Genomic DNA, 56,737 nt, shown 5'->3' with positions numbered 1-56,737 from the left:
AATACGTCATCGCATGTCGCTTCGATGAGGGATCAGTGGTGGACATTGACACGTTGGTTCCAATACCTGCCGCGCCCGTCATATGGAATGCGGGTCGGCATGAACAGTCCCCCGACTGCGAAGCAGTACGTCGCGGCTACAGGCATCCTTCGACATATCCGACGGACGGCTGGAGGCCGCCGCGAATCGCGGTGACCTTGCCATTGACTTCTTCCATGACCAGGGCTGCGTTCTCGTTCGCATCCGGAAAAATCAGGTAGTGGCCGTTGTCTTCATACTTGTGCGGCGTGATGCGCACATCCGGATGTCGTGTCTTGACGCCGGTCAGGGAAGCCCCGACGGCGACTCCGGCGGAGTTTGGCACGCCCGCCCTGGCATCGGCACGTGTGACGATGCCGTTCTCCACCATGAAGCGCACTTTCGGCATCTTCCTGAAGCTGACATAGGCGCATGCCGCATCGCGCTTTGCGGGCGTTGCTTTCTGTCCCAGTCCGGCTTCCACATCGACGAGCCTGGAGCCGAACGTGATGTCGCCGTATGCGGTGGCGGACAGCACGCGTGCGGGCGCGGCGACAGCGAGCGGAGACGTCAGCGCGCACAGGAGCAGGAGGCGGGCGGAAGAGAACATGGCGTATGAATCCTCGCGATCATGTATGTCTTGCGATCGATTCTGGCGCAAGGCGACAGCAGCGGGAATGACGGAAAGCAAAGAAGCACGATGAATGCGGGAGGCATGCGAGAAAGCGGAGGCGCGTTGATGGTTGCCACAATCATATCGGCTGCTGCGGACAAAGCCGGTCAGCGCATGGCCTGCCAAAACAACATTGTTGAAAGTGCTGTTGTTAATTGCTAGAGTTTCGTTCAGTTGCCATCGGGCAAATGGGATGAAAGGAAACGCAGGATGACAGAACAAAAAAAAATCCCGATCAATGTGTTTCACATTTCAGGCGGCCGACAAGACGAGAATCCGCGTTCCGCAGCGGATGGTGCGAATGCGTTCAGCGGCGAGTTGTTCCGGAGTGCATTCGAGCAATCGGCGATGGGCATGGCCATCGGCACGCCGAACGGGAAATGGCTGAAAGTCAACAAGCGCTTCTGCGAGATCGTGGGCTATGACAGCGCCGAGTTATTGATCAGGAATTTCGAGGACATTACGCATCCGGATGATGTGGAAGCCGATCACCGCTTCCTGCGTGATCTTTATCTGCTCAAGATTCCCAGCTACTCAAGGGAAAAGCGCTATGCCCACAAGAACGGCACGTACCTCTGGGTCAACGTCACCGTCTCGTTGGCGCCGAATGAAAAGGGCGAGCCTTACCACCTCAGCATCATTGAAGACGTCACGCGTCGCCGGCTTGCAGAAAATGCATTGCGCCAAAGCGAGCGCAGCTTGCGGAGCGCGCATCGCGTCGCATTGCTCGGCACCTGGGACTGGAACATTCGGCAGGACATCTTCACCTGGTCGGCCGAGACCTATCTCATTTTTGGCAGAACGCCGCCCAACCTCGATGCCTGTCTGCGGCAAGTGCATCCCGACGACCGGGAGTTCGTGAAAGATTCGGTCGATGCCGCCTTGCGAGGAAGTCCGTTCAGCATCGAATTCCGCATCGTCACGCAGGGGGCGATCGAACGGGTCGTGCATATGCAGGGGGAGCTCGCGTTCGACGTATACCGCCGGCCGCTCAAGATGGCGGGTACGCTGCAGGACATTACCGACAACAAGCTCGAGGACCGCTTGCGTGAAAGCAGGGAGCGCCTGGAGAGCATCTCTTCCAACATCCCGGGGATGGTATTTCAGCTCCAGCAAACCGGCGAGGCCGTCGAATTCACCTATGTCAGCGACGGCTCCAATGAAGTCTGCGGATTGACTTCGAACGACATTGCCGCCAATCCCTCCGCGTTTCTCGGCCTGCTGCATCGGGCGGAGCGAGAGGCATTTCACGAATCCAGAATCCGTTCCGCAAACACCCTGTCCCTGTGGAACTGGGAAGGCCGGCTGGAGGTTGCGGGCCAATGGGTGAAGTGGGTGAACCTGCGGGCCACGCCGCGAAACGTCGGCGTCAGGGGAACGATCTGGGACGGCGTCATTTTCAACATCAGCCAGAGCAAGGAGCACGAAGCGGAGATAGAGCAGTCGCGGGAAATGCTGCGGGCCTTGTCGGCGCATCAGATGGTCGTCAAGGAAGAGGAGGGAAGGCGCATCGCGCGCGAAATCCATGACGAGCTGGGACAGCGCCTGACGGTGCTGAGAATGGATGTGATGATGCTGCCCAAGGCGCTCGGGGCGCCAAGCGCGCCGCTGACGGAAGCCGCCGGCCGCATGCGGGAAACCATTGACGGCATCCTGCGCATCGTCAGGGACATTTCTTCGCATCTCAGACCGGCGGCACTCGATATCGGCTTCGTGCTCGCGGTGGAGTGGCTGGTGGAGAATTTCCAGTCCAGTGCAGGGATACCCTGTAACTTCAATAACCGGCTTGACGAAGGCATGGTGCTTGATGACGAACGGGCCACGGGGGTGTTCCGGATTCTCCAGGAATCGCTCACCAATGTTGCGCGACATGCCAACGCAGGACATATCGAGGTGACGCTTGAAATCGTGGAAGGGCATCTGCACCTGCATGTGAAGGACGATGGCGCGGGTTTTGAGTCGGGCCGGGGCAACAGCAAGAAAACCTTCGGTGTGCGCGGCATGCGGGAAAGAGCGGTGACGCTGGGCGGAGAGATCATGATTCTCAGTTCCCTGGGGGCGGGAACGGCAGTGTTCGCGTCCATTCCTTTATTGAATGAGTGATTGAGTGAGCAAGTTGACAACGAAAGTATTCATCGCCGATGACCACGCCATGATGCGCGCGGGCTTGAAGCGGATCATTGCCAGCACCACGGACATGGTGGTGGTCGGAGAGGCCGTGGACAGCGCCGACGTGCAGAGGCAGATCGGCAAGACGGATTGCGACGTCCTGACGCTGGACATGACCATGCCGGGCCTGAGCGGCATCGAGCTGATCAAGGAGATCAAGAAGCAGAAGCCGGGCTTGCCGATTCTGATTCTCAGCATGCATAACGTCGGCAAGATTGCGGGCGCGGCCTTGAGGGCGGGGGCGGGCGGCTATCTGACCAAGGATGCCGACCCCGAGCGCCTGATCGAAGCCATCCAGAAACTGGCCGGCGGCGGAAAGTACATTGATCCTGCAATGGTCGACAAGCTGGTATTCGATGGTGCGGATGACAAGAAACCGCATGAGAATCTGTCGGAACGGGAACGGCAGATTTTCTTCATGATCGTCGCCGGGCAGTCCACCAGCCAGATCGCTGCGGACCTGGGCTTGAGCGCCAAGACCGTCAGCACGCACAAGAAGCGGATCATGGAAAAAATGGATGTCGACAATGGCGCCGATCTGGTTCGCTACGCCATCGAGAAACACCTCGTGGCTTGAAGCGCGTGCCTATTGCGGTGACGGTGCGGCAGGGCACGCGTGCGCATATGCGCATGCTCCATCATTTGCCAAAAAAGCAAGAGGAAAAATAATTTCGCCTGCGCATTTAATGCGGGCCTCCCGATGGTCGCCTTGAACAGGAGAGGGCATCCGATCCGGTGCTCCGAACTGATCCAAATTCATCGGGAGTCAAACAATGCTCAGTCTTCACACCAACGCCTCGGCCCTGTCCGCGCAGAATTCGGTCGGCTCGACCCAGAACAAGCTGTCGACCTCGATGACGCGCCTGTCCACGGGTTTCCGCATCAATTCGGCCATGGACGACGCCGCCGGCCTGCAGATCGCGACGCGCCTGAAGGCACAGACCAGCGGCATGGCGATGGCCATGCGCAACACGCAGAACAGCATCTCGATGATGCAGACCGCCGAAGGCGCGTTCGAGGAAGTCACCAGCATCCTGGTGCGCATGAAGGATCTGGCGACGCAGGCAGCGGATGCCTCGTCCAACGCCGATGACAAGACCGCGATGCAGTCCGAATACGACGCGCTCGGCTCGGAACTGACCAACATCATGGCCAACACCTCGTTCGGCGGCGCTGCGCTTTTCAAGGGCACGACCGGCACGCTCTCCCTGGCAGCCGGCCTCACATTCCAGATCGGCGCCAGCACTGCCGAAAAGATGACTCTGAATCTGAGCACCGACATGGCCACGCTGCACACCAACGTCGGCTTGACCAGCGCGCGTTACTCGTCCACCGGCGCTGCCGGTGCTCCCGGCACGGAACTGACCGCCGCAGGCACTGCCAACACGACCATCGACGTGATCAGCACCGCCATCAAGTCCGTCGGCTCGGTCCGTTCGGCACTGGGCGCGACGTCCAACCGTCTGGACCATGTGTACAACAACCTGTCGAACATCAGCACCAACACCAAGGCCGCCACCGGCCGCATCATGGATGTTGACTACGCTGCCGAAAGCTCGAACATGACGACCCAGCAAATGCTGACGCAAGCCGGCACCGCGATGCTCAAGCAGAGCAACGGCATGTCCGGACTGGTCATGTCGCTGCTGCAGTAATCGTCGCCTTTCATGGCGCACGCGGAGCAGGTCTTCGTACCTGCGCCACGAGACGAAGCACCGGGCCAACCGCACTTGCGGTTGGCTTTTTTTTAGCCCGCCGGATGACAGGAGAGCGGTATGCCACTGGAAAGGATCGCGGCAGCGGTCTCGTTGCCGCCGGTGCAGAACAGCACCGGCAACGCGCACCGTTTCGTGCCGGGCGAGATGGTCCGGCTCACGCTCGATGCGATCGGCGCGGACGAGATGCTTGCCACGACGGCGGACGGCCTTCAGTTGCGATTGACCGGGCTGGGCAGCCTGGCGCACAGCCTGACGCCCGGCGAGATGCTGAACCTGCGCGTGCTTGCCACCACGCCCCGTCTTGAGCTTGCCTTTTCCGGCACGTCGGCGCGCTCAACGCACATTTCCGTCAGCATTTCGGCAGATGCCGTTGCGCCCGGTCAGACCGCCGCGATGCGGCTCGACCAGGTGGCGCTGCTGCGGCAGGTGGTGCCGCAACGCCCGGATGCGGCGGCATTGGCGGCGTCGTGGCGTGCGATGGCGCAGGGCTATCTGGAGCGGCATGCATCGTTTCCCGAGCAGCTGCTTGAGCTGCGCCTGCCTGCCGCGATGCCCGCGGGACGCGCCGTGGCAGGCGCCGAGCAATGGCTGTTTGCGCCTTCGGCGTACGGCTCGCATCGGGTGATGCTGAATGTGCTACAGGCGTATGAGGACGAGGTGACGCGGAGTGAAAAGCAGAAGCAGCGGCAGGAACGGCAACGGAAAGGCCGCCGCACGACGATTGCGCTGCTGCTGGAATCGATCCTGCCGGGCATGGGGCGTGTTGTCGTCCAGATGCAACTGGCTTCCGGCGACGTTTTGCTGGAGCTGTACTGCGAGGAAAAGGCCTTGCCGCCCTTGCGCAAGCTGCTGCCGGAAATCATCTCGTCGATTGGACGCGCCGATCTGCGCGTCGCGCGCTGCCGCCTGCTGCGCAGTGCGCCGCGTGTCAGCGCCCATGGCTTGAACCCGCAGACCGGTTTGTCTCCGGCGCTGTTCAGGGCTGCGGCAGAAGTCGTGCTCCTGTTTTCTTCGCCATCGCTGCCTGCCGCTATCCGACGACCGGGCAGATGATGCTGACATCGCGCTGCCCGGAAATTTTGTTGCAGGACGGATTTAATGCGCATCTCCCGATGGTCGCCTTGAACAGGAGAGGGCATCGAATCCGGTGCTCCGAACTGATCCAAATCCATCAGGAGTCAAACAATGCTCAGTCTTCACACCAACGCCTCGGCCCTGTCCGCGCAGAATTCGGTCGGCTCGACCCAGAACAAGCTGTCGACCTCGATGACGCGCCTGTCCACGGGCTTTCGCATCAATTCGGCCATGGACGACGCTGCCGGCCTGCAGATCGCGACACGCCTGAAGGCGCAGACCAGCGGCATGGCGATGGCCATGCGCAACACGCAGAACAGCATCTCGATGATGCAGACCGCCGAAGGCGCGTTCGAGGAAGTCACCAGCATCCTGGTGCGCATGAAGGATCTGGCGACGCAGGCAGCGGATGCCTCGTCCAACGCCGATGACAAGACCGCGATGCAGTCCGAATACGATGCGCTCGGTTCGGAACTGACCAACATCATGGCCAACACCTCGTTCGGCGGCGCCGCGCTTTTCGCAGGCACGACCGGCACGCTGTCCGCAGCAGCCGGCCTCAATTTCCAGATCGGCGCCAGCACTGCCGAAAAGATGACTCTGAATCTGAGCGCCAACATGGTCACGCTGCATGCCGACGTCCTTGCAACCAGCGCGCGTTACTCGTCCACCGGCGGTGCAGGTGCTGCCGGCACGGAATTGACCGCCGCAGGCACTGCCAACACGACCATCGACAAGATCAGCACCGCCATCAAGACCGTCGGCTCGGTCCGTTCGGCACTGGGTGCGACGTCCAACCGTCTGGACCATGTGTACAACAACCTGTCGAACATCAGCACCAACACCAAGGCCGCCACCGGCCGCATCATGGACGTTGACTACGCTGCCGAAAGCTCGAACATGACGACCCAGCAAATGCTGACGCAAGCCGGCACCGCGATGCTCAAGCAGAGCAACGGCATGTCCGGACTGGTCATGTCGCTGCTGCAGTAATCGCCATCTTTCATGGCGCATGCGGCGGAATAAGCCGTCGTACCTGCGCCATGAGACGAAGCACCGGGCCAACCGCACTTGCGGTTGGCTTTTTTTTTTAGCCCGCCGGATGACAGGAGAGCGGTATGCCGCTGGAAAGGATCGCAACAGCAGCGGCCTGATATTTAATGCGAGCGTCCCGATGGTCGCCTTGAACAGGAGAGGGCATCGAATCCGGTGCTCCGAACTGATCCAAATCCATCAGGAGTCAAACAATGCTCAGTCTTCACACCAACGCCTCGGCCCTGTCCGCACAGAATTCGGTCGGTTCGACCCAGAACAAGCTGTCGACCTCGATGACGCGCCTGTCCACGGGTTTCCGCATCAATTCGGCCATGGACGACGCTGCCGGCCTGCAGATCGCGACGCGCCTGAAGGCGCAGACCAGCGGCATGGCGATGGCCATGCGCAACACGCAGAACAGCATCTCGATGATGCAGACCGCCGAAGGCGCGTTCGAGGAAGTCACCAGCATCCTGGTGCGCATGAAGGATCTGGCGACGCAGGCAGCCGACGCCTCGTCCAACGCCGATGACAAGACCGCGATGCAGTCCGAATACGACGCGCTCGGTTTGGAACTGACCAACATCATGGCCAACACCTCGTTCGGCGGCGCTGCACTTTTCAAGGAGGGCGGAGGTACGCTCGAGGCAGGTCCCATCAATTTCCAGATCGGTGCCAGCACTGCCGAAACGATGGAGCTGGACCTGAGCACGGCCATGGGCGATCTGCACACCGCGCTCGGGGGCACCAGCGCGCTGTATGACGGCACCGGCACCGTTGCTGCCGGCCCCGGCACGGAACTGACCGCCGCAGGTTCTGCCAACACGATCATCGACACGATCAGCGCCGCCATCACGGAAGTCGGCGAGGTCCGTTCGACATTGGGTGCGACGTCCAACCGTCTGGACCACGTGTACAACAACCTGTCGAACATCAGCACCAACACCAAGGCCGCCACCGGCCGCATCATGGACGTTGACTACGCTGCCGAAAGCTCGAACATGACGACCCAGCAAATGCTGACGCAAGCCGGCACCGCGATGCTCAAGCAGAGCAACAGCATGTCCGGACTGGTCATGTCGCTGCTGCAGTAATCGCCGCCTTTCATGGTGCATGCGGAGCAGGTCTTCGCACCTGCGCCATGAGACGAAGCACCGGGCCAACCGCACATGCGGTTGGCTTTTTTATTTCCGCCGGATGATTCTCCGCCCGCTGCCTGCGGCGGTCAGCCGACCGTCCCGATGATGCTGACGTCCCGCTGCTCGGGAATCTCGTTGTAGGACAGCACGTGCAGCCCCGGCGCGAACAGCCGCGCATAGCGCGCCAGCAACGGCCGGATCTGCGGCAGCACCAGCAGCATGGGCGGCGTTGACTGCTGCTTCATCTGATCGCGGGCGATGGGCATGTTGATCTGCAGCTGGGCAAGCAGATTGGGATCGATCGGGTAGTTGTCCAGCGCGACCTTGCCGCCTTGCCGCGCCTGGTTCAGCGAGCCGAGCAGCATGTTTTCCAGTTCGCTGCCGATGTTGAAGGCTTTCATCTCGGTCTTCTGCCCGTACAGCCCCGCGACGATCTGGCGGCGCAGCGTGCAGCGCACTTCGGCTGCCAGCAGGATCGGGTCCTTGGTGGTTTCCGAGCTGTCGAGCAGGGTGGTGGCGATCGGCACGATATCCTTGAGCGACACGTTCTCGGTCAGCAGCACGCGGAACACGCGCAGCAGTTGCGTGTGCGTCAGTGCCTTCTCCAGCGCGGCGGACAGCTTTGGTGCAAGCGCCGCCAGCCGTTCCAGCAGTGCAGGCACATCCTCATGGCGCAGCAATTCGTGCAGGTGGTCGCGGATCAACTTGGCGACGTGGGTCGCGATTGCGCTTGGTGCTTCCACCACCTGATAGCCCAGTCCCAGCGCATGGGCCTTGTCTTCTGCAGCAATCCAGGTGACCGGCATGCCGTAAGCCGGTTCGACGCCCGGAATGCCGTCGATCTGGCCGTAGATGTTGGGCGAGGGAATCGCCATCAGGCGGTCGGCGAAGACTTCGGCCTGGGCGATGGCGGTGCCGCCAAGCAGGATCGTGTATTGAGTCGGTTTCAGCCCCAGATCGTCGCGCACGCCGATGGGCGGCAGCAGCAGGCCCATCGCTTCGCTCAGGCTTTGGCGCACGCCCTTGATGCGCCTGGTCAGCGGCGCGCCTTCCGCCTTGTCGATCAGACCGACCAGTTTGTAGCCTACGGCAACAGCCAGCGGTTCGACGATGGGCAGGCTCTGCCATTCCAGTTCCTGCGTGCGTTCTTCGCGCAATGCCGCTTCGACAGCGGCCATGTCGGCGGCGGCCGGTTTGCCGGTCCGGCGGCTCAGACGCCATGCGACATAGCCCAGCACCGCGGCAAAGGCCAGGAACATCAGCGACGGCATGCCCGGGATCAGCGCCAGCGCCACCATCATGCCGGCGGCGCTGTAGATCACGGTCGGCGAGGTCAGTACCTGATCGCTGACCTGCTGCTCGAAATCGCCGGAGTCGCTGACGCGGGTGACGAGGATCGCCGCCGCCGCCGACAGCAGCAGCGCCGGGATCTGCGCCACCAGACCGTCGCCGATGGTGAGCAGCGCGTATTGGCGGAAGGCGTCGGAGAACGTCAGGTCGTACATCAGCGCGCCGATGGCGACGCCGCCGACCATGTTGATGATCAGGATCAGGATGCTGGCAATCGCATCGCCGCGCACGAACTTGGACGCGCCATCCATCGCGCCGTAGAAGTCGGCCTCGGCGGCGACATCGCGGCGGCGCGCCTGCGCCTTTTCCTGATTGATGAGGCCGGCGTTCAGGTCGGCGTCGATCGCCATCTGCTTGCCGGGCAGGGCGTCCAGCGTGAAGCGCGCCGACACTTCGGAAATGCGCTCCGCGCCCTTGGTGACCACGACGAAATTGATGATCATCAGGATCACGAACACCACCAGGCCGACCACGAAATTGCCGCCGATGACCACGTTGCCGAAGGCCTCGATCACCTGACCGGCGGCATGCGTGCCTTCGTGTCCGTGCAGCAGCACCACCCGGGTGGAGGCGACGTTGAGCGTCAGCCGCAGCATGGTGGTGGCGAGAATCACCGTCGGGAACACCGAGAAGTCCAGCGGGCGCCTGGCCGATACGCTGACCAGGATGACGATCAGTGCCAGCACGATGTTGAAGGTGAACAGCACGTCCAGCAGCAGCGGCGGCAGCGGCAGGATGATCATCGCCAGAATCACCAGCAGGAACAGCGGCGTGACGAACTTGTGGCGGCGCATTTCAGCGACCATGCGGTTCAGGAAATTCATGACGGTGAAACCTCACTCAAATGAGATGCAACGGTGATCTCGTTGGGGAATTGCGGCTCGGCCGGGCGTCGTCCGCTGCGGAAGGCCTTGAGCTGTAATACGTAATTCAGCACCTGCGATACCGCGCGATAGAGCTGCGCGGGAATCTGCTGGTTGACCTGGCTGGTGTTGTAGATGGCGCGCGCCAATGGCGGCAGCAGCAGTGTCTCGATGCCATGTTCGACGGCGATCTGGCGGATGTACAGCGCCATCTCATCGACACCCTTGGCGACCACGAAGGGCGCTTCCGCGCGATCTTCGTCGTACTTGAGCGCGACCGCGTAATGCTCCGGGTTGGCGATCACGACATCGGCGGTGGGCACAGTCTTGCGCACGGTGCGCCGCGCCGCCTGCTGCTGCAGCTGGCGGATGCGCTGCCTGACTTCCGGCCGGCCTTCGTTGGACTTGTGCTCTTCCTTGATGTCCTGCTTGCTCATGCGTTGTCCGCGCATGAAGAAGAAGGCCTGCGCCGGCACGTCGATCACGGCGAAGAGGATGAAGATCGCGCACAGGCTCATCACGCCGTCGAGCATCAGATTGGCCCCTTGCAGCAGTGCCTTGTCCAGCGACATGCCTTGCAGCCGCAGATAGTCGGCAACGCCCGCGCGGCTCAGGTGCCACAGCACGCAGCTCAACGCGACTGCCTTCAATATCGACGCGGCCAGCTCGAAGCCATGTCTGGGCGTCACCAATTTCCCCAGATTCCTGGCCGGACTGAGCCGCTCCAGCTTCGGCATCCAGTGGCTGGTGCTGATCACCCATCCGCCCGGCACCATCGAGCCCAGCACCACGCACAGCGGCACCACGAACAGCGGCAGGAGCATCTTGATCAGCAGGCTCATGGTCGTGGTGAAGATGATGGACATGGCGTTGTCCATCGCGCCCTCGCTGTCGAGCGGAAGAAAGCTGTAGCGGAACAGTCGCCGGAAATCTTCCAGGTACGAGGGCACCAGCAGCACGAACAGCTTGATGCTGACCAGGATACCGATGGCGGTGGACAGGTCGCGCGAGCGCACCACCTGTCCCTGCTCGCGCGCCTTCTTGAGCTTCTGGTGCGAAGGCTTTTCGGTCTTGTCGCCTGGAGTCTGGTCAGTCACGCTGGTTCACCCTATCTCAGCTGCATTTGCTGCCGCAGCATTTCCAGCACCTGGCCTGTCATGCGTACATAGTGTTCCGGCACGAAGCGCACGACCTGACTGAGCATGAACAGCCCGAACAGCGTGATGACCGAGAAGCCGAGCGAGAACAGATTGAGCGCCGGCGCAACGCGGTTGAGAAAGCCGAAACCCAGCTGCACCACCATGGTGGAAAACACCATCGGTATCGCCAGCAACAGTGCCGCGGAAAACGCCCATGCCACGTTGAAGGCCAGCGTTTGCAGGGCCAGCGGTTCGAAGCCCGAGCCGACCGGCCAGGCGCGCAGGCTGGAGCCGATCACGCCGGTCAGCACCAGATGCCCGTCCACCGAAAAAAAGACGACGATGTACAGCATCGACAGCAGGCTGGAAATGACGTCGGACGACGTGCCGTTCATCGGGTCGTTCATCACCGCCATCGACAGGCCCATCTGCGAGGACACCAGGTAGCCGAGCATCATGATGACCGACATGGTGAGGTGAAAGGCGAATCCCAGCATGCCGCCGATGACCGCCTGTTCCACCGTGGCGGCGATGCCTTGCATGGAGAACGGATCGATCGCCGTGGTGCCGGGCGATACCGGCAGCATGACCACCGCCAATACCAGCGAGACAAGTATGCGTATCGGCACCGGCACCAGGCTGTCGCCCAGCACAGGGGCGGCGCTCAACATCGCAAGAATGCGGCAGAACGGCCACCACAGGGCGTTCAGCAAGGGGAGCAGCTGGCCGAAGACGAGTTCCACGATGACTCGGCTACCCGCTGCAAGCTGGTAGGGGGGGCACCTGTGCCCACGCGGTTGTGAACTTTGGTTCGGCGTGGGCACAGGTGTCCACCCTACCTTCTTTATCTGTCAGCTTCATCTCGATGTACCACTATCCGACCAGAGTCGCCGCGCGCTGGAAGATGGACACGCAAAAGTCCATCAGATAGCCGACCATCCAGCGGCCCATCAGCATGACGGCCAGCAGCGTCACCATCAGGCGCGGCAGGAAACTGAGAGTCTGCTCGTTGATCTGCGTGGCAGCCTGGAACAGCGCGACCAGCAGGCCGATGATGAGCCCCGGCACCACCAGCAGGGCGACCAGCAGCATGACGATGTGCAAACTCTCGCTGACCAGATCGACGGCGATTTCAGGCGTCAGCATCAGTAGGCCTGCACGCTGGTGACGAGGGTGTTGACCGTCAGCGTCCAGCCGTCCACCAGCACGAACAGTAGCAGCTTGAGCGGCAGCGAGATCACGAGCGGCGACAGCATCATCATGCCCATCGCCATCAGCACTGATGACACCACGAGGTCGATGATGAGAAAGGGAATGAAGAGCATGCAGCCGATCTGGAACGCGGTCTTCAACTCGCTCAGGACGAACGCCGCCAGCTTGACGACGAAGGCGTGGTCCTGCGGCTTTTCAATGTTCTTTTCGCCGGCGAGATAGGACATCTGCTTGAGCGAGGCCTTGCTGGTTTGCGCCAGCATGAAGCGTGAAATCGGCGCTTCCGCAATCCTCAAGGCCTGCTCCAGGCCGATCTTGTCCTGATCGTAGGGGAGGAAGGCCTGCGTCCAGATCTGGTCGCCGATGGGCCGCATCACCAGCAGCGTGAGAATCAGCGCGATGCCGGTGACGATGCGATTGGGCAGCCCCTGCTGCAAACCGAGCGCCTGCCGCAGCAGCGACAGCACGATCACGAAGCGCGTGAAGCTGGTCATCATCATCATCATCACGGGCAACAGCCCGAGCAGTGACATGATGATCAGGATTTGCGTCTTGACCGTGAATTCCGTCTTCGCGCCGTTGACGGAAGAACCGATCAGATCGATGGAGCCTGCCCAGGCGGGCTCGCACAGCAGCAACAGCGACAGCGACAGCGCGGTCAGCGATGCGATCGCGAACAACCTGCATTTCATGACGTGACGATATCCATGTTCAAGCCATCGAGATCGATCACTTTCAATCCGTAGTTTTCGCCCGACACCACCACCTCGGCGCGACCGATCGGCGTGCCGTTGACCTTGATCACCAGCGGTTCTCCCGCGAGCCGGTCCAGTTCGAGCACGCTGTCCTGCTCGATCGCCATCAGGTCCTGCAGCGAGATACGGGCCGAGCCGACTTCCAGCGTCACGGTGACCGGGATCTTGCGCATCATGTCGGGGAGATTGCGCTGCGGACGCGGTGCGGCGGCCGTCACGTCGACGGCGTCGGGCTCGGCAAAAGCGTCATCGATGTAGCCTTCCAGCAAGGTATTGGCAGCGGTATTTTCGGTCGCGTTCATCATCGTCATGGTGTCTATTCCACATCTTCAAAAGAGGTTAGGCAGAGCTTGCCCTGGTGTTCGGCGACGGCAGCGGTGAACAGGCGCGAGTCGTCGAGCAGCACATCGGTGCGTCCCAGGCTGATCGGGATGACGTCGCCGACGCGGACGTCAAGCAGCTCGCCAAGCAGCATTTCCTTGCTCATCAGGTGGCCCGTCAGCGTGACCTGCAGGCGGGCGGCCAGCGGCTGCGTGTTCGCCAGCGGTTTGTTCAGCTTGTCGCGCGCCGGCGCGAGGCCGCGCAGCAGCCGCGCCATCCACGCCTCGTCGAGCGTGAACCACAGCTTGCCCTGCATGCCGATGCTCGTGTCTTCAAGCACGACGCAGACGGTCCATGCGCCCTTGCGCGGAGGAGATGTCGTCGCGCTGGTGAAGTCATGCGGCTGCGCTGCCGCGCCTTCCCATGCATCGACTCGCGCCGCCAGCGTTTCCGCCAATTGCATGCCGAGCGACACGGCCAGCCGTTCTTCGGTGGCGGTGATGCGCACCGCGTCCCCGGATTGCGCTGCCGGTGTTGCGTCGATGCGACGGCCATAACGGTAATCGAGGACGCTCAACAACACTTTGCGCTCCAGCGAGAACGCAATCTGCCCCTGGCTTGCGCGATATGCGACCCAGCGCTCGCTGCCTTCGGGCTTGTCCATGCGCGTCAGCGTCACGTCGCCGACCTTGAATGCCGCCTTGTAACGGCGATTGATGTTCGCAAAAAGCGCGGACAGATCGTCGCGCAAATGCAGCGTGAATGTATGGAGCAAATGAACGGGACGGCCAAGGAGACACGGGTCCAGCACCTGGTGAAGCGGCGACGATTTTGTCTGTTTGATCGTGTTCATGAAATGGATTGGATGCGTCCGACGGGAGCCGCAGCTCACCGGAAAGTGAATAGGGATTCTACTTAATTGCCGCACGGAAATTCATAGGATTAATCCTAGTGCGCACTCGGACCCATCTGATACCGGCTTCGCGGCAAATCGTTTAACCTGCGATCGTTTCCCGTCAGAAACATTTTGAAACATCTGGGAATGTTGCACAAAAAACAGGCATTGCCTGCAGCGAAGAATGGGGTTGGGTGATATGGGATATGAACTAGGCAACAAGATCAGCACGGACATGGCATCGATCAAGGCAGATGCGCTCAGTCTGATCGCCATCGCACCGGCGTCATCGGCCGCTACAGCGAATGACGGCGCGCACCAACCAGTATCGTTCGCGCAAAGCATGAAGGACGCCGTTCACAGCGTCGATGACAAGCAGCGCGTGGCGAGCGAGAAGATGTCCGAGGTCGATAGCGGGCGCACCGATGATCTCGTTGGCGCGATGCTCGCCAGCCAGGAGGCCAGCCTCTCGTTCTCGATGCTGATGCAAGTCCGCAACAAGGTGATGGGTGCGGTTGACGACCTCATCAAACTGCCGCTGTAAGCCCACTCGAAAGCCCCTGACGTGATTGCCGCCTTCAAATCGGGTGTGGAGCGTTTTCGTTCGCGTCCCGGCGCGCTGCCGACGCTGCCTCCCGCCTTCCTCAAGAGCCTGCTGCCGCTGACGGTGCTCGCCATCGGTATCACCGCGCTGGTGCTGATGTATTTCTGGCGCGACCAGTCGGCCTACAAGCCGGTGTTCGGCGCGCATGAAAAGGTCGCCGTGGCCGACATGATGGCCACGCTCGATGCTGAACAGATTCCCTATCGCATTCATCCCGACAGCGGTCAGGTGCTGGTGAGCGATGCGATGCTGGGCAAGGCGCGCATGCTGCTCGCGGCCAAGGGCGTGACGGCGCAACTGCCCGCCGGTCTGGAACTGATGGATCGCAGCGATCCGCTCGGCGTCAGCCAGTTCGTGCAGGACGTGCGTTTCCGGCGCGGGCTGGAAGGCGAGCTGGCGCAGAGCATCATGACGCTCGACGCGATTGCCTCGGCGCGCGTGCATCTGTCCATCGCCAAGTCCAGTTCCTTCGTCGCCAGCGATGGCGAGAAGAGTTCCGCGTCGGTGGTCGTCGCGCTCAAGCCGGGCCGCACGCTGGGACCGGAGCAGATTTCCGCCATCGTCAACATGGTGGCCGGCAGCGTCGCCAGTCTCGCGCCACAGCGCGTGAGTCTGGTCGATCAGGCAGGCAATCTGCTGTCTTCGCACATCGATTTGACAGACGGCTTCGAGGCCGTCAATGGCAATGACAATGGGCGGCGCTTCCAGGACGAGGCGCGCCGCAACGTGCGCGATCTGCTGGCACCCGTCATCGGCGAGGACAACTTCAAGGTCAGCGCCACCGCCGTCGTCGATAACGACCGCGTGGAAGAAACGCACGAGAAATACGGCGACACACCCAAGGTCACCGGCGAGGCCATGCGCGATGAACAGGACCGCAACCGCCAGGCGATCGGCATCCCGGGTTCCCTGAGCAATCGGCCGATCGATATGCAGGCAAATGCAAACAATGGACCGGACGGAGCCAAGGCGCCGGATGAAGGCAACACTGCGCGCAAGAATGCGACCACGCGCCAGTTCGCCTACGACCGCTCGATCACGCAGATCAAGCGCAGCCGTGGCCGCCTGAACAAGCTGAGCGTGGCGGTGGTGCTCAACAGCGCCGCCGCGCCGGTGCCCAAGACCGGCTGGACCGCCGCCGAACTCGCCAACATCGATCGCATCCTGCGCAACGGACTCGGCATCGACGCGGAGCGCGGCGACAACCTCGTCGTGTCCACACTCGCCTTCCCCGCCAAACCCGCGCCTGTGACGTGGTGGCAGGAGCGCGACAACGTGATCGACATCGGCTCATGGCTGGGCTATGCAGTGGCCCTGCTGCTGGCCTTCCTGCTGGTGATCCGCCCGCTGGTCAAGGCGCTGGTTGGCCGCATCGCGCCGCCGCTGCGGACTGTGCCCGACATTCGCCTCGATGGTCCGGGCGCCGCCGAAGTGCCATCGCCGGCGCTGGCCGCGAGCGAGACATCGCCGGCCATCGCGCTCGGCGCGCCCGCAGCGGAGAAAAGCATGCCGGTGGTGCCGCTGCTGGAGAACTACGATTTGCCGCCGCCCGGCTCCCCGGTCGATGTACTGGTCGATCACTTGAAGGTGCTGGCAAGCAAGGAGCCGGAACGCGTGGCTGAAGTCGTCAAACAATGGGTGCAAAAAAATGGCCGATCCCAATAACGCCGCGAATCTGCCAGTCCTTGCGGGCGATGACTTGTCCCCGCTGGAGCAGGCCGCCATCGTCCTGCTGAGCATGGGCGAGGAACCGGCGGCTGCCGTGCTGCGCTGCCTGTCGCGCGAAGAGCTGCTGGAAGTGACGCAGGTGATGTCGCGCATGAGCGGCATCAAGGTCGAAGCCGTCAAGACGGCCATGCAGAAATTCTTCGAGGATTATCGCGAGCAAAGCGGCGTGCACGGCGCATCGCGCTCGTATCTGAAGCGCTCGCTCGATCTGGCGCTGGGCGGCGACATCGCCAACAACGTGCTCAACAACATCTACGGCGACGCGATCCGGCCGAAGATGGCGCGCCTGCAGTGGGCCTCGGCGAAATGGCTGGCCGACTACATCGCGAACGAACACGTCCGCATGCAGGCGGTTTTTCTCGCCTTTCTGCCGCCGGTGCTGGCGGGCAGCATCATGGAGGCGCTGCCGGCCGAAGGCCGCGATCTGTTGCTGGTCACCGTGGCGCGCCTCAATGAAATCGACCGTGAATTGCTGGTGGAACTGGACGAGCTGGTTGACCGCTGCCTCTCCAGTCTCGACATGCAGAGCGCCAGCGTCGAAGGTGTGCGCCAGGCTGCCGAGATTCTCAACCGCCTGCCGGGCGACCGCCAGCAGCTGGTCGAGCTGTTGCGCGCGCACGATCCGGATGTGGTGTCGCAGATCGAGATGAGCATGTACCACTTCGCCCTTCTGGCAACCCAGACCGAAGCCACGCTCCAGCGCATCATCGAGGACGTCGCGATCGAGCAATGGGCGGTCGCGCTCAAGGGTGCCGAGCCTGCCGTGCGCGACGCCATTCTGCAGACGATGCCGCGCCGTCAGGCGCAGAGTTTCGAGGATGTCATGCGACGTCTGGGCCCGATGCCGCTCAGTCGCATCGAGCAGACGCGGCAGGAAATCATGGAGCAGGTCAAGGCGCTGGCCGATGCCGGTGAAATCGACGTGCAGTTGTTTGCCGAAACGGTTGTTGAATGAAGAACTTCCGCCCGCACCGTTTCCCGCCGCTGGCACAGCTCACGGCGGCCGATCCGCTGGTGGCCGACGCAGCCGGCGAATGGCAGTCCTCGCTCTCCGAAGGTTTTGAACAAGGCCGGCGCGAAGGTTACGAGGCGGGTCTGGAAAAAGGGCGGCAGGACGGTTTCGACACCGGCCGCAGCGAAGGCTTGCAGCAGGGCCACGCGGACGGACGCCGCGAAACGCTGGTGTCCTTCGACAGCCTCGCCAGCCCGCTGGATGCGGCGCTGAATGGATTGAAAACGGTGCAGGCGGATTATCAATCGGCGCTGCGCAAGGAAGTGGTCGATCTGGTCGCCAAGGTGGCGCGTCAGGTTATCCGTTGCGAACTGGCGTTGCAACCGACGCAACTGCTTGCGCTGGTGGACGAAACGCTGGCGGCGATGCCGCCTGTGCGCGAGGGGATCGAGGTCTATCTCAACCCGGCGGAGTTGCAGCGCATTCTCGAGGTGGACCCGGAGCGCGCCAGGAGCTGGTCGCTGATCCCTGACACGCGTCTGGAAGCGGGCGAGTGCCGCGTCAAGGCCGGCGACCATGAAGCCGATGCCGGTTGCAAGCAGCGTCTTGCGGCCTGCATCGAGCAGGTCAGCACGCAGTTGCTGGACGAGGCTGAAGCGGGCGACGGCGCGCAACTCAAGGTGGTGAGGCAGGCAGCATGATCAGCGAGGCACTGCGCAAGCTCGAATTCGGTTCGGTGCCGGTCGCCACGCCGACCGGCAGGCTGGTCGGCGCATCGGGGCTGCTGCTGGAAAGCGCCGGCTGTCCCTTGTACACAGGACAACGCTGCCAGATCGAAACCATCAGCGGCGACTGGCTGGATGCGCAGGTCGTCGGCTTCCGCGACAAGCTGTCTTTCCTGATGCCGTTCAAGAAGGCCGTCGGGCTGACCACAGGTGCGCGCGTTCTGCCCTGCGCGGACAAGGTGAATCTGTCGATCGGTCCGTCCTGGCTGGGACGCATGGTCAACGGTCTGGGCGAGCCCATCGACGATCTCGGACGGCTGGGCGGCGAGCATGTGCTGGAGCCGCAGCCGCCGAAGGTGCATCCGCTGAAGAAAAAACGCGTGACCGAACCGCTCGATGTCGGCGTGCGCGCCATCAACAGCATGCTGACGCTGGGCAAGGGCCAGCGCGTCGGCCTGATGGCCGGCAGCGGCGTGGGCAAGAGCGTGCTGCTCGGCTTGATCACGCGCCAGACGGTGGTCGATGTGGTGGTGGTCGGTCTGATCGGCGAGCGTGGCCGCGAGGTGCGCGAATTTGTCGAACTGTCGCTGGGCAAGGAAGGTTTGAAAAAGAGCGTGGTCGTGATCGCGCCGGCCGACGAATCGCCGCTGATGCGACTGATGGCGACCGAGCTGTGCCATTCGATCGCCGCGCATTTCCGCGATCAGGGCAAGGATGTGCTGCTGCTGGTCGATTCGCTGACGCGCTACGCGATGGCGCGCCGTGAAGTGGCGCTGGCGCTGGGCGAGCCACCCGCCACGAAAGGCTATCCGCCTTCGGTATTTTCACTGCTGCCACAACTGGTGGAAAGCGCGGGCAACGGCGAAAACGAGCAGGGCAGCATGAGCGCCATCTATACCGTGCTGGCCGAAGGCGACGATCAGCAGGACCCGGTGGTCGATACCGCGCGCGCCATTCTTGATGGCCACATCGTGCTGACGCGCGAGCTGGCCGAGCGCGGCCATTATCCGGCGATCGACATTGCTGCTTCCATCAGCCGCTGCATGGCGCAGGTAGTCAGCAAGCCGCACCTGCATGCGGCGCATGCGCTCAAGGCCACGGCAGCACGCTATGCCGGCGTGAGCGACCTGATTCCGCTGGGTGCGTATGTGCCGGGCGCGGACGCCGAGACGGATCGCGCCGTCAAACTGAATCCGCGCATCGAGGACTTTCTCTGTCAGGGCACGACCGAAGCCGCGCCGCTGTCGCCCTGCATCTCCCAGCTTGAGGAGTTGATGGCATGACGCAGCCTTCGATGAAAAGCCTGTCCACCCTGGTGACGCTGCGCGCGCGCGAGGTGGACCGCCTGCAAGCCGATATCGCCGCCAAGACCGCCGTGCGTCAGCGTTATCTGAACAATCTGCAGCGCATGGAAGGCCTGTGCGCAGCGGGTGGCGCGAGTGGCGCGCTGCCCTTGGCGCTTTCGCTCAATTGCGGAAATTACAAGCAGTCGGTGATGGAGATGGCCGACGCGCACCGGGTCGAACTGGGCCTGCATGAAGCCGACATGGCCGTGACGCAACGCGCGCTTGCCGCGGCATGGTGCAAACAGGAGGTGCTCGGCAAGGTGCTGGAGCAACAGGAACGACGCGTCTTGTCCGCGCAAGAGAAAACGGAACGCAAGCGGCAGGACGAACTTGCCACGCAGATGTGGCACAGGGAGCAGCAGTGATGGCATTGACGATCTTGCAAGGCCAGGGGGCATTTCAGTTTCGCGCGGATCCGGTCGCCTTATACAAGGGAACTCCCATTTCCTTCTCATAAGAGGCCGACATGAACATCACCAATTACGATCCCGTTACAACCGCCACCGCGTTGGCCGAGGCTTACACATCCGGCAGGCAAACGCTGCTGGACACCCAATCCAAGGCGGCGCAGAGCACCTCGACCGCATTGACCAGGCTGCAGTCGGCCCTGACCGCTTTTGACAGCGCAATCAACGCGCTGTCGAGCAAGAAAACCCCGCTCGCCACCTCCGCCGTCTTCAGCAACACGGCTGTCGGCAGCGCGACGGCATCCGCATCGGCAACGGCCGGCAGCTATTCCTTTTTCGTGGAGCAGCTCGCCAGCGCCAACCAGGTCACCTATGGCGGCCTGACCAGCCTGCCGGTTTCCGCCACTGATTCCATGAGCGTGAAGCTGGGCAGCCTCAGCTTCAATGTCGATCTGAAAGCGGCCGACACGGACAGCGATGGCAACCTGTCGGCAAAAGAGATCGCGGCTGCCATCAACGGCGCGCCGAACAACAACTCGCTCGTGACCGCATCCTTCGTGACCGTCGGCGGCGCATCGCAGCTCGTGCTCACCTCCAACACGGCTGGCGCTGCCAACACCATTTCGCTGGACACCACCGGCGTGGCGGCCGGCGCGCTGAAGACTGCACTGTCGAACGGTAGCGAGCTGGTCGCGGCGAAGGATGCCATCGTCTGGCTGGGCGCGCAGACCACCGGCGTGAAACTGCAGCAGTCTTCCAATACCTTTACCGCCATCGACGGCGTCAGCATGACATTCACCAAGGCGATGGCGACCGGCGAAGCGCCGGTCACGCTGACCGTCGCCAGCGACGACAACGCCACCGCAGCCAACGTGCAGTCCTTTGTCGATGCCTACAACAAGCTCGAGGAAGTGCTGGACAGCCTGACGAACGGCGGCGATGCGCAGAACGGCGTGGCCGCTGCCGCCTTCGCCAACGACTCGGGCGTGCGCGCGCTGCGCAGCCGCCTGGTCAGCACCATCCGCGAGAGCGTCGGCGGCCTGACTCTGGCGAACTACGGCGTCATTGCAAACCGCGACGGCAGCCTGTCGCTGGACCAGACCAAGCTGAAGGCAAAGCTGGCGACCAATCCGGACGGCCTGACCCAGGTGTTCGGCAGCAGCGGCACCACCAAGAGCGGCGTGCTGGGCGACCTCGATACCTATCTCAACCTGTGGACCAACAGCGCCACCGGACAGATCGCGCAGCGCAAGACGGCGGTGACAAAGCTCCAGGACTCGTTCACCGAGCGGCAGGCGACGCTGGACAATCAGTACAACAGCGCCTACGAGCGTTACCTGATCCAGTACACGCAGCTGCAAACCCTGCAGTCGCAACTGAGCCAGACCTCCAGCATGTTCGATGCGCTCTTCAGCAATGACAACAGTTAACCCATGAGAAAACGATCTTGAACCACGACGCCTACAGCTCTTACCACGCGGTCAATCTCGACTCGCAGACCGCCCGTGCGTCACCGGTGCAACTGGTGCTGATCCTGATGGACGGCCTGCTGGAAGAGCTGGCGCGCGCCCGCGCGCACATCGCCGCCAAACGCTACGAGCAGAAGGCGATCAGCCTGGATAAATGCGTCGAGATACTGAACGGCCTGTCCAGTTCGCTCGATGTCGAGTCGGGCGGCGAGGTCGTCACCAATCTCGGACGGCTGTACGACTACTGCTCGTGGCGGCTCTACACCGCCGGCGTCCAACTCGACACGACGATCGTGGACGAAGTCACCGGACTGCTCAACACGATCAGGCAGGGCTGGCTGGGCGTGCAGGCGAAGTATGAGTAAGCAAAAGCAGCTGGCGCACATGAGCAAGCTGACGCACCGCCTGCACGCCGCAGCCGACGCCGGCGACTGGCAGGCCACGGCCGCCGCCGATCGTGAATTGGCTGCGGCCTTGCCTGTGCTGGCAGCGCAAGGCGAATGGACGCCAGACGAGCGCGCCGCTCTGGAAAAGCTGCGCGTCGCGCATCAACAGGCGCAGGAACACTGCGCGCGCGAACTGGTGAGGGTGGGCAAGCATCTGGGTGACATGCAGGAACACAAGGAAGGCTGGATCGCATACGCGTTGAGCAGCAATTTGGAAGAGGGCAGAACATGAGCAACTCGTTATCGACAATGCTTGCGCCGCGCGCGCGCCAGGCATCGGCCAAGGAGTCAGCGACGGAGCCGGCGCCAGCGCCGCAGACGGTCGCTGAGAATGCTGGCACGGCTGCAAGGGATGTCGGGCGGTTTCCGCAGCTGTTCAGGATGTTGCGCAAGGATGCCGACTTGCACAGTCTCGAGCGCGACGATGCCATGCATGCGGAAGGAGGTGATACACCTGCGACTGCACATGGCGAGACACAGGATGAAGCGGCACTGACAGATGCGGCGATGCCGCTCGTGCTCGACATGCCCGCACTGGCAATGGCTGCCAGCGATCCCGCAATACAGAACGGAACGACTGCAGCCGCCATGGTGCAGTTCTCCACGGAAGGCGTGGCGATGCTGCCGGACGCCGATCCTGCGCTGAAAGCGCAAATGCCGCAAGCCGCGATCCTCGCAACGAACCCCGGTGCGCAGGCGACGCCAGCGGAACAGGGCGCAGCGCAGATGACGCCGATAACGGCCATGCTGTCAGACAGCACCGCCAGCGTGAACATGCAACTGCACCGCGTCGCCACTCTCGCCGCGAGCGCCAACGCCAATCCGGCAACGCCGCTGCATGACGCGTCGCGTCTGGCGAACGTGCGCGAAGCCGATGCCGCATCTGCTGCCGTCCCGCGCGGCAATGTCGGCGGCTCGGCGGACTTCGCACCGACTTTCAACACCGTCGCCGCCACGGCGAGCGCTGCAAACGGCGCATCCGCAGACACGCTCAAACTGGCAGGCGCGCCGGCCCAATGGCAGCAGCCGCTCAGGGAAGCGCTGGGCGAACGACTGCAGGTGCAACTCGGCCGCAACAGCGAACACGCCGTGATCCGTCTCGATCCGCCCATGCTGGGCCGCATCGAGATTTCGATCCGTCATGAGGCTGGCGCATTGCAGGTCCACATGAGCGCGTCCAATGGCGAGGTGCTGCGCCAGCTGCACGGCATCGGCGACGGTCTGCGTCAGGATCTGGTGCAGCGCCAGTACAACGATGTCGCGGTGGTGGTCTCGGCCTCGCCGCGCCAGGGCGATGCGGAAAGTGCAGGCCGTCAGCGGCAGGGCAATCCCGGGCAGGAAGACAAGACGCCGGGCCGCGCCCTGGCCGACGCCGATCAGGAGGCCTCTGCCTACGCTTTTCTGAAAGACCTTGAGTGATCCGAACATGAAGAACAATCTCAAACTCGTACTGGCATTTGTCCTGATCATCGGTATCGCCGCTGCCGCCGGGGCCGCCGCGACATGGTGGGGCATGAGCCCCAGCCCGGCCGGCAAGGCCGCGGACAAGCCGGCCATCGATACGCGCGTCCACAAATACGTCAGCCTCGACAAGGTGATCGTCATGCTGCGGCGTAGCGCCGGCGAAACCACGCCGCATTACCTTGCCGCCGAACTCGTGTTCAAGACGACGGAGGACAAGGAAAAGCTCACCAAGTCGCACCTTCCCATGCTGCGCAGCGAGGCGGTGAAAGCCTTGTCCAACTACTCGCTGGAGAAGGCAGAAGCGATGACGGTCACCCAGCTTGCGGTCGAAATCGACCGCGCCCTGGTCGATCGTTATGCACGCGACCGCCAGAGCAAGCCATTTTCCGAAGTCATGATCGGCAAGCTGATCATTGAGTGAATGCATGGAGATGCTCGTGCAAAACGCGATGGAGTACGCAGAGGTGCGGTCGGCAGCGACGGCAGGCTGCGTCGCGGACGAGCAGGCGCATCTGCTGGCGTATGCGCCGCTGGTCAAGCGCATCGTGTATCAGCTCAATTCGCAGGTGGGCGGCGCGATCGATCGCGAGGACATGGAACAGATCGGATTGATGGGATTGCTGGAAGCGCTGCGGCGATACGGCACGCCGGACGAGAGCTTCGGCGGCTTCGCTTCGATGCGCATCCGCGGCGCGATTCTCGATGAGCTGCGGCGGCAGGACTGGCGTCCGCGCGAGGTGCGCCAGCAGAGCCACAAGCTGCGCGACAGCGTGCGCGCACTGACCCGCCGTCTTGGCCGCGAGCCGGGCGAGGCCGAGATCACGCAGGCGCTGGGCATTACTGCCGAGACCTATCAGGCATATCAGCTGGACGAGAACGCGGAGCAGCTTGCCAGCTTCGACGAGCTGGTGCAGGAAATGGAAGGCAGGTTCGCCGATACGCCGAACCCCGAGGACCAGCTGATGCTGCGGCGCACGCTGGAGCAGGCGCTGATGCAACTGGACGAACGGGAGCAGCGCGTGGTGCAGATGTATTACGAGTTCGAACTCAGCTACAAGGAAATTGCCGCGGTGCTGGACCTGACGGACGCACGCGTTTGCCAACTGAACAAGGGCGCTTTGCGGAAGATGAAAAGCTTCCTGAAGAGCGCATGAATCATTACAAGTCACAACGAGTCGCAAGGGTAGAAAAATGCAGCAACTAGTCGGTATCGCCATCGTCCTCGGATGCGTCTTCGGCGGCTTCATGATCGGCGGCGGCGCCATGCACGCCATCTGGGAGCCGGTGGAGCTGCTCATCATCGCTGGTGCCGCGCTCGGCGCCCTCGTGCTGGGCAATCCGCGCCACGTACTCGGCGAGATGCTGGTGCAGTTCCGGCAGATCATCATGATGCGCAAGCGGGACTCGGAGTTCCAGCGCCAGCTGCTGCTGCTCATGTACGAGCTGTTGCAGACCGCCGCCGGCGGACTCAAGGCGCTGGATGCGCACGTCGAAGCGCCACGGCAAAGCCCCATGTTCCAGCGTTATCCGCTGATTCTCGAACAACCCAAGTTGCTTGCCTTCATCGTCGACAATTTCCGCCTGATGGCGATGGGCAAGATCAACGGACATGAACTGGAAGGCGTGCTGGAGCAGGAACTGGAAGCCATTCACGACGAGCTGTGCCAGCCGTCCAAGTCGCTGCACAAGATCGCCGAGGCGATGCCGGGCTTCGGCATTCTGGCGGCGGTGCTCGGCATCGTGATGGCGATGAACACCGTCGGCGATGGCGCCAGCGCTGCGGAGATTTCCGAGAAGGTTGCAGCCGCGATGGTCGGCACCTTCATCGGCATCTTCTTCTGCTACGGCGTGCTGGACCCGATCAGCAACATGATGAAGCAGCTGGTGAGCGAGGAAGTCTCCACGCTGGAATGCGTCAAGGTCGTGCTGGTCACGCATGTATCGGGCAAGCCGGCGCTGCTCGCGATCGATGCCGGACGGCGACTGGTGCAGCTCAACATCAAACCGAGCTTTGCGAAACTGGAAGGCTGGATCAACGCCCTGGAAAACCGCGAAGAAGTCGACGCAACGCCGCAACGCAGGGCAGGAGACAGGCCACGTGCTAAACAAGCTTGACAAGCATGACAAACACCAGGAAGCCGTCATCAAGCGCGCCGCGCGCAAGCACGATGACGACGGCCACGGCGGTGCATGGAAAGTCGCGTTCGCCGATTTTTGCCTGGCGCTCATGTGCCTGTTCCTGGTGCTGTGGGTGATGGCTGCGCGCGAAAAGGAATCCATTCAGGAAGAGATGAATAACGGCGGCGGCAACAGCAAAGTGGCTGAAGGAAGCAGCATCATGCCCGAGACGATCGGCGGGCCGCGCGGCAGCATGATCGAACGCGCACTCATGCCCGGTCGGGGCGAAACCGGACCTGCCGGCCCGTCATCGGGCGCGCCTGCGGCGAAGACCCGCTATGAATCGAAAGACGATCTGGAAACCCTGTCGCGCGTGCTGGAAAACCTGTCGTCCGAAGGCGGGCTGGCAAGCAATCTGCAGACCATCGTCACACCGTATGGCTTGCGCGTGATGCTGCACGACACGGAGAAACAAGGGATGTATGTGCGCGGCAGTTCCGTTCCCACCGATCGCTTCAAGGCGCTGCTGCGCAAGATGGGGCCGCTGTTCGCGCAGATGGAAAACCAGATGCTGATCGTCGGGCACACCGATTCGCTGCAGTATGCGGATGGGGGGCATGCGGCCTTCTCGAACTGGACGCTGTCGAGCAATCGTGCGATGTCCGCGCGCGCCCAGCTGCTCGCGGGCGGCATGGCGGGCGACGGCATCCTGCAGGTGGTCGGCATGGCGGATCGCGCGCCGCTCGATGACAAGCAACCGGCGGCGGCTGTCAATCGCCGCATCGAACTGCTGATCCTGACCAGCGGCCAGGCGCAGGCGATCACCTCCATGTTCGGCATGCCGGGCGAGGTTCAGCCCTTGACCAAAGATGTGGATTCCGCGCTGCCCGACATCGATGCGCTCAAGGCCCTGCGCGCCCGGCTGATTCCGGTAAAAGGCGGGGCCACCCATGCGAACCAATAATCTTTCCAGCGGCAGCCATGACGTCGCGTGCTGACATCACATGCAAACCAGACCAAGAGGCAATCGAATGAAGATTTCAACGGGCACAGGCCCGTCGCCAATTGCGGGTACCAGCCAGATCACCGAGACGGCAGCCGGCGAGCCGGTCGCGCCGGCGGCATCGGCGGCATCGGCGGCATCGACGAGCGCGTCCGGCGGCGCATTGCAGTCTGCGGTGTTGCAACCGGCGCTGACGGCCTTGCGCGAGATGCCCGATATCGATCAGGCGAAAGTGGCGGCCTTGCGCGAGGCGCTGGCCAAAGGCGAAATGCCTTTCAACGCGGCCAAGCTGGCCGGTCTGATCGAGCGCTTCCATCGGAGCAAGCCATGACGCGCAAGGATGCGCTGGCGCGCCTTCTGCGCGGCGTGGGTGAGGACGTGCGGGATTATCGTGAACTGCAAGCAATGCTTGAAGAGCAATTCATGGCTGCGCTGCGTTACGAAACCGCCCGACTGAACGATGTCGCCGAACGCATCACGACGCTGGTCGAGACGCTGGAATTGCGCCGCGCGGAGCGGGTCGCGCTGGTGACCGAGATGCTCGGTGAAGGTGCAAGCATGTCCGACACGTTTCCGCTTCTGACCAGACCGGCGCGCGAGGCGCTGGAAGCAGGCTGGCAAACGCTCGAAGAGCTGGTGCGCGAGTGCAAGGAACACAATGCGCGCAACTGCAACCTGCTGATGGACCAGCACGGCATCATGCAGCGCGTGTTGCATGGCGAGGAACAGATCTATGCTCCGGTCTGACATGTCACCGCTGCCCACGACAGCGACTGTCGCCACCGCCGCGACCGCACCGGTTCGCATTACGCCGGCGTTTTCCGCCGCGTCCGGCAGCAACAGTTTCGCAGCCACGTTCGGTTCAGTGCATGCCGATGTCATGGAGTTCATCGAGAACGGATCGCAAAACGCCGATCTGCCGTCGCTCAGTGTCGAAGGGCAGGCCTACAGGGCGAGCGTGCAGCCGGATGGCGCGGCAGTCGTCGGTCCGGAGCAGCAGGAATTTCTCTCTTCCATCGCGCCGTGGGCGCAGGAAGCCGGCAAGCGTCTCGGCGTCTCGCCCGATATCGTCGCCGCGCACGCGGCGCTGGAGTCGGGCTGGGGACGGCGGCCGCTGCGCCAGGCCGACGGCGGCGACACCAACAATCTGTTCGGCCTCAAGGCGGGCGGCAGCTGGCGCGGCGATGTCGCGCAGGCGATGACGACGGAATACGAAGACGGCAGCGCGGTGGCGAAGGCAGAACGATTTCGCAGCTACCCGGATCGCGCCAGCGCGTTCCGTGATTACGCGCAATTACTGCTGAACAATCCGCGTTACCACGCCGCGCTCAACGCCGGCGGCGATGCGCAGGCGTTCGCGCAGGGACTGGCACAGGGCGGCTACGCCACCGATCCGGCGTATGCCGAAAAACTGGCGCGCACGGCCACGCGCATTCAGTCGATTCAGTCGGGGGAGTGAGCGGGCATGGATACCGGCATGTCAGCAGGTTCAACCGTGGCATTGGCGATGACCCGTGCGCGGATGACGTTGCCGTTCGCCGCGTTGCGCACGCGTACGATCGCGCCGCGCGTGCCGCCATCCAGTGCCTCGCCTGCGACGCTGACCGCGATCTGTTCCCTGCTGGCCAGGATGCGCACCGCGTCGCCGCGTTTGACGAGCGTCGGCGCAATCAGCGCATTCTTGCGCACGATGTCGCCGGCACGCATCGCCCGCCGGGCGGCCATGCCGACGACCTCCTGCGGTTCGGAAATGGCGTCCGGCGTGGTGGATACCGTGCGCCGTTCCAATGTCAGATCGGTCGCCTCCAGGACTTGTCTGGCAGGGATGACGGTGGCGGCCACCAGCACCTGCGCCGATACGCTGGCACGCACGATGAACTCATGCCGCCATCCGTCCGCGCCGGGGCACATGGCGGCGATGCGCATGCGGCTTGGCTGCCGCGTGTCCATGTTCTCGAGCTTGACAGGCGTCGCGCAGGCAGGCGCCGGCTGGCCGTTTCTGACCACGCTCACCTCAACCAGCGGATCGCGCAGTCCCGCGCGTTCGGCTTGCTGCACAAGCAGGGCTCTGGCCGCTGCTTCGACCCGCTCGGTCACGCGCTCTGCTGCGGCAGATACATGGGTCATGTGGAAAACCAGCAGGCCGGCAGTGGCGGCACGCAGGATGATTGAAGCACGGGGATGGACAGCAGGGAAGCGTGAAAACATGAGGCGGACAGAATCGAGTGAAGTAGCGGAGCGAATGGCGATGGCCGCAGGGTGCGCTACGCACCCTGCACGCCTGCATGGCGAAATGAATGATAGCCATTTTGCAGGCCGCTTCCAACAGTCTTTAAGAGCGTCTAACAAAATGATTCTGAGGGTGTTGCGCCGCCTTGCCGTACAGGTCGTACTGTCTGCGGCGGCGCGCCTACTCAGAACCGCTTCGCTTCATTTTGTTAGACGCTCCAAGGGATGCCGTTCGCGGACGGCTTGTCGAAGTTTCAATAAGCGAGGTGAAGCATGAGCATTGATTTTGGGAAGGCGCTAGGCATCCATCCGGACGCGCTCAAGTTGCGTGCTGAACGGACCAAGGTACTGGCATCGAATATTGCCAATGAAAACACGCCGGGTTATCAGGCGCGCGACATGGATTTCCGCACCGCCTTGCAGCAGACCAGCGGCGAGGATCCGAGCGGCCTGAGTCTCTCCACCGATGACACCGACATGATGTATCGCATCCCGTATCACCCTGCAGGGGACGGCAATACGGTGGAGATCGGCGTCGAGCAGGCGGCGTTTTCGCAGAACGCGTCGGACTTCCAGACCAGTCTGACTTTCATCAACATGCAACTCAGGGGGCTGGCGAAAGCCATTGCCGGACAATAAACATGTCATTCCAAAACATCGCAAAAATTGCCGGTTCCGCGATGGCGGCCCAGACTGTCCGCCTCAACACCATTGCCAGCAACCTCGCCAACGCCGACGCGGTGTCCGGCAACGAAGCCGACACCTACCATGCACGCAAGCCGGTATTCGCGGCAGTGATGGGCGACGGCAGCGGCGACTTCCCGAACGCGGGCGGCCGCGTGCAGGTGCTGGACGTGGTCGAAAGCACGGAGCCGCTGCGCAAGGTGTACGAACCGGGCAACCCGCTGGCCAACGAGGACGGCGTGGTGTTCTACCCCAACGTGAATCCGGTGGCGGAAATGACCGACATGATGTCGGCGTCGCGCGCTTTTGAAACCAACGTCGAGGTGCTGGGCCGCGTCAAGGTGATGCAGCAGTCGCTCCTCAAACTGGGCGAGGGATAAGAGCATGCAGACCACTTCATCGACCACCACGAATACGCGCACGCAGACAGGCGACAGCAGGCCTGCCGCCAACACGAGCGCGATGTCGGACATGTTCACCACGCTGCTGGTGGCGCAGATCAAGAACCAGGATCCGCTCGCGCCTTCCGACCCCAGCCAGTTCGTCAATCAGCTGGCGCAGCTCAGTCAGACCGAAGCGCTGCAGAATCTGGCGAGTCTCACCTCCAACAATGCCACGGTGCTGCAGAGCATGCAGATGCTCGCGCTGGGCGCGCAGGTCGGCTCGAACGTGATGGTGGAAAGCGACAGCGTCACGCTGGGCAAGACCGCGGTGCAAGGCACGGTCACGCTGCAGAATGCCACGACCAGCGCGACCCTGGTGCTGACCGGCGCGAACGGCGTCAAGCACAGCATCGCACTCGGTTCGAATGCGGCGGGCGAGGTGCCGTTTTCCATCGACCCGAAGGCGCTGGGTCTGCCGGAGGGCAGGTATTCGATGCACGTCGATACGGCCAGCGGCGAGACACCGATGATTGCACTGGCGGGCAAGCTCAACAGCGTCAAGCTGACTGCCGAAGGCGCATTGCTCAACGTCGACAACGCCGGCATGGTGACACCGTCCGCCATCCTCAGCTTCAACGGCCAGTCGGCCGCGGCATCCAACTAACAACGCATCCCATACCGCATTCAACTGAAAGGAATTCAGCATGAGTTTCGATATCGCACTTTCCGGCATCCAGGGCATCAACAAGCAGCTTGACGCCATCAGCAGCAACATTGCCAACTCCAGCACCTACGGCTACAAGTCCAGCCGCGCCAATTTCTCATCGATGTATGCGGGCACGCAACCGACCGGTACCGAAGTCAGTTCGCTGACGCAAAGCATCGGCATGAGCGGTAATGTGTCGACCACCGGCGGTTTGATGGATGCCGCGATTCAGGGACGCGGCTTTTTTGTCAGCCGCGACAGTTCGGGCGCCATGTTGTACAGCCGTGTCGGTATCTTCTCGGTCAACAAGGATGGCTATGTGGTAGACGGTTTCGGGCGTCGCACGCAAGGCTATGGCGTGACTCCCGGCAGCACCGCCTTGGGTCCGATGGGCGACCTGACGGTGCCAACCGGTCAGATTGCGGCGCAGGCGAGCACCAAGTTGCAATATGTCGGAAACATGTCCGCCGGCTGGACAGCACCGGCGGTTGCCGTCTTCGACAAGACCGATGCGCTCTCCTACAACAGCTCCAAGACCTCGTCGGTTTACGACTCGCTCGGCAACCAGCACAGCGTCACGCAGTATTTCGTCAAGACCGCCACCAATCAGGTGACGGTGCACTACACCATGGATGGCACCGATCTCGCCGCGACCACCACGATGGATTTCGACACCGCCGGCCAGTTGGTCAATCCCGCTGCCCCGGTCGCACTTGCGCTTGGTACACCGACCGGCGCAGCGGCGCTGACGGTCAATCTCGATTACACCGGCACCACGCAGTTTGCAGGTGATGCCACCACGACCGCCAATGCATCCGATGGTTATGCGTCGGGCACGCTGACCGGCGTACAGATCGCGGAAGACGGCGCAGTGATGGCGCAATACAGCAACGGCCAAAAGCAAAGCGTCGGCATGCTGGTGCTGGCGACCTTCCCGGACGAGCAGTCGCTGGTGCCGGTCAGCGACACGAGCTGGGCCGCTTCCAATGCATCCGGTACGCCGCTGTACTCCATGGCGGGCATCGGCATGGCAGGCAAGCTGACTACCGGCGCACTGGAACAATCCAATGTCGATATCACCTCGGAACTGGTGGAGCTGATGACCTCACAGCGCAACTACCAGGCAAACTCCAAGGTCATCTCTGCCGAGAGCGCAATGATGCAAGCGCTGATGCAGGCAATGTAACGGAGCGATCATGGATGCACTGATCTACACCGCCATGAGCGGCGCCGAACGTGCCTTGCATGCGCAGCAGGTACATGCCAACAACCTCGCCAATCTGGAGACCAGCGGCTTTCGCGCCACGCTGGAACTGACTGCCAGCCAGTCGGTCCCCGGCTACGGCTACGATGCGCGCCACAAGGGGCAGTTGCAGGCCAATGCCGTGACGACCCGCGAGGGCACCATCAAGGCAACCGGCCGCGAACTCGATGTGGCGATCGCAGGGCAGGGCTTTTTCGCGGTGCAATGGCAGGACGGCGAGGCATACACGCGCGCCGGCGCGCTGACGCTGGATGCCGAGGGCATGCTGACGGTCAACGGCCGCCCGGTGCTGGGCGACGGCGGCCCGATCGTGCTGCCGCCCTTTACCAATGTCACCATCGGACAGGATGGAACGATCTCGATCCAGCCGGCAGGCGAGCAGGAAATGCAGGCGGTGGACAAGCTCAAGCTGGTCAAGCCGCAAGCCGCCGAGCTGACCAAGAACGAGGCGGGACTGATCGTCACTCGCACCGGCGAACCGTTGCCGGCGGACGAGACGGTGACGGTGCGCGGCGGCCATCTCGAAGGCAGCAACGTGTCGGCGGTGGAGGAAATGGTCGCCACCATGAGCATCAACCGCGCGTTTGAAATCCAGATGAAGCTCTACAAGGCCGCCGACTCAATGGCGGATGCCGGCAATCGCTTGATCGGCGGCTGATCGACCGAACCTCTCAACCACGAATACTCAGGAAGAAATCATGAACCCAGCCATGTGGATCAGCAAGACCGGCGTGCAGGCGCAAGATGCAAAACTGCAGGCCATCGCCAACAACCTTGCCAACGTCAACACCGTGGGCTTCAAGCGCGACCGCGTGATGTTCGAGGACTTGTTCTATCAGGTCGATCAGCAACCGGGCGCGCAGCGCGACGACAACACCCTGTCGCCGACCGGCGCGCAACTGGGCAACGGCACGCGCATGGTCGGCACGCAGAAGGTGTTCACCAACGGCAGCCTGCAGACCACCAGCCAGTCGCTGGACGTGGCCATCGTCGGCAACGGCTTTCTGCAGGTGACGCGGCCCAATGGCGATCCCGCCTACACGCGCGCCGGCCAGCTGCAGGTCGATGCAAACGGACGCCTGGTCAATGCGCAAGGCCTGCCCCTGGTCCCGGAAATCACCGTTCCGAATAACGCCACCGCGATCACCATCGGCGAAAACGGCGTGGTGTCGGCCACCATCTCGGGAAGCACGGCACCGTCGGAACTGGGCCAGCTCACGCTGACCAGCTTCATCAATCCGGCCGGGCTGCTGGCGCTGGGCGAAAACCTGTTCCAGGAAACCGCCGCCAGCGGCGCACCGACCGACGGCAATCCCGGCGAAGGCGCGCTCGGCAAGCTCAAGCAGGGCGCGCTGGAAGGCTCCAACGTGCAGGTGGTCGAGGAGATGGTGGACATGATCGCCGCGCAGCGCACCTACGAGATGAACACCAAGGTACTGAGCGCGGCGGACAACATGCTGCAATACCTTTCGCAAGCGGCACGTTGATGCGCAGCCTTGTCATGATCGCGGCGGCGCTGCTGTTGCCGGGCTGCGCCGCCATTGCCCCGCCGCAGGCCCAGCCGGGGCCGAGCGACGATCCGCCGCCGGCGGTGCAGTCGGCGCAGCGCAAGGGCCAGTCCGGCGGCGTGTTCGTGTCGGAAGCGGCGTGGTCGCTGACCTCCGACAGCCGCGCGTTTCGCACCGGTGACGTGGTGACGGTGGTGTTGCAGGAAGTCACGCAGGCGAGCAAGCGGGCCGGCACCAGTTTTGAAAAGGAAAGCAGCGTCGCCGTCACGCCGACGGTCATCGCCGGCAAGACGATCAAGACGGACATCGGTGCGGGCGCACAGCGCGATTTTGCCGGCAACGCATCCAGCACCCAGCAAAACATGCTGCAAGGCGCGATCACCGTGATCGTGCAGGAAGTGTTGCCGAACGGTTTGCTGCGGGTGAGCGGCGAGAAGAGCCTGTACCTGAACCAGGGGGAAGAATTCATCCGGCTGCGCGGCTATGTGCGTGCCGCCGATATCGATACCGACAACCGGGTGTCGTCGCAGCGCATTGCCAATGCGCGCATCGCCTATTCCGGCCAGGGCGTGCTCGCCGATGCAAACGCCCCCGGCTGGCTGACGCGATTCTTCGCCAGCCCATGGATGCCTTTCTGAGAAGAACCACATGAAGATTCTTTCGATCGCCTTTATTCTGATTTCCCTGATGTCGGGCGCGGTGCAACCCGCGAGCGCCGCACAGACGCTGCGCAATCTGGTCAACGTGGAAGGCGTGCGGGAAAATCCCCTGATCGGTTACGGCCTGGTGGTCGGGCTCAACGGCAGCGGCGACAGCACGCAAGCCAAATTCTCCGGCCAGTCCGTGTCCAACATGCTCAAGCAGTTCGGCGTCAAGGTGCCCGAAGGCGTCGATACCAAGAGCAAGAATGTGGCGACAGTGATGGTGAGCGCCGTATTCCCGCCCGGCTACCGCAAGGGACAGAGCGTCGATGTCACGGTGTCGTCGCTCGGCGACGCCAAGAATCTGCGCGGCGGCACGCTGCTGCTGACGCAACTGCGCGCGGCCGACGGCGAAATTTATGCGCTGGCGCAGGGCAGTCTCGTGGTGGGCGGGTTGAACGCGCAGGGCAAGAGCGGGTCCAGCATCACCGTCAACACGCCGACCTCGGGCCGCATACCCAACGGCGCGATCATCGAGCGCGAAATCGAAACCGACTTCGACACCCGCCCGACGGTGCGCCTGAGCCTGCGGCGGCCGCACTTCCAGACAGCGACCAATATTGTCGATGTCATCAATCGCCGCTTCGGCGGCGATATCGCCAGCACGCGCGACGCCACCAGCGTCGACGTGATCGCGCCCGCCAATCCGACCCAACGCGTGGCCTTCGTCGCCAAGCTCGAAGCGCTGTCCATCACTGTCGGCACGGAGGTGCCGAAAGTGATCTTCAATTCGCGCACCGGCACCGTGGTGATCGCCGAGGGCGTGAAAGTGCGACCTGCGGCGGTGTCGCATGGCTCGCTCAAGGTCGTCATTTCCGAAAGTTCGGCGGTCAGCCAGCCTGCGCCTTTCAGCCAGGGAGGGACAACGGTGACGCCGCAATCCAGCGTGGCGGTGGATCAGGGCTCCGGCCACATGTTCAAGTGGCCTGCCGGCGCCAGCCTGCAAGCCATCATCGACGTCATCAACAGCATCGGCGCCACGCCCGACGACATCATGGCCATCCTGCAAGCGCTGGATCAGGCCGGTGCCATCGACGGCGAGCTGGTCGTTATCTGAGGACTTGCCATGAATGCAATCGAATTACAGACCAGACTCCAGACAGATGCCGCCAGCGCCGAAGCGCATGGTGTACCCGTAGCACCGGCCGCCGATATCGCATACCGGAACAAGGCCGCTGCCGCAGCCGAAAAGTTCGAAGGCTTCTTCATCGGCCAGATGCTGCGCCAGATGCGCGCAAGTACCCGCGAGATAGCGGGGGAAGACAGCGTGTTCAAGAATTCGGTCAACACCGACATGCTCGACATGGCCGACACCATGCTGGCGGACAAAATGGCGGGGCAGCGCGCCTTCGGCATCGCTGACGCCATCCTGCGCCAGTTATTGCCTGCAGCACCTGCAGCACCGGCAGCACCGTCAACGCCGGCAGCGGCGGTTGCGGGTCAGGTCCTTCATGCGAAGAAATAGCCAATATTGCATCGGCATTTAATTTTTTGCCCCAACCGGTCGCCTATTACCAATAACGGCCATGTGATCACGTTCTCGCCCAACGGGCGGCGTCCACAGCCTCGAGCGGGAAAGAACCTTGCACAATGAGCATCATTAACAACGCACTTTCAGGAAGCCTGGCTGCCCAGCTGGCATTGGACGCGACCAGCCAGAATATCGCCAACGTCAAAACCGTGGGTTACACCCGGCAGGGCGCACTGCTCGCCGCGCTGGGGCCGAGAGGCAACCTGCATTCGGCAGGCAGTGGCGTCGAAGTGAGCTCCTTGATGCGCTTTTCCGACAGCTACAAGATCCATCAGATGTGGCGCGCGGCATCCGACCTCGGTCAGCGTTCCGTCACGCAGCCCTATCTGACGCAGCTGGAGCAGGTGATGGGCGACGATGAATCGAGCATCAGCAGCGGACTCGACACGTTCTTCAGCGCGCTCAACGCCGCCAGCCTGGAACCGAGTTCCACGCCGTTGCGGCAGCAGATCATCACCGCCGCGAATACGATGGCGCAGCGTTTCAACACGCTCAATGACGTGATGCGCAATCAGCGCACCGCGATTCGGCAGCAGATGGATGCCGTCGTCCCGCAGATTAATCTGCTGACGAAAGACATTGCTGCGTTGAACGAGAAGATCGCGTCCATGCAAGCCACCGGCGGCAACGCGTCCGCCCTGATCGACGCGCGCGACCAGCGGATCGATACGCTGTCCGGCCTGGTGGGTGTGGAGGTGGTCGATCAGGCCGACGGCTCGCGCAATGTGTCGCTGCGCAGCGGCCAGCCTTTGGTGATCGGCAGGACTGTTTCGACGCTGTCATTGCAGAGCAATCCCGATGGTTCGAAGACGCTGAACGTGGCCTTCGCCAACGAAACATTCACGGTGGCGGGCGGCAATCTGGGCGGACAACTGGGCGGGCTCGACGACTTCCAGCGCAACACGCTGGTGCCGCTGCAACAATCCATCGCCGATATCGCCAAGGAAGTATCGGCCACGGTCAATGCGCAGCTGGCGGCGGGCTTTGCCGCCGATGGCAGCGCCGGCGTGCCCTTGTTCGTCTTCGACGCCTCCAGCGCAACCGGCATGCTCAAGGTGAGCGGCAGCGTGCAGGCGAAGGATCTTGCCTTCTCCGCCGACGGCACCGCCGGCGACAGCGGTAACCTGCAGAAGCTGATCGGCCTCAAGGACCAGTCGATTGCCGTGTCATCCATCGGCACCGTCCTGCTGGGCGACGCGAACACGCAACTGCTCGGCAAACTGGGCATGGACAGCAAGCAGAACCAGTCGCTGCTGGCAACCGCCGAAACCGTCCGCAGTCAGGCCAAAGAAAACTGGGCCGCGACCAGCGGCGTCAATGCCGACGAGGAAGCGATCAACCTGATGGAGTTCCAGAAGATGTATCAGGCCAACATGAAAGTCATCGCCGTTGCGAACGAGCTGTTCGACAGCACGCTCGCGATGATGGCCTAAGGAGAACGACATGCGTATCGCCAGCTCCCAATACGAATCGACGATGACCAGATCGCTGCAGATGAACGACGCCAAACTGGCGCATCTGACGCAGCAGATGGCTTCCGGCGCGCGCGTGCAATTGCCGTCGGACGACCCGATTTCCGCCGTGCGGATATCGCGCCTGCGGCGGGAAGAGGCTGCCGTCACCCAGTACCGGGACAACATCGGCGCTCTCAAGATCCGTCTGCAGAAAAACGAAACCTACATGAGCGGCATGATCAATGACATGCATCAGGCGCGCGACCTGCTCGTCTGGGCGCTCGACGGCGGCAACAGCTCGGACGACCTGAATGCGATGGCCGGCTCGCTGCAGTCATTGCGCGACAGCCTGTTCTACTCGGCCAACAGCAAGGACCAGGAAGGGCGCTACGTCTTTTCGGGAACGCTGATCAGCCAGCCGGCCCTGACCTACGACGGTACCGCTGCGCTTGGCGCGCGCTACAGCTTCACCGGCAACACCGCGCAGCAGCAGGTCGCGGTCGGCAACGGCATCACGCAACCCGCCAACGTCGATTTGAGCGGCATGGAAGCCTTGCTGAACCTGATGGACAGCACGATCGCGACACTGCGGACTGCCGGTGTCAGCCCGAACGACCCGGTGGCGCATCAGATCATGGCCGACGGCCTGGACGGTATCGACGTCGCCATGGGGGCGATCAGCACAAAGATTGCCGATCTCGGCGGCACGCAGAACATCCTGTCCACGCTCGACACCAACCATGCCAATGTCAGCCTGTCGAACAAGATGGCGCTCACCGATATTGCCCAGCTCGACTATGCTTCTGCCGCGGTGGAACTCAACGGCTACACCATGGCGCTGCAAGCCACGCAGAAGGCGTATGCCAAGGTGAGCGGCCTGTCGCTCTTCAACGTACTGTAAATCGACCTCATGCAAATCGGTTCGCTCCATGCCGCCACCGACCTCGCACCAGGAAAGGTGCGCAATGGCGCTGCCGTCAATCCGCTTGCGCCCGTCGCTGCGGAGAGCAAGAAGGGGACGGAGGCGGTGTCGCGTGCGTCATCGTCCTTGCGCAGTGGCTTGACCAGCTGGGATCAGCAACTGAATCGCGAACTGGCGGACGCCCAGCAAGCCATGGATTTCCTTGAGCGCAGCGCGAGTCATCTGGAGAGCCTCAAGTCCGACATCAGCGCGAAGATTGCGGGACGGCAGGTGAGCGATGCGCAGGTGAGCGGGAAGCTGCGGCAATTTGCCAACGCATGGCGTCAGCGCCATGCCTCGTCCGGCGGAAGCCTCGATGCGCAACTCGACTACAGCAGTCCCGCGCCGGCGTCCCAGCGCTTCAGCATCCGCGGCTTGAACATGCGGACGCTGCAATCCGGCGACAAGGAAACACTCACGCTTTCCATCGGCGGCGCGGGGCAGCCTCTGCGCTCGGTGAGCGTCGATCCGGAGTTGTCCGAAGAAGCGATCATCCAGCGTTTCGAGCACGCGCTGTCGCCCGCGAATATCGGCGTCAGCAAAGGCGATGCCGGCGCACTGGTCTTCAGCGTGCCGGAAACCTCGTGGCCTGCCACACGCGACACCTTCGCCATCAAGGGCGACGGCATTCGATTCCCGACCGGGCAGCTGAACCGGGTCAGGACCGAGGCCGTTCCCGCTGCGGTGGAGCCTGACGCCTGGCAGGCGCAGGATGTGCAGGCCCTGCGTCAGACTCTGCAACAAGTGATACAGGCGCTCGACCGCATCAAGCAGTCGCGGGAAGTGGTCAGCCGCGCGCTGGCCGAAGCGGCCAGCCGTGTCGATCGGGCGCGCCCGATGGACGATGCCGCCGGAGCCGCCACCCTGGCGCAAGGTTTTGCATCGGCGGCTGATCAGCCGGGCTACCAGATTTTCTCTTCCACCGTTGCCGCCCTCCTGGGCATCAGCCGTGATCGCGTCCTGTCCTTGCTCGCGCTTGGTCCGCGATAGCGCGATTCCACCTGGCAGGCGATGGGTTTTGTTGAGCGCGATGGCGTTGCCGCGTCAACTATTCAAACGTCCGTACCTGTAGCAGGACACACGATGCCAACAGCCGCAACAGCTGGCTGTTGGCTATAGGGAAATTTTGCAACAGCGCACGTATTCGCGGCATCGGGAAAACCCATGGTCGTCATGGGCGTGAAGTGCCACCGGTGCCGATCTCCCGGACCCTCCCGGCCCGGGAGAATGAATGCGATTCGAATGACACACGTTTACAAGGGAATTCATGATCGAAGAAAGCCAGTCTCGCCAAAGCGCAGTTGCCATGGCCCATACACTTGAATTTCTCGCATTCCGGCTCGGCGAAGAGGAATACGGGATCGACATTCACAAAGTGCAGGAACTGCGCGGCTACGACGCGGTTACGCGCATTGCCAATGCGCCGGATTTCATCAAGGGCGTGGTCAACCTGCGCGGAATCATCGTGCCGATTGTCGACATGCGGATCAAGTTCCAGCTCGGCACGCCGACCTACGACCAGTTCACCGTCGTCATCGTTCTCAACGTCGCCGGCCGTGTCATCGGCATGGTGGTCGACAGCGTCTCGGACGTCATGACCCTGGCCGCCGAACAGATCAAGCCGGCCCCGGAGATGGGCAGCGTGGTGCAAACCGAGTACCTGACCGGCATCGGCACGGTGGACGAGCGCATGCTGATCCTGGTCGACATCGACAAGCTCATGACCGGCAGCGAGATCGGATTGATCGACACACTGAGCGCCTGAATCCGCGCCCGCCAACAGGCAGCGCTTCATCATCATTCAAAACAATTGATCGCAGAAAGAAAATGAAAATCACGGACATGAAAATCGGCTTGCGTTTGGGACTTGGGTTCTCCTCAGTACTGACCATCATGCTTGCATTGAGCCTGATCGGGGCCAACGGCATACGCGAGATGCACGAGAATCTGGAAAAGGTGCTCGAGGACAATGTGCGCAAGATAACGATTGCGCACGAGTTGTCCGACGCGGCGCATGTCGTGTCGCGCGTCACGCGCAACATCATCATTTTGACCGACGAAAACACGGTCAAGGCCCAGCTCGGCGCTATCGAAACCGCGCGTCGCCGCTACGACGCTGCCTTTGACACGCTCGAAAAAATGCCTGCGACCGAAGCCGGCAGGGCGTTCCAGCAAAAGATCAAGGCGGCGCGGCATAAGGCATTGGCGGCGAATCAAAAGGTCATCGATTTCGCAAGGGACAACAACAATGTCGAAGCCATGCAGATCCTCGGGAGCGAAGCCGCTCCTGCCACCCAGCAGTGGCAGGACCTGCTGAGTGACTACATGGATCGCCAGGAGGAACGCAACAAGAAGGACGCGGCCGCTGCCGACGACACTTATTCGCAAGTACTGACACTGATGCTTTCCCTGACCGCGGCTGCGCTGGCATTGGGTGGCGTGATTGCCTGGCTGATCACGCGCTCCATCACCCGGCCCATGAACGATGCGATGCAGGTCGCCCAGGTTGTCGCACAAGGCGATCTGCGGCAACAGATCACGGTCAAGAGCAAGGATGAAAGCGGTCAATTGATGCAGGCCTTGAAGGACATGAACGACAGCCTGGTGCGCATCGTCAGCGAGGTGCGCAACGGCACCGACACCATCGCCACCGCGTCGAACGAGATTGCCAGCGGCAACCTCGACCTGTCATCGCGCACCGAGCAGCAGGCCAGCTCGCTGGAGGAAACCGCCTCGTCGATGGAAGAACTGACCGGCACGGTCAAGCAGAATGCCGACAATGCGCGGCAGGCGAACCAGCTGGCGGTGTCGGCTTCCGAGATCGCCATCAGGGGCGGCACGGTGGTATCCGAAGTCGTCCAGACAATGGGCTCGATCAACGACTCGTCGAAGAAGATCGTCGATATCATCGGCGTCATCGACGGCATCGCCTTCCAGACCAACATCCTCGCGCTGAACGCGGCGGTCGAAGCGGCGCGCGCCGGCGAGCAGGGCCGCGGCTTTGCAGTGGTGGCATCCGAAGTGCGCAGCCTCGCGCAGCGCTCGGCCGCCGCGGCCAAGGAGATCAAGTCGCTGATCGACGATTCGGTTGACAAGGTCGATGCCGGCAGCAAGCTGGTTGACGAGGCCGGCGCGACGATGGACGAGATCGTTGCAAGCGTCAGGCGCGTGACCAACATCATCGGCGAGATCACGGCGGCCAGCCAGGAGCAGACCGCCGGCATCGAGCAGATCAATCAGGCGATCAGCCAGATGGACGAAGTCACCCAACAGAATGCGGCGCTGGTGGAACAGGCGTCTGCCGCATCGGCAGCAATGCAGGATCAGGCCGCCAGCCTGGCGCAGGCGGTCAGTGTTTTCAAGTTGAACAGCATGCAAGTGATGCCGGTCAAGTCCGCAGCCATGCCCGTAGCCAGGCCTGCAGCCAGGATGCATCCTGCAGCGCTGCCCGAAAAGCGCTCACCGGCCCGGATCGCCGCCGATAACGGCACGCAACCCAGACGACTGGTGCATGTCGCCAGTTCTGATGAGGAGTGGGAGCAGTTCTGAATTATCCCGGTACCGCTTTTTGCGCTGAGCGATGGGTTGCCGGATGATGCGTTGCCGGAGCAGCCGCTCCGGCACACGGATTTTGATCGCCGAGCAATGAGTCCGGAATACGGGATTTTTTCTTCCAGCAAAGCAGCGCACAGGCAATGTGCTGCTTTGCGCCATTCTATTTTTGAGGTTCCGGCTGCTTCTGCATTTCCTGCGCCTTGCTTTCCAGTTTCTGACCGGCATCCTGCAGTGCCTGTCCCGTCTTCTCGCCTACCTTGCTCAATTCCTCACTCGCCTTGGCTGCGGCCTGGTCGATTTTCTCGCCCGCTTTTTCCGCCGGGCCCTTGCCGCTCATCTCATCCTTTTTCTGACAGGCAGTCAACACAGCGGCCAGGGCGGCAACTCCCAGCACAGCCGTAGCAGTCTTTCTCATCATCATCATCTTCCCCCTTGCGTCAGTTCAATCATTCAGTCGAAGCAGCGTAGATTCGATGCAGGTGCATCATCGAATCATTCTATAAAGACAAGCTGCGATTCATTAAGTTTCTTCCTGCCGAACAGATTCGCGGCGGCAATGGCCAAGCGCAGCAAGGATGGCCAAAAACGGCAATAATCCTTGTCCGCATACAAGCCGCAATCCGGATGGAAAAGGAGTCATGTCACGTGGCAATCACGCTTTACGCATGGAATACACCGAACGGACGCAAGATCAGCGTCGCGCTGGAAGAGATGGAGCTTTCCTACACCGTTGTGCCCGTGAACATCACGCAGGGACAGCAGCACGAGCCCGACTTCCTGCGCATCAGCCCGAACAACCGGATTCCGGCGATCGTCGATGCGGAGGGACCGGACGGCAAGCCGATCAGCGTGTTCGAATCGGGCGCGATCCTGCTCTATCTCGCTGAAAAGAGCGGCCGCTTCCTGCCGGCCGATTTGCGCAGCCGCGTGCCGGTGCTGGAATGGCTGATGTGGCAGATGGGCGGCTTCGGCCCGATGCCGGGGCAGGTGCATCACTTCCGCAGCCTGGAAAGCGAGGGCGACCGCCGCTACGGGCTCAAGCGTTATTCGGATGAAACGCGCCGCCTGTATGGCGTGCTCGACCGCCGGCTGGCGCAGGTCGAGTTCGTCGCGGGTGAACTGTCGGTGGCCGATTTCGCCATCCTCGGCTGGGCGTGGCGGCACGAGCGGCACGAGGTGAATTTACAGGATTATCCCCACGTCGAGCGCTGGTATCGCGCGCTGCTGGCGCGTCCGGGCGTGCAGCGCGGGCTGGAAGTGAAGCTCGATTGATGGCGATGTCGTGTTCCTTGTGTCGTGTTCTTGTTACGAGCCGCAGGCTGCACTGTCGCTACGCCTCCGGTTCTGATTCCTGCAGAGAGGCGCTTCGTGATGCTCACTCCTGAACAATTTTTCGGCTTTCTCGCTGCGGCAATGCTGATCACGGCATCGCCCGGCCCGGACAACCTGATGGTGCTGGGCGTCGGCATGTCGCGCGGACGCGCGCAGGGGATCGCATTCGGCCTCGGCTGCGCGCTGGGTTGCCTGAGCCACACCGCGCTCGCGGCGCTCGGCGTCAGCGCACTGATCGCGGCCTCGCCGACGGCATTTTCCGTGCTGAAGATGTGCGGCGGACTGTATCTCGTCTGGCTCGGCATGCAGGCCTTGCGCAGCCGCGGCGGCGCACGGGCGGCAAGCGTCACGGCCCCCGACGAATCGCTGCGCAAGCTGTTCGCCAAGGGCCTGTTCGCCAACGCCATCAATCCGAAGGTGGTGCTGTTCTTCCTCTCCTTCCTGCCGCAATTCGTCATTGCCGAGCGCGGCGGCGCGAGCTGGCAGACGGTGCAGCTGGGTGTGATCTTCACGCTGCAGGCGGCGCTGCTGTTCGGCTTGCTCGGCTATTTTTCTGGCGCGGTGGGGCACTGGCTGCATCGCCGGCCGCGTGCCGGCCTGTGGCTGGACCGTGCCGCCGGCACGATTTTCGTGGCGCTGGGCGTGCGATTGATCTTCGCGCGCTGACGTCCGACCATGTTTTACATCATCGACTGACTGGAACAACTCCCATGCCGATCTGGAATCACGAATCAACACTGGAAGACCTGCAGAAATTGAATGCGAACACCGCAGCCGACAGGCTCGGTATCGAGTTCACCGGAATCGGCGACGACTGGCTGTCGGCGCGTATGCCAGTCGATGCGCGCACGGTGCAGCCGTTCGGCATCCTGCATGGCGGCGCGTCGGTGCTGCTGGCCGAGACGGTGGGCAGCACCGCCGCAAATCTGTGCGTCGATGGAAGCAAGTCGTATTGCGTCGGTCTCGATATCAACGCGAATCACATGCGGCCTGCAAGCGGCGGATGGGTGACCGGCACCGCGCGTCCGTTTCATATCGGGCACTCGACCCAGGTATGGGAAATACGCATCGCGGATGACGCCGGGCATCTGGTGTGCGTGTCGCGGCTGACGATGGCGGTGGTCAGGCGCCGGCAGTGATTGCGTGAAGGGTGTCCGATTCCCTCCTGGATCGGGGCGAAAAACTACCGCGCACCCGACATGAACCGCAGGAACGAATCCAGTTCATCCCTGTACATGCATCGCAACTGATGGTCCGGGCAGGCTGCACGAGGCGAGATGGCATATTCGTCGCCGACATGCCATTTGCGCCACCAGCCGAGAAACTGGCTGGCAAGGTTCAGCATGGAGGCCCTTGTCCTGGAATGGACCGCGTGATCGCTCAAATGGCCGCGATAGCGGTTGAGCAGCTCGGTGTCGGAGAAACAGGCAACAGCGAGGCAAGAGCGGCGGTATCGACGGTTTTCATGCTCGCGGCGCGGAGAAGTGAACTTGTCTCATGAGTGGCGGCGCGCTCATGCATGGTTCCGCGCGGATGCACCGGATGGCGCAAGCGATCAGCTGCGATCAAATTGCAGCGTCATTCCGGGCGAGGGTGTGGCAGGGGGAATGGGAACAGGGGTTTCAGGCGGTGCGCCGGATGGGTCACGGAGACCAACACATCCGGCGGCTTGCAAATCGTTCTGCGCGTTCAGGCGGGAGCGGTTACGTTCGGCGACATCGGGCCTGATGGCGGCGACTTTTTCTCCGGTGCGCCGTACTTCGGCTGGCGCGGCTCGACGCCGGCCATGATGTCGTTGACCTGGTCCGCATCGACGGTTTCCCAATCGAGCAGGGCCTTCGTCATTGCTTCCACCTTGTCGCGGTTTTCCTCGAGCAGGCGACGCGCGAGAGCGTACTGGGCGTCGAGGATGCTGCGGATCTCGTCATCGACCTTCTGCTGCGTTTCCTCGGAAACCGATTTCGCTCCGAAGCTGTTCTGCTCGTCGTCGACGTACACCATGGTGCCGAGCGTCTCGGACATGCCGTAGCGCGTCACCATCGCGCGCGCCAGCTTGGTCGCACGCTCGAAGTCATTCGATGCGCCGGTCGACATCTGACCCATGAAGATCTCTTCCGCGATGCGTCCGCCGAACAGGATGGCGATATCTTCCAGCATCTTGTCCTTGTACATGTTTACGCGATCATGTTCTGGCAGCTGCCAGGTCAAGCCGAGTGCATAGCCGCGCGGCATGATGGTGACCTTGTGCACCGGGTCGGCCTTCGGCAGCAACTTCGCCACGACTGCATGGCCCGATTCGTGGTACGCGGTATTGCGACGTTCCTCTTCGCGCATCACGGCGGACTTGCGCTCCGGCCCCATGATGATCTTGTCCTTGGCATCCTCGAAATCCTGCATGTCGACGTAACGCTTGTTGCGGCGCGCGGCGAACAGCGCCGCCTCGTTGACCAGGTTCGCCAGTTCCGCGCCGGAGAAGCCCGGCGTGCCGCGTGCGAGGACGTTCGACTGCACATCCCTGGAGGCGGGGACCTTGCGCATGTGCACGTTCAGGATCTGTTCACGGCCGCGAATGTCCGGCAGACCGACCATCACCTGGCGGTCGAAGCGACCCGGACGCAGCAGCGCCTTGTCGAGTACATCGGCACGGTTGGTCGCGGCGATCACGATCACGCCGGAATTCGGCTCGAAGCCGTCCATCTCGACCAGCATCTGGTTCAGCGTCTGTTCGCGCTCGTCGTTGCCGCCGCCCATGCCGGAGCCGCGCTGACGGCCGACCGCATCGATTTCATCGATGAAGATGATGCAGGGCGAATGCTTCTTCGCCGTCTCGAACATGTCGCGCACGCGGGACGCGCCCACGCCGACAAACATCTCGACGAAGTCCGAACCGGAAATCGTGAAGAACGGCACTTTTGCTTCGCCCGCGATCGCGCGCGCTAGCAGGGTTTTACCCGTTCCCGGCGGGCCCACCATCAGCACGCCGCGCGGAATATGGCCGCCGAGTTTCTGGAACTTGGTCGGATCGCGCAGGAACTCGACGATCTCGCCGACTTCCTCCTTGGCCTCGTCGCAACCAGCGACGTCGGCGAAGGTGACCGTGTTGGTCTTTTCATCCAGCATGCGCGCCTTGGACTTGCCGATCGAGAGCAGACCGCCCTTGCCCTTGCCTTGCGAACGGCGCATGAAGAAGACCCACACGCCGATCAGCAGCAGCATGGGGAACCATGACACCAGCACCTGAGACAGGAAGGATGGCGGTTCGGGGTTCTTGACGTCGAACTTGACGCCATTGGCAATCAGGTCGCTGATCAGGCCGCGATCGAGCATGGTCGCGGTGGTCTTCAGCACCGCGCCGTTGTTGGTGACGGCGAGGATCTTCTCTTCCGAGATCGTCACTTCCTTGATGTTCTTCGCCTTGACCTCGGTCAGAAAGTCCGAATACGCAATCGGCGCGGCATTGGATGCCGCACGGGCGCCGAAGAACTGGCTGATGGTGATAAAGGCAACGAAGAAGATCGCGGCCCAGACTGCGACTTGAATGTGCTTTGGTTTCACTAGGGTTCCTGAATGACGGTTACATCTTGTTTTGGCGACGAGGCGGCAATAATTCAAGGGGACGCGCGGATGATTTTTCCTCCCCCGGCGATACTGGCATCGGACGGGACAGCGTAGCACCGATCCATGCAGGGAAAAAGCGAATAATCCGGCTGGGATCATTCCGAAAAACGGAAGAAATGACAATTCGATAATTAAAGCGCCTAACAAAATGAAGCGAAGCGGTTCTGAGTAGGGTGTAGCAGGGAATTCGGGCAGCCTGCTGCCCGCCTGCGAAACGGCACTGGCATGCAGGCCAGTGCGCGCCCTGCAAGGGCGCCGCCGCAGACAGTACGAGTAGTACGGCAAGGCGGCGCAACACCCTCAGAATCATTTTGTTAGACGCTCTTAGTCAATGCGGCAATGCGGCCGCCTTGAGACTGTTGCCGGAAGACTCATGCATGCATGAGGATTAATGACATGGTCGAAATCGTTCCGCATTTGCCGGAACATCAAGGCGGCGCAGCGCACGGCGTCCACGAGAAAAACGGCCTTATCGAAATTGCAAGCGGGGCCGCCTTCGGCCCTGTCGGTGATGGCGGTCGCCACGATGTTCCAGCGCCATCGGCCGGGCGGGGCAGATTGACTGCCGCCCGCATTCACTTCAGCGCGAAATTCACCCCGTGCAGCGGCGACGCGCCCTTGTCCTTGCTCTTGTCGTGCTCCCTTGCCTCGACGGCAGCGGATTTGGTCGCGCTGACGAACACGCGCTCGGGTGCGACATGTCCGGCTTTCAGCAGCCAGTCCTTGACCGCCTGCGCGCGGCGGTCGCCGAGCGCGATCAGGTCGTTCTCGTTGATGGCGGTATTGGCGATCATCAGCTTTTCCATTTCCTCGACCGGCACGCTCTTTTGCATGCCGATCACGTTGCGCGGCTTGGTGAATGATTCGTCCTTGTAGACCCGCGTCAGCAATGCCGCGTATTCCTCCGGCTTGACGACCACGCTGCCGGGCTGCACGGTCTCGCCGCGCGCCTGCATGTCCTTGATCTTGAGTGAACGCACCTTGCGCTCGATCGATGTCTGCTTCAAGCCATCGATATCGACGGCAGCGTCGGCGTGGCCCGTGATGTCGAGCTTGAGCGCGGGGCGTTCGTTCAGCGCCTTGGCGATCGACTTGAGCTTGTCTTCGCCGGCCGCCGGTATGGTGGCGCGGCCCGGCTCGAACTCCAGCGTGGCCATTTCCTCGCCGCCGCTACCGCCGAACATCGAACCCAGCAGGGTGAACGGCGCAGTGACCGCCTTGACGATGATGTTGCCGATCACCTTGAGGATGATGCCGCCGATGGAGAATTGCGGATCGTCGATCGAGCCGTCGATCGGCATGTTGACGTCGATGACACCGTTGCGGTCGGTCAGGAGGGCGACCGCGAGCCGCACCGGCAGCCTGGTTGCCTGCGGATTGGTGCTTTCTTTACCGAATGTGAGCTGCTCCAGGATCAGCCGGTTGTTGGCCTTCAGCTCGCGATTGTCGATCATGTAGGCGACCTCGAAGGACAGCTTGCCTTTCTCGATGCCGTAGCCCACGTACTTGTCCGCATAGGTCGACAGCGTGGCAAGCTCCATGCCGCGCACGGTCGCCTTCACGTCAAGGAACAGGTCCCGCTTGAGCGGATTGATGCGGCCCGCGATCGCCAGCGGCGCGCGATTCACCTCCCCGCGCAAATCCACGTTTGCCGTGGTGGCGGTATCCGAGGACAGTCCCGTCACGGTGCCGCCGAGGTCGCGCATGTTGGCGGTGTAATTCGGTCTGATGAAGTTGTCGGTGAAGCGCACGCGCCCGCCCTGCAGCGCGATCTTGTTGATGCGGATCGGCGGCAGCTTTTGCGCGGCCTGCTGCACGGCCGTCTGGGCTGCCGTGGTTGCCTTGGCGACGATCGCCGGCCGCGCAGGCGCTGCCGGGTCTGCCGGGGAGGGCGCGGCAGCGGGTCTGTCGGCGACTTCGGTCAGGCTCCTTTTTCCGCCGGCCGAGCTGCGCGCGATGTCCTGCACGTTGATGCGGCCGGTGGCGTCGATGATGATGCGGGCGAAGAAGTCGGACAGCGCAATGCGATCCACCGTCAGGGAAAGCGGTTCGAGCTTGATGTCCATTGCGCTGAAGGCGAGCGATTTCCAGCGCAGGAAATCATTCTTGCTGGCCTTGTCCACGCTGGCGACGTTGGCGAGACTGGCGTCGCCCTTGAATCCGCCTTTCAGCGCGCCGTCCGCAGCGGCGTCCAGCTGCAGCCTGCCCTTGCCGGAGGCATTGCCCTGCGTCAGCCGCAGATTGACCTTCTCCGTGACATAGGGCTGCAGCGGCAGCAGGTCCACGTTCTTCATCTCCACCGCCAGATCGGTATGCAGCGGTGCGAGGCCGACGTCGCCATTCAGCGCCAGCTGGCCGCTCTTGTTGAGCGTTGCCTTCAGGTCCACGCGGCTGCGCGCCGCGGGCGCGGTGGAGAAATCCTGCACGGACAGACTGAGCGGCGCGATGACCGCCAGCGCCGGTTCCTCGTGGTCGTGGTCTTCGAGCCGGGCCGACCAGTTCTTGACATCGATGCGCGCCACATTGACGGCGTACGGGCTGGCCGCCTTGTTGCCGGCTGCGCCTTTTGCAGCGGATTTCGGGTTCGATGCAGTGTTCGATGCGGGGGAGGGTGCCGCAGCGGCAGCCTGTGTTTGCAGCTTGTTGTTGCGCAGCTGGAAGTTCGCACTGTCGGACGTCACTTCGCCCACAGTGATTTTCTTCTTGCCGGCATCGAGCGTGAGCTTGCGCGCGGCCAGATTGAATTTTTCCACTCCGGCGCGCAGCGAACGATCCGCCGTGTCTTCGGCATAGCGCAGGGACGCGTCGCGGATATCCAGTTCCTGCAATGCGACCTGCGCGGCGGCGGCCGTGGCGGCCCCCTTGACCGCGCTGGCGACCGGGCGCTCCGGCGGCAGCAGGCGCAACAGATTGAGCTGACCCGTGCGGTCGCGGCTCATGTCGGCCGTCAGTCCCTTGATGGCGACGCGGGCGATATCGAAACGCCCGCCGAAGACATCCATGTCGTCGAGCTTCACCTCAAGTTCGGGCACGGTGATCACCGGCTTGCCGCCGCGCTCGGTGATCTGCACCGACTTCATGGCCGCGTCGCCGCTCACGACGACGGTCGGGGATTGATCCTTTGGCTGCTGGAAACTGGCAGTCAGGTTCGCGTGCAGCCGTGCGCTTGGAACCCGGAAGTTCGGCTGGTAGGGCAGGTAGCCGAGATAGTGCGTGATATCCAGATCGTCCAGTTTCAATTCGACGATGGCCTCCTTGTGGTCCGCGAAGGGGCGTGCCTTGCCCTTGACCAGCAGCGGCGTGTCGTTGACCTTCGCACTCAGCAGCGGCTCCACGAATACGTGCACATGGATCGGCAGCGATGAGATGAACGGCACACCAAGCCGGAGCTCGGTCACGCGATGCGTCGTTTTGGCCGGCTTGTCCTCGAACTCTATGCTGCCGTCTTCCAGCTGGATGTTGTTGAGTGAATAGCGCGCCGGTTTCTCGGAGGGCGGCTGGCTGGTGATCTGCTCGATGATGTCGTCGATGCTGTAGCGATTGGCTTCGATACGCACCAGATGCACGTAGGGCTTGACCAGGCGGACTTCCTTCACCACCGGCGCGAAGCGTATCAGCGACTCTGACGACAGATCGAGCGTCAAGGCATCGAAACTGGCGAACACGGCATTGCCTTGCGGCTCCATCAGCTTGAGGTCGCGCACCGTCATCACCAACTTGAGGGGATTGAACTCGATCTTGCCGATGGTGAGCTGACGGTGGAATTTTTCGGTGACGCGCTGTTCCGCCTGGTGCTTGACGATGGCCGGCAGCGCCAGCCAGGCGAACACAAGGAGGAACAGCAGGATGACGCCGATCCAGATGAAGCCGCGCAGGACCGCGGACTTGGATGGCACGGCCGTCAGGCGCTTCGGTTGCGGGGTATTCATCGGAATCAGGGTGGGCAGAGGAGTCTCGGTGGCAAGAATTTTATCAGTGGCATTGCGATCGGTTTGTTTCAATTCGCAACGAACAGACCGCGTGCGGCAGCTGGCGTTCGCGAATGGTGCAGGAGTCTGCAGATGGGTCAATGCTGCAGGACGATGATGCAGATATTTTCTGACATTCCCTGACATTCGCTGACATTCGCGGACCTGCACGCATGCCTCGCGGTAATATTGTCCGATTATCGACATATCGGTTTTGCGGGAGTCGCTCATGGACATGGAATATCTGACCATCACCCTCAATCTGCTGGGCGCAGTGGCGGCCGGCGGCATCATCGGTCTGGAGCGCAGCTATCACGGCCGCCCTGCAGGGTTTCGCACCCACACCCTGGTCTGCCTGGCGTCAAGCCTCCTGATGCTGGTGACGCTGTATCAATGGAAATGGCTGCCCGGCGCGCCGCTCGACACCATCCGTACCGACCCGACCCGGATGGCGCAAGGCATCATGACCGGCATCGGCTTCCTCGGCGCGGGCGTCATCTTCAAGGAAGGTTTCACGGTACGCGGTCTGACCACCGCCGCGTCGATCTGGATAACGGCGGCGATCGGCATTCTGGTCGGCATCGGTTTCTACATGCCCGCCATACTTGCGACCATCCTGACACTGGGTACGTTGTCGGTGTTTCGGCGCATTGAATCATGGATGCCCTCCCACTTCTATGCGCATCACGATATTCGTTTCGACCGGAACGATGCCATGACGGAACAGGAGGTGAGGCAGATCCTGAGCGAGCACGGATTCACGATTGCGAACATGAGTTATCGCATCACCGACGACGGCGCCTCTTTTGAATATCGCATGATTCTCCAGACCACCAACGCCAGGAACACGGCGACATTGGCCGCATACCTGCGCAACCTGAAGCAGGTGCGCACGTTTCATATTTCACCGACAGGTGATTGAAAGGCAGCAACCGAAGACCATTCCGAAGTGCATTCATGACATGACAAAGGAGACAAGATGAAGAAAATGATGTTCGCACTATTGGCCGTCACCGCCGCTGGCACCGTCCATGCGCAGGCGCAGCCCGCCTTGCCTGACCCGGCAACAACCGACCCGACGAGTCTGCAACTGATGCAAGGCTTTCCCCCTCCGGCCAACAGGACGATCCGCTTTGCCGACGGCACCTACTACCAGTTTCCCAAAACACGCTGGTCGTTTTCCCATATACGCGAACTTGTGCCGACGGCGAATGTCTGGCGCGGGACCGGGCCGGCTTCGCCGTTGCCTGCCGCGCCGATGGCCCTCGATACGCTATCTTTCCTGGATGACAAGGGACAGCCGACGACCTGGGCGGAGATGCTGAACCGGACTTACACGGACAGCATCATCGTGCTGCATCGGGGAAAGGTAGTCTATGAAAAGTACACCGGCGCGGCGCAACCCTATTTGCCGCATTCCGCGTTCTCCATCACCAAGTCCTTCGTCGGGACATTGGCGGCGATGCTGGTGGCGGAAGGCGCGCTCGACCCGTCGGCTCTCGTTTCCAAATATGTGCCGGAACTGAAGGACAGCGCCTACGGCGATGCGACCGTGCGGCAGGTGATGGACATGACCATCGGCGTGCGCTATTCGGAAAACTACGCCGATCCCAAGGCGGAGGTCTGGGATTACGGGCGCGCCGGTGGCATGGCGCCCGTACCGCCTGGCTACAACGGGCCGAAGACATTCTATGAATTCCTCGTCAACCTGAAGAAGGAAGGCGAGCATGGCGCAGGCTTCGCCTACAAGACCTCCAATGCGGAAGTGCTGGCATGGATCGTCAAGCGTGCCTCCGGCAAATCCGTGGCGACCCTGATGTCCGAAAGAATCTGGCAGAAGATCGGCGCGGAAAACGACGGCTATTTCCAGGTCGATTCGGTCGGCACCGAGTCGGGCGGCGGTGGCGCCAGCCTGCCCCTGCGCGACATGGCGCGCTTCGGCGAGATGATCCGGCTGGACGGCAAGTTCAACGGCCAGCAGATCGTACCCAAGGCTGTCGTGGACGACATCCGCAAGGGGGCCGATCCCGCCGATTTTGCCAAGGCCGGCTATCCGAACGTGCCGGGCTACGGCAAGGGATACTCCTACCGCAACATGTGGTGGGTCTCGCATAACGCGCACGGCACATTCGACGCACGCGGCATCCACGGCCAGCGGATCTACATCGACCCGAAGGCGGAACTGGTGATCGCGAAGTTCTCCTCGCATCCGCTGGCCGGCAACATGGCCAACATCCCGCTGACGGATCGGGGATTCATGGCATTGGCTGAGCAGTTGATGAAATAGGCGTGACGGCACGGTTCAGGCTTGCAAGCCTGAACCGTGCACTGCAAGCAGGGATGGAGCAATCGCCGCCTGAACCCACTCCCATTTCAGCCGGTCCACGCATGTCCTTGCAAGGACATGCTGTTCATGTCGATGAATCCCTCAACCGAGGGCGCAAGGGTTTGGCGGCTTTCTCCGAGCGCGTTGCACGTCCGGGATCAAACCGGATCATTTGCGCAATCAGTGCCGCGCCATCGCTCTTGAGAAAATCCTTGAAGGCAAGCGCCACCGGCGGCAGGCGCTTGTTCTTGCGATGCACCAGGTACCAGTTCAGCATCAGGGGCAAGCCCTGAACGTCGAGGACGACCAGACTGCCCGCCTGCAGTTCGAGATTGATGGTATGCGCCGACAGGAAGCTGATGCCCATGCCCGCGATCACGGCCTGCTTGATGGTTTCGGTGCTCTTGATTTCCATCGCGATGTTGAGGTCGGCGAGATGTTTGCCGAGGCCTTCGGTCATCGAATTCCAGGTATCCGATCCCTTTTCGCGAACGACAAACGGTTCGCGCACGATGACGCTCAGCGGGATACGCCTTTTCTTCGCCAGCGGATGATCCGGCGCGGCGACGATGACGTAGGGGTGCGGCGCGAAGGATTCGTTCACGGTATCCATGTCCGGCGGCGGACGCACCATGACCGCCAGATCGGTCAGGTTGTCCGCGAGCTGCCCCAGCAATTCCTCACGATTATGGACGCTCAGGTTGAGCGTAACGCCGGCATTGCGGCGGGCGAATTCAACCAGCAGCCGCGGAAAAAAATAGTCGCCGGCGCTGATGACGGCCACGTTCAGCTTGCCGCCCGAGATGCCCTTGAACTGGGTCATCGCCGCCTCCGCATCCTGGAACTGCTGGATGATGGAGCGGGCGTAATGGAGCAGTTCCTTCCCCGCCGGCGTCAGATAAATCTTCTTGCCGAGTTGTTCGAACAAGGGCAAGCCGACGTGTCCTTCGAGCGTGCTGATCTGCGTCGATATCGCCGGCTGGGTGAGATGCATTTCGTCCGCGGCACGCGAAAAGCTCAAGTGCCTGGCGACGGTTTCAAATACCTTCAACTGGCGCAGCGTGGCATTTTTCATTGTCGGAATGTATTAACGATAGCTGATGGAAACGATCAAAAATTTTAACTATATCTAATGGTATGCGGAGATTAAGATCAATCCAAGTCCCGACGCGGGATGACGCCGACGATCAGAAGCACCTGCCCAAAGGAGCGCTGCCATGCTTGATGTTGCAATCGACAGATCAATCGAGGATACGGACTGGTTTCATTGCGATGCCTATAACGCCGCCTTTTACGAGCTGGGCCTGGGCTGGCATTGGGACACCGATACCTACCGGAATCTGTTGCCTGATTCGGCGGGAGCGAGCGACCGTATCCGATCCTATCTGGAAGTTCAGCAGCCGCATTTGCTGAAGGCCTATGACGCCGATTTTCTGATTGAGGCGATTCAGATGGCCAAGGCGCGTTGTTACGACACCATGCGCACGTGCGGCCACAGGCCTGCACCCAACATGAACTGGGCGGAAATTCAGCGCGTCCAGATCGGGATCTGAACATGGTGCATTGCCGCAAGCAGGGCAGCGGCTTGATTTGAAAACTTGACGGTAGTCAAGAGAGTTTTGATCAAAGTAGAGCATCCTTTTTGTTCGACGGTATATCGATATTCTGCTCATTGATCTCCCTGGCGTATCTAGCAGCTTTTGGTGAGCATGGAAAGAAGAAGGGGACTGCATGCCAGTGATCGCAATGACCCAGGAAATGGGATCTCTCGCCAAGGACGTGGCCTTGAAGCTTGCATCGGCGCTCGATATCGAAGTGATGCGCAACGAAGTGGTGGACCATGTATCGGCAAAGATGGCCTTGCCCAAGAGTGCGGTTCGTCGCTTGCGCGAAGGCAAGGCGGGATTCCTCGAACGCCTCAAGACCGACCGGAAAATCATGGCCCTGTACACGGCGGAGGAAGTGTTCGAACTGGCAAACAGAGGGAACGTCGTGTTGCGCGGCTGGGGAGCGACATGTCTGTTACGTCCGGTGCCGCACGTCCCCTGCGTCCGGATCACCAGTTCCTTTGAGAAGCGGGTCGAATGGCTGATGAGCAGCCTGGAGACCGAGGATAGGGACTTCGCGGCATCCGAAATCCGGCGCAGCGATGAAGCGCATGCGTCGCGCATGCATCAGCAGTTTGGCGTCAGCTGGGGCGACCCGGTCCTGTACGACATGGTGCTCAACACGGACCGCGTATCGGTGGACAGTTGCGTGGAACAAATCATCCTGCTGTCGCGCCGGCCCGAGTTTCAGGAAACGGAAGAGTCGCGCGCAGTGCTGGCCAACATGACGCTGGAAGCGCGCATTCATGCTGCCATCAAGGACAATGCCGCAACGCGCGACACGCACATCACCGTCGAAGCCCGCAACGGCGAGGTCGCCTTGCTTGGCATCGTGCTCGATGCGCAGGAGCGTGCCCGAACGGAACAGGTGGTGACCGAGGTTCCCGGAGTGGCCGGTGTCGATAATCAGTTGCGGCTGATGACAAGTCAAAAACAATTCATGTCGGCCAAACACCACATCCCGCGCGACGCGTGACGCGCATCATCGAGAGTCGTTCTGCGAAAGATGGAAATGTCGATCCTGGTCAACAAGAACACCCGAGTGATCACGCAAGGAATTACCGGAAAGGCGGGTCAGTCCCATACGCGTATGTGCAGGGAGTATGGCAACGGAAAGAACTGCTTCGTCGCCGGCGTGCATCCGCAAAAGGCCGGCCTGGACTTCGAAGGCATTCCGATTTACGGCAGCGTCAAGGAAGCAAGAGAACGAACCGGCGCAACGGTTTCCGTGATCTACGTGCCCCCGGAATCAGCCGCTGCGGCCATCGACGAAGCGGTCGATGCCGGCATGGAGCTGGTGATCTGCGTTACCAGGGATATCCCGACGCAGGACATGATCAGAACCGTCGACAGGATGCAGGGAAAGAAAACCGTTCTACTCGGCCCCAACTGCCCCGGCATTATCACGCCGGGTGAAATCAAGATCGGTCTCATGTCCGCGCATGTGCGCAAGAAGGGCCATATCGGCGTGGTGTCTCGCGTGGGGATGCTCACCGACGATGTGGTGAGTCAGTTGATGGAGGACGGATTTGCGCAATCAACCTGCGTCGGAATAGGCGGCGATCCCGTCTGCGGCTTGAAGTACATCGATGTCATGCGCATGTTCAACGACGATCCCGAAACGGATGCGGTCATCATGGCCGGCGAGCTTGACGGCGATGCCGAGGAAGTCTGCGCGCGCTGGGTCAAGGACAACATGAAGAAGCCTGTTGTCGGCTTTATCGCGGATGAGGCGCATTCTGGCGGCAAGGGATTCGCGGAGAAAAAGCTGGCTGTCATGGAAGAGTGCGGCATCGTCGTCGCACGTGATCCCGCCGAGCTCGGCGCGGTGCTCAAGACGGCGCTCTACGACGATTCTTTCTGGATGATCAGTTAGAGCGGAACGTAGGGTGGGCACGCAGTGCCCACGCGGGTGCTCGAACGGCATTTCAGCGTGGGCACTGCGTGCCCACCCTACAAGGATTTTTTCACTTTACGCGTCAGCCGTTCAGCGCTCAAATTTTCCCCTGATGCTTCAGCCGGCTCAAGGTTTCAGCGGAAAGGTTCAGATAGGTTGCCATGTCTTTTTTCGGTATGCGATCGAACAGGTCCGGATACTTGCGCAGGAAACGATGCACGCGGCCGGGGGCATCGAGCAGATGCAGGGTGATGGTGTGGGCCATGATCTCGCTCATCAGGCGCATGACCTCGTACTCGAATGCCTGCTTGAGGACGTCTCGGCTCTCCATGAATGCGGCCCATTGCTGCAGCGGGAGTTTTGCCACGCGCGCCCTGGTGACGGAGACGA

The 56,737-nt window shown here is 62.1% G+C and carries 60 protein-coding genes (1 of these 60 cut by a window edge); 45 read left to right on the top strand and 15 right to left on the bottom strand.

All coding sequences use genetic code 11. The annotated features are described in order from the left end of the window. Positions 1-136: 136 nt before the first annotated feature. Positions 137-628, bottom strand: a complete 492-nt coding sequence (locus D3870_RS20165; RefSeq protein WP_147375880.1) for a hypothetical protein — start codon at positions 626-628, stop codon at positions 137-139. A 273-nt stretch (positions 629-901) separates the two neighbouring features. Between D3870_RS20165 and D3870_RS20160 the strand changes: the two genes are divergently transcribed. From D3870_RS20160 to D3870_RS20135, 6 genes are all read left to right on the top strand, one after another. After that, positions 902-2,794: a sensor histidine kinase gene (locus tag D3870_RS20160; RefSeq protein ID WP_119742857.1), complete on the top strand. Its 1,893-nt coding sequence runs from the start codon at positions 902-904 to the stop codon at positions 2,792-2,794. Positions 2,795-2,798: 4 nt separating this feature from the next. After that, positions 2,799-3,437 carry a response regulator gene (locus tag D3870_RS20155; RefSeq protein ID WP_277986380.1) on the top strand — a complete coding sequence of 213 codons (639 nt, stop codon included), beginning with the start codon at positions 2,799-2,801 and terminating at the stop codon, positions 3,435-3,437. Positions 3,438-3,633: 196 nt separating this feature from the next. Continuing rightward, entirely contained in the window at positions 3,634-4,515 is an 882-nt protein-coding gene (locus D3870_RS20150) for a flagellin N-terminal helical domain-containing protein (protein ID WP_119742856.1), read from the top strand. 120 nt (positions 4,516-4,635) lie between these two features. After that, entirely contained in the window at positions 4,636-5,631 is a 996-nt protein-coding gene (locus D3870_RS20145) for a hypothetical protein (RefSeq protein ID WP_119742855.1), read from the top strand. A 132-nt stretch (positions 5,632-5,763) separates the two neighbouring features. After that, positions 5,764-6,645 carry a flagellin N-terminal helical domain-containing protein gene (locus tag D3870_RS20140; RefSeq protein ID WP_119742854.1) on the top strand — a complete coding sequence of 294 codons (882 nt, stop codon included), beginning with the start codon at positions 5,764-5,766 and terminating at the stop codon, positions 6,643-6,645. A 254-nt stretch (positions 6,646-6,899) separates the two neighbouring features. Continuing rightward, positions 6,900-7,781: a flagellin N-terminal helical domain-containing protein gene (locus D3870_RS20135; protein ID WP_119742853.1), complete on the top strand. Its 882-nt coding sequence runs from the start codon at positions 6,900-6,902 to the stop codon at positions 7,779-7,781. A gap of 131 nt (positions 7,782-7,912) precedes the next feature. On the opposite strand, the gene D3870_RS20130 is transcribed toward D3870_RS20135, so the two are convergent. The 7 genes from D3870_RS20130 to D3870_RS20100 form a co-directional block, all read right to left on the bottom strand. Beyond that, complete coding sequence (locus D3870_RS20130) at positions 7,913-10,000, bottom strand: flagellar biosynthesis protein FlhA (protein ID WP_119742852.1); 2,088 nt, start codon at positions 9,998-10,000, stop codon at positions 7,913-7,915. Continuing rightward, positions 9,997-11,136: a flagellar type III secretion system protein FlhB gene (gene flhB, locus D3870_RS20125; RefSeq protein WP_119742851.1), complete on the bottom strand. Its 1,140-nt coding sequence runs from the start codon at positions 11,134-11,136 to the stop codon at positions 9,997-9,999. Before flhB ends, D3870_RS20130 begins: the two co-directional genes overlap by 4 nt. Positions 11,137-11,147: 11 nt before the next feature. Continuing rightward, entirely contained in the window at positions 11,148-11,921 is a 774-nt protein-coding gene (locus D3870_RS20120; RefSeq protein WP_119742850.1) for a flagellar biosynthetic protein FliR, read from the bottom strand. A 130-nt stretch (positions 11,922-12,051) separates the two neighbouring features. Then, the gene (gene fliQ / locus D3870_RS20115; protein ID WP_119742849.1) at positions 12,052-12,324 is read right to left on the bottom strand and encodes a flagellar biosynthesis protein FliQ; all 273 of its coding nucleotides are present in this window, start codon (positions 12,322-12,324) and stop codon (positions 12,052-12,054) included. Beyond that, positions 12,324-13,082, bottom strand: coding sequence for a flagellar type III secretion system pore protein FliP (gene fliP, locus D3870_RS20110; protein ID WP_119742848.1), 759 nt, complete (start codon positions 13,080-13,082; stop codon positions 12,324-12,326). Before fliP ends, fliQ begins: the two co-directional genes overlap by 1 nt. Next, positions 13,079-13,447, bottom strand: coding sequence for a flagellar motor switch protein FliN (fliN, locus tag D3870_RS20105; RefSeq protein WP_119743174.1), 369 nt, complete (start codon positions 13,445-13,447; stop codon positions 13,079-13,081). Before fliN ends, fliP begins: the two co-directional genes overlap by 4 nt. A gap of 14 nt (positions 13,448-13,461) precedes the next feature. Then, on the bottom strand, positions 13,462-14,319 hold the full coding sequence (locus D3870_RS20100) for a FliM/FliN family flagellar motor switch protein (protein ID WP_119742847.1): 858 nt from the start codon (positions 14,317-14,319) through the stop codon (positions 13,462-13,464). A 241-nt stretch (positions 14,320-14,560) separates the two neighbouring features. Here D3870_RS20100 and fliE point away from each other — a divergent pair, with 241 nt between their 5' ends. From fliE to flgJ, 17 genes are all read left to right on the top strand, one after another. Further along, positions 14,561-14,905 carry a flagellar hook-basal body complex protein FliE gene (gene fliE, locus D3870_RS20095; protein ID WP_119742846.1) on the top strand — a complete coding sequence of 115 codons (345 nt, stop codon included), beginning with the start codon at positions 14,561-14,563 and terminating at the stop codon, positions 14,903-14,905. A gap of 21 nt (positions 14,906-14,926) precedes the next feature. Continuing rightward, positions 14,927-16,630, top strand: coding sequence for a flagellar basal-body MS-ring/collar protein FliF (fliF, locus tag D3870_RS20090; protein WP_119742845.1), 1,704 nt, complete (start codon positions 14,927-14,929; stop codon positions 16,628-16,630). Further along, complete coding sequence (locus D3870_RS20085; RefSeq protein ID WP_119742844.1) at positions 16,614-17,648, top strand: flagellar motor switch protein FliG; 1,035 nt, start codon at positions 16,614-16,616, stop codon at positions 17,646-17,648. Before fliF ends, D3870_RS20085 begins: the two co-directional genes overlap by 17 nt. Then, positions 17,645-18,346 carry a flagellar assembly protein FliH gene (gene fliH / locus D3870_RS20080; protein ID WP_119742843.1) on the top strand — a complete coding sequence of 234 codons (702 nt, stop codon included), beginning with the start codon at positions 17,645-17,647 and terminating at the stop codon, positions 18,344-18,346. The genes D3870_RS20085 and fliH overlap by 4 nt, the downstream gene beginning before the upstream one ends. Further along, a complete protein-coding gene (fliI, locus tag D3870_RS20075; protein WP_119742842.1) occupies positions 18,343-19,653 on the top strand; it encodes a flagellar protein export ATPase FliI in 1,311 nt (436 codons plus the stop codon). The genes fliH and fliI overlap by 4 nt, the downstream gene beginning before the upstream one ends. After that, the gene (locus D3870_RS20070) at positions 19,650-20,081 is read left to right on the top strand and encodes a flagellar FliJ family protein (protein WP_119742841.1); all 432 of its coding nucleotides are present in this window, start codon (positions 19,650-19,652) and stop codon (positions 20,079-20,081) included. Before fliI ends, D3870_RS20070 begins: the two co-directional genes overlap by 4 nt. Positions 20,082-20,182: 101 nt before the next feature. Further along, the gene (fliD, locus tag D3870_RS20065) at positions 20,183-21,553 is read left to right on the top strand and encodes a flagellar filament capping protein FliD (RefSeq protein WP_199710838.1); all 1,371 of its coding nucleotides are present in this window, start codon (positions 20,183-20,185) and stop codon (positions 21,551-21,553) included. A 14-nt stretch (positions 21,554-21,567) separates the two neighbouring features. Further along, the gene (gene fliS, locus D3870_RS20060; RefSeq protein ID WP_119742840.1) at positions 21,568-21,957 is read left to right on the top strand and encodes a flagellar export chaperone FliS; all 390 of its coding nucleotides are present in this window, start codon (positions 21,568-21,570) and stop codon (positions 21,955-21,957) included. Next, the gene (gene fliT / locus D3870_RS20055; RefSeq protein WP_119742838.1) at positions 21,950-22,270 is read left to right on the top strand and encodes a flagellar protein FliT; all 321 of its coding nucleotides are present in this window, start codon (positions 21,950-21,952) and stop codon (positions 22,268-22,270) included. Before fliS ends, fliT begins: the two co-directional genes overlap by 8 nt. Then, positions 22,267-23,457: a flagellar hook-length control protein FliK gene (locus D3870_RS20050; protein ID WP_199710836.1), complete on the top strand. Its 1,191-nt coding sequence runs from the start codon at positions 22,267-22,269 to the stop codon at positions 23,455-23,457. Before fliT ends, D3870_RS20050 begins: the two co-directional genes overlap by 4 nt. Before the next feature lie 7 nt (positions 23,458-23,464). Continuing rightward, the gene (locus D3870_RS20045) at positions 23,465-23,923 is read left to right on the top strand and encodes a flagellar basal body-associated FliL family protein (RefSeq protein WP_119742836.1); all 459 of its coding nucleotides are present in this window, start codon (positions 23,465-23,467) and stop codon (positions 23,921-23,923) included. Between the two features lie 10 nt (positions 23,924-23,933). After that, entirely contained in the window at positions 23,934-24,656 is a 723-nt protein-coding gene (gene fliA, locus D3870_RS20040; RefSeq protein WP_119743171.1) for an RNA polymerase sigma factor FliA, read from the top strand. 37 nt (positions 24,657-24,693) lie between these two features. Next, positions 24,694-25,617 carry a flagellar motor stator protein MotA gene (gene motA / locus D3870_RS20035; RefSeq protein WP_119742834.1) on the top strand — a complete coding sequence of 308 codons (924 nt, stop codon included), beginning with the start codon at positions 24,694-24,696 and terminating at the stop codon, positions 25,615-25,617. Then, entirely contained in the window at positions 25,601-26,584 is a 984-nt protein-coding gene (locus D3870_RS20030; RefSeq protein WP_119742832.1) for a flagellar motor protein MotB, read from the top strand. Before motA ends, D3870_RS20030 begins: the two co-directional genes overlap by 17 nt. A gap of 67 nt (positions 26,585-26,651) precedes the next feature. Further along, positions 26,652-26,954 carry a flagellar biosynthesis anti-sigma factor FlgM gene (gene flgM / locus D3870_RS20025; protein ID WP_119742830.1) on the top strand — a complete coding sequence of 101 codons (303 nt, stop codon included), beginning with the start codon at positions 26,652-26,654 and terminating at the stop codon, positions 26,952-26,954. Then, positions 26,951-27,370 carry a flagellar export chaperone FlgN gene (flgN, locus tag D3870_RS20020; protein WP_119742828.1) on the top strand — a complete coding sequence of 140 codons (420 nt, stop codon included), beginning with the start codon at positions 26,951-26,953 and terminating at the stop codon, positions 27,368-27,370. The genes flgM and flgN overlap by 4 nt, the downstream gene beginning before the upstream one ends. Beyond that, on the top strand, positions 27,357-28,082 hold the full coding sequence (gene flgJ / locus D3870_RS20015) for a flagellar assembly peptidoglycan hydrolase FlgJ (RefSeq protein WP_119742826.1): 726 nt from the start codon (positions 27,357-27,359) through the stop codon (positions 28,080-28,082). Before flgN ends, flgJ begins: the two co-directional genes overlap by 14 nt. Here the strand turns inward: flgJ and flgA are convergent. Then, positions 28,067-28,750, bottom strand: a complete 684-nt coding sequence (gene flgA / locus D3870_RS20010) for a flagellar basal body P-ring formation chaperone FlgA (protein ID WP_119743170.1) — start codon at positions 28,748-28,750, stop codon at positions 28,067-28,069. The two genes, flgJ and flgA, sit on opposite strands and share 16 nt — an antisense overlap. Positions 28,751-29,125: 375 nt before the next feature. On the opposite strand from flgA, the gene flgB reads away from it, so the two are divergent. From flgB to D3870_RS23120, 14 genes are all read left to right on the top strand, one after another. Next, on the top strand, positions 29,126-29,491 hold the full coding sequence (gene flgB, locus D3870_RS20005; RefSeq protein WP_119742824.1) for a flagellar basal body rod protein FlgB: 366 nt from the start codon (positions 29,126-29,128) through the stop codon (positions 29,489-29,491). Positions 29,492-29,493: 2 nt separating this feature from the next. Then, entirely contained in the window at positions 29,494-29,916 is a 423-nt protein-coding gene (gene flgC / locus D3870_RS20000; RefSeq protein ID WP_119742822.1) for a flagellar basal body rod protein FlgC, read from the top strand. A gap of 4 nt (positions 29,917-29,920) precedes the next feature. After that, a complete protein-coding gene (locus D3870_RS19995; protein ID WP_119742820.1) occupies positions 29,921-30,583 on the top strand; it encodes a flagellar hook capping FlgD N-terminal domain-containing protein in 663 nt (220 codons plus the stop codon). Between the two features lie 40 nt (positions 30,584-30,623). Next, positions 30,624-31,811 (top strand): flagellar hook-basal body complex protein, encoded by a 1,188-nt coding sequence (locus D3870_RS19990; RefSeq protein WP_119742818.1) that lies wholly within the window; start codon positions 30,624-30,626, stop codon positions 31,809-31,811. Positions 31,812-31,821: 10 nt separating this feature from the next. After that, positions 31,822-32,547 (top strand): flagellar basal-body rod protein FlgF, encoded by a 726-nt coding sequence (gene flgF / locus D3870_RS19985; protein WP_119742816.1) that lies wholly within the window; start codon positions 31,822-31,824, stop codon positions 32,545-32,547. Between the two features lie 40 nt (positions 32,548-32,587). Further along, complete coding sequence (flgG, locus tag D3870_RS19980; RefSeq protein ID WP_199710832.1) at positions 32,588-33,376, top strand: flagellar basal-body rod protein FlgG; 789 nt, start codon at positions 32,588-32,590, stop codon at positions 33,374-33,376. Beyond that, positions 33,376-34,035, top strand: coding sequence for a flagellar basal body L-ring protein FlgH (gene flgH, locus D3870_RS19975; protein ID WP_119742812.1), 660 nt, complete (start codon positions 33,376-33,378; stop codon positions 34,033-34,035). The genes flgG and flgH overlap by 1 nt, the downstream gene beginning before the upstream one ends. 10 nt (positions 34,036-34,045) lie before the next feature. Next, a complete protein-coding gene (locus tag D3870_RS19970) occupies positions 34,046-35,155 on the top strand; it encodes a flagellar basal body P-ring protein FlgI (protein ID WP_119742810.1) in 1,110 nt (369 codons plus the stop codon). A gap of 9 nt (positions 35,156-35,164) precedes the next feature. Continuing rightward, a complete protein-coding gene (locus D3870_RS19965) occupies positions 35,165-35,563 on the top strand; it encodes a rod-binding protein (protein WP_119742808.1) in 399 nt (132 codons plus the stop codon). Positions 35,564-35,688: 125 nt separating this feature from the next. Beyond that, the gene (gene flgK / locus D3870_RS19960; RefSeq protein WP_119742806.1) at positions 35,689-37,062 is read left to right on the top strand and encodes a flagellar hook-associated protein FlgK; all 1,374 of its coding nucleotides are present in this window, start codon (positions 35,689-35,691) and stop codon (positions 37,060-37,062) included. A gap of 10 nt (positions 37,063-37,072) precedes the next feature. Next, the gene (gene flgL, locus D3870_RS19955; protein WP_119742804.1) at positions 37,073-37,984 is read left to right on the top strand and encodes a flagellar hook-associated protein FlgL; all 912 of its coding nucleotides are present in this window, start codon (positions 37,073-37,075) and stop codon (positions 37,982-37,984) included. 9 nt (positions 37,985-37,993) lie between these two features. Next, positions 37,994-39,034, top strand: coding sequence for a hypothetical protein (locus tag D3870_RS19950; protein WP_242490116.1), 1,041 nt, complete (start codon positions 37,994-37,996; stop codon positions 39,032-39,034). 316 nt (positions 39,035-39,350) lie between these two features. Continuing rightward, complete coding sequence (locus D3870_RS19945) at positions 39,351-39,809, top strand: chemotaxis protein CheW (RefSeq protein WP_242490115.1); 459 nt, start codon at positions 39,351-39,353, stop codon at positions 39,807-39,809. A gap of 62 nt (positions 39,810-39,871) precedes the next feature. After that, positions 39,872-41,593 (top strand): methyl-accepting chemotaxis protein, encoded by a 1,722-nt coding sequence (locus D3870_RS23120; RefSeq protein ID WP_119742800.1) that lies wholly within the window; start codon positions 39,872-39,874, stop codon positions 41,591-41,593. A 166-nt stretch (positions 41,594-41,759) separates the two neighbouring features. Here the strand turns inward: D3870_RS23120 and D3870_RS19935 are convergent, their stop codons facing one another. Beyond that, the gene (locus D3870_RS19935) at positions 41,760-42,017 is read right to left on the bottom strand and encodes a hypothetical protein (protein ID WP_199710830.1); all 258 of its coding nucleotides are present in this window, start codon (positions 42,015-42,017) and stop codon (positions 41,760-41,762) included. Between the two features lie 227 nt (positions 42,018-42,244). On the opposite strand from D3870_RS19935, the gene D3870_RS19930 reads away from it, so the two are divergent. From D3870_RS19930 to D3870_RS19920, 3 genes are all read left to right on the top strand, one after another. Continuing rightward, entirely contained in the window at positions 42,245-42,871 is a 627-nt protein-coding gene (locus D3870_RS19930) for a glutathione S-transferase family protein (protein ID WP_119743167.1), read from the top strand. Between the two features lie 99 nt (positions 42,872-42,970). Beyond that, positions 42,971-43,597 carry a LysE family translocator gene (locus D3870_RS19925; protein ID WP_199710828.1) on the top strand — a complete coding sequence of 209 codons (627 nt, stop codon included), beginning with the start codon at positions 42,971-42,973 and terminating at the stop codon, positions 43,595-43,597. Positions 43,598-43,641: 44 nt separating this feature from the next. Further along, a complete protein-coding gene (locus D3870_RS19920; protein WP_119742796.1) occupies positions 43,642-44,070 on the top strand; it encodes a hotdog fold thioesterase in 429 nt (142 codons plus the stop codon). 44 nt (positions 44,071-44,114) lie between these two features. Here the strand turns inward: D3870_RS19920 and D3870_RS22430 are convergent, their stop codons facing one another. From D3870_RS22430 to D3870_RS19900, 3 genes are all read right to left on the bottom strand, one after another. Further along, complete coding sequence (locus tag D3870_RS22430) at positions 44,115-44,276, bottom strand: hypothetical protein (RefSeq protein ID WP_158590527.1); 162 nt, start codon at positions 44,274-44,276, stop codon at positions 44,115-44,117. 344 nt (positions 44,277-44,620) lie between these two features. Further along, positions 44,621-46,447 (bottom strand): ATP-dependent zinc metalloprotease FtsH, encoded by a 1,827-nt coding sequence (gene ftsH, locus D3870_RS19915; RefSeq protein WP_277986384.1) that lies wholly within the window; start codon positions 46,445-46,447, stop codon positions 44,621-44,623. A gap of 677 nt (positions 46,448-47,124) precedes the next feature. Then, positions 47,125-50,478 carry a DUF748 domain-containing protein gene (locus D3870_RS19900; protein ID WP_119743165.1) on the bottom strand — a complete coding sequence of 1,118 codons (3,354 nt, stop codon included), beginning with the start codon at positions 50,476-50,478 and terminating at the stop codon, positions 47,125-47,127. A 268-nt stretch (positions 50,479-50,746) separates the two neighbouring features. Here D3870_RS19900 and D3870_RS19895 point away from each other — a divergent pair, with 268 nt between their 5' ends. Continuing rightward, positions 50,747-51,439 carry an MgtC/SapB family protein gene (locus tag D3870_RS19895; RefSeq protein WP_119742790.1) on the top strand — a complete coding sequence of 231 codons (693 nt, stop codon included), beginning with the start codon at positions 50,747-50,749 and terminating at the stop codon, positions 51,437-51,439. Between the two features lie 57 nt (positions 51,440-51,496). Continuing rightward, on the top strand, positions 51,497-52,804 hold the full coding sequence (locus D3870_RS19890) for a serine hydrolase domain-containing protein (RefSeq protein WP_119742788.1): 1,308 nt from the start codon (positions 51,497-51,499) through the stop codon (positions 52,802-52,804). A 124-nt stretch (positions 52,805-52,928) separates the two neighbouring features. Here the strand turns inward: D3870_RS19890 and D3870_RS19885 are convergent, their stop codons facing one another. Then, complete coding sequence (locus tag D3870_RS19885; protein WP_119742786.1) at positions 52,929-53,918, bottom strand: LysR family transcriptional regulator; 990 nt, start codon at positions 53,916-53,918, stop codon at positions 52,929-52,931. A gap of 142 nt (positions 53,919-54,060) precedes the next feature. Between D3870_RS19885 and D3870_RS19880 the strand changes: the two genes are divergently transcribed. The 3 genes from D3870_RS19880 to sucD all read left to right on the top strand — a co-directional run bounded on the left by D3870_RS19880 (position 54,061) and on the right by sucD (position 56,326). Next, on the top strand, positions 54,061-54,396 hold the full coding sequence (locus D3870_RS19880; protein WP_119742784.1) for an HAD family hydrolase: 336 nt from the start codon (positions 54,061-54,063) through the stop codon (positions 54,394-54,396). A 178-nt stretch (positions 54,397-54,574) separates the two neighbouring features. Further along, positions 54,575-55,426, top strand: coding sequence for a cytidylate kinase family protein (locus D3870_RS19875; protein ID WP_119742782.1), 852 nt, complete (start codon positions 54,575-54,577; stop codon positions 55,424-55,426). Between the two features lie 36 nt (positions 55,427-55,462). Then, positions 55,463-56,326: a succinate--CoA ligase subunit alpha gene (gene sucD / locus D3870_RS19870; protein WP_119743164.1), complete on the top strand. Its 864-nt coding sequence runs from the start codon at positions 55,463-55,465 to the stop codon at positions 56,324-56,326. A 118-nt stretch (positions 56,327-56,444) separates the two neighbouring features. Here sucD and D3870_RS19865 read toward each other — a convergent pair whose 3' ends face one another. After that, positions 56,445-56,737: the 3' end of a Crp/Fnr family transcriptional regulator gene (locus tag D3870_RS19865; RefSeq protein WP_119742780.1), read on the bottom strand. It continues 316 nt past the right edge of the window; the window shows 293 of its 609 coding nt (coding positions 317-609); the start codon falls outside the window, past its right edge; it ends in the stop codon at positions 56,445-56,447.

The organism is Noviherbaspirillum cavernae (assembly GCF_003590875.1).
Taxonomy (GTDB): Bacteria; Pseudomonadota; Gammaproteobacteria; order Burkholderiales; family Burkholderiaceae_D; genus Noviherbaspirillum; species Noviherbaspirillum cavernae.
Note: the sequence above shows the minus strand (reverse complement) of the source record. Positions and strands in the feature narration are given on the sequence as shown.

Coding starts and splice junctions, on each gene's coding strand:
- D3870_RS20165 (WP_147375880.1), bottom strand. CDS start 628: ATGTTCTCTTCCGCCCGCCTCCTGCTCCTGTGCGCGCTGACGTCTCCG.
- flgN (WP_119742828.1), top strand. CDS start 26,951: ATGACGCGCAAGGATGCGCTGGCGCGCCTTCTGCGCGGCGTGGGTGAG.
- flgK (WP_119742806.1), top strand. CDS start 35,689: ATGAGCATCATTAACAACGCACTTTCAGGAAGCCTGGCTGCCCAGCTG.
- D3870_RS19995 (WP_119742820.1), top strand. CDS start 29,921: ATGCAGACCACTTCATCGACCACCACGAATACGCGCACGCAGACAGGC.
- D3870_RS19950 (WP_242490116.1), top strand. CDS start 37,994: ATGCAAATCGGTTCGCTCCATGCCGCCACCGACCTCGCACCAGGAAAG.
- D3870_RS19970 (WP_119742810.1), top strand. CDS start 34,046: ATGAAGATTCTTTCGATCGCCTTTATTCTGATTTCCCTGATGTCGGGC.
- flgG (WP_199710832.1), top strand. CDS start 32,588: ATGAACCCAGCCATGTGGATCAGCAAGACCGGCGTGCAGGCGCAAGAT.
- flgH (WP_119742812.1), top strand. CDS start 33,376: ATGCGCAGCCTTGTCATGATCGCGGCGGCGCTGCTGTTGCCGGGCTGC.
- flgA (WP_119743170.1), bottom strand. CDS start 28,750: ATGACCCATGTATCTGCCGCAGCAGAGCGCGTGACCGAGCGGGTCGAA.
- D3870_RS20145 (WP_119742855.1), top strand. CDS start 4,636: ATGCCACTGGAAAGGATCGCGGCAGCGGTCTCGTTGCCGCCGGTGCAG.
- D3870_RS20130 (WP_119742852.1), bottom strand. CDS start 10,000: ATGAATTTCCTGAACCGCATGGTCGCTGAAATGCGCCGCCACAAGTTC.
- D3870_RS20160 (WP_119742857.1), top strand. CDS start 902: ATGACAGAACAAAAAAAAATCCCGATCAATGTGTTTCACATTTCAGGC.
- sucD (WP_119743164.1), top strand. CDS start 55,463: ATGTCGATCCTGGTCAACAAGAACACCCGAGTGATCACGCAAGGAATT.
- D3870_RS19920 (WP_119742796.1), top strand. CDS start 43,642: ATGCCGATCTGGAATCACGAATCAACACTGGAAGACCTGCAGAAATTG.
- D3870_RS19945 (WP_242490115.1), top strand. CDS start 39,351: ATGGCCCATACACTTGAATTTCTCGCATTCCGGCTCGGCGAAGAGGAA.
- fliE (WP_119742846.1), top strand. CDS start 14,561: ATGGGATATGAACTAGGCAACAAGATCAGCACGGACATGGCATCGATC.
- flgB (WP_119742824.1), top strand. CDS start 29,126: ATGAGCATTGATTTTGGGAAGGCGCTAGGCATCCATCCGGACGCGCTC.
- D3870_RS20045 (WP_119742836.1), top strand. CDS start 23,465: ATGAAGAACAATCTCAAACTCGTACTGGCATTTGTCCTGATCATCGGT.
- fliH (WP_119742843.1), top strand. CDS start 17,645: ATGAAGAACTTCCGCCCGCACCGTTTCCCGCCGCTGGCACAGCTCACG.
- D3870_RS19935 (WP_199710830.1), bottom strand. CDS start 42,017: ATGATGAGAAAGACTGCTACGGCTGTGCTGGGAGTTGCCGCCCTGGCC.
- D3870_RS20050 (WP_199710836.1), top strand. CDS start 22,267: ATGAGCAACTCGTTATCGACAATGCTTGCGCCGCGCGCGCGCCAGGCA.
- motA (WP_119742834.1), top strand. CDS start 24,694: ATGCAGCAACTAGTCGGTATCGCCATCGTCCTCGGATGCGTCTTCGGC.
- fliI (WP_119742842.1), top strand. CDS start 18,343: ATGATCAGCGAGGCACTGCGCAAGCTCGAATTCGGTTCGGTGCCGGTC.
- D3870_RS19925 (WP_199710828.1), top strand. CDS start 42,971: ATGCTCACTCCTGAACAATTTTTCGGCTTTCTCGCTGCGGCAATGCTG.
- flgC (WP_119742822.1), top strand. CDS start 29,494: ATGTCATTCCAAAACATCGCAAAAATTGCCGGTTCCGCGATGGCGGCC.
- flgM (WP_119742830.1), top strand. CDS start 26,652: ATGAAGATTTCAACGGGCACAGGCCCGTCGCCAATTGCGGGTACCAGC.
- D3870_RS20100 (WP_119742847.1), bottom strand. CDS start 14,319: ATGAACACGATCAAACAGACAAAATCGTCGCCGCTTCACCAGGTGCTG.
- D3870_RS20135 (WP_119742853.1), top strand. CDS start 6,900: ATGCTCAGTCTTCACACCAACGCCTCGGCCCTGTCCGCACAGAATTCG.
- D3870_RS19965 (WP_119742808.1), top strand. CDS start 35,165: ATGAATGCAATCGAATTACAGACCAGACTCCAGACAGATGCCGCCAGC.
- D3870_RS19990 (WP_119742818.1), top strand. CDS start 30,624: ATGAGTTTCGATATCGCACTTTCCGGCATCCAGGGCATCAACAAGCAG.
- D3870_RS19900 (WP_119743165.1), bottom strand. CDS start 50,478: ATGAATACCCCGCAACCGAAGCGCCTGACGGCCGTGCCATCCAAGTCC.
- flgF (WP_119742816.1), top strand. CDS start 31,822: ATGGATGCACTGATCTACACCGCCATGAGCGGCGCCGAACGTGCCTTG.
- fliN (WP_119743174.1), bottom strand. CDS start 13,447: ATGAACGCGACCGAAAATACCGCTGCCAATACCTTGCTGGAAGGCTAC.
- flgL (WP_119742804.1), top strand. CDS start 37,073: ATGCGTATCGCCAGCTCCCAATACGAATCGACGATGACCAGATCGCTG.
- D3870_RS20140 (WP_119742854.1), top strand. CDS start 5,764: ATGCTCAGTCTTCACACCAACGCCTCGGCCCTGTCCGCGCAGAATTCG.
- D3870_RS19895 (WP_119742790.1), top strand. CDS start 50,747: ATGGACATGGAATATCTGACCATCACCCTCAATCTGCTGGGCGCAGTG.
- fliP (WP_119742848.1), bottom strand. CDS start 13,082: ATGAAATGCAGGTTGTTCGCGATCGCATCGCTGACCGCGCTGTCGCTG.
- D3870_RS20150 (WP_119742856.1), top strand. CDS start 3,634: ATGCTCAGTCTTCACACCAACGCCTCGGCCCTGTCCGCGCAGAATTCG.
- D3870_RS19875 (WP_119742782.1), top strand. CDS start 54,575: ATGCCAGTGATCGCAATGACCCAGGAAATGGGATCTCTCGCCAAGGAC.
- D3870_RS20070 (WP_119742841.1), top strand. CDS start 19,650: ATGACGCAGCCTTCGATGAAAAGCCTGTCCACCCTGGTGACGCTGCGC.
- D3870_RS23120 (WP_119742800.1), top strand. CDS start 39,872: ATGAAAATCACGGACATGAAAATCGGCTTGCGTTTGGGACTTGGGTTC.
- D3870_RS19885 (WP_119742786.1), bottom strand. CDS start 53,918: ATGAAAAATGCCACGCTGCGCCAGTTGAAGGTATTTGAAACCGTCGCC.
- flgJ (WP_119742826.1), top strand. CDS start 27,357: ATGCTCCGGTCTGACATGTCACCGCTGCCCACGACAGCGACTGTCGCC.
- fliA (WP_119743171.1), top strand. CDS start 23,934: ATGCTCGTGCAAAACGCGATGGAGTACGCAGAGGTGCGGTCGGCAGCG.
- D3870_RS20085 (WP_119742844.1), top strand. CDS start 16,614: ATGGCCGATCCCAATAACGCCGCGAATCTGCCAGTCCTTGCGGGCGAT.
- fliQ (WP_119742849.1), bottom strand. CDS start 12,324: ATGCTGACGCCTGAAATCGCCGTCGATCTGGTCAGCGAGAGTTTGCAC.
- D3870_RS19890 (WP_119742788.1), top strand. CDS start 51,497: ATGAAGAAAATGATGTTCGCACTATTGGCCGTCACCGCCGCTGGCACC.
- D3870_RS19880 (WP_119742784.1), top strand. CDS start 54,061: ATGCTTGATGTTGCAATCGACAGATCAATCGAGGATACGGACTGGTTT.
- fliD (WP_199710838.1), top strand. CDS start 20,183: ATGAACATCACCAATTACGATCCCGTTACAACCGCCACCGCGTTGGCC.
- D3870_RS22430 (WP_158590527.1), bottom strand. CDS start 44,276: ATGCTGAACCTTGCCAGCCAGTTTCTCGGCTGGTGGCGCAAATGGCAT.
- fliT (WP_119742838.1), top strand. CDS start 21,950: ATGAGTAAGCAAAAGCAGCTGGCGCACATGAGCAAGCTGACGCACCGC.